At 70.6% G+C, this 56,392-nt stretch carries 51 protein-coding genes and 1 riboswitch (1 of these 52 cut by a window edge); of the genes, 18 read left to right on the forward strand and 33 right to left on the reverse strand.

Features of this window, described 5'->3' with window-relative positions:
* The 3 genes from ACZ6TU_RS34525 to ACZ6TU_RS34535 all read left to right on the forward strand — a co-directional run.
* Positions 1-287 (forward strand): transposase (locus tag ACZ6TU_RS34525; RefSeq protein WP_469552827.1); only part of this gene is annotated, 287 nt, incomplete at its 5' end.
* Between the two features lie 350 nt (positions 288-637).
* Complete coding sequence (locus ACZ6TU_RS34530) at positions 638-1,756, forward strand: YncE family protein (RefSeq protein ID WP_467680917.1); 1,119 nt, start codon at positions 638-640, stop codon at positions 1,754-1,756.
* Positions 1,757-2,135: 379 nt separating this feature from the next.
* Complete coding sequence (locus tag ACZ6TU_RS34535) at positions 2,136-3,053, forward strand: cupin domain-containing protein (protein ID WP_467680919.1); 918 nt, start codon at positions 2,136-2,138, stop codon at positions 3,051-3,053.
* A 224-nt stretch (positions 3,054-3,277) separates the two neighbouring features.
* On the opposite strand, the gene ACZ6TU_RS34540 is transcribed toward ACZ6TU_RS34535, so the two are convergent.
* The 3 genes from ACZ6TU_RS34540 to ACZ6TU_RS34550 all read right to left on the reverse strand — a co-directional run bounded on the left by ACZ6TU_RS34540 (position 3,278) and on the right by ACZ6TU_RS34550 (position 8,055).
* Positions 3,278-4,606: a class I SAM-dependent RNA methyltransferase gene (locus tag ACZ6TU_RS34540; RefSeq protein ID WP_467680921.1), complete on the reverse strand. Its 1,329-nt coding sequence runs from the start codon at positions 4,604-4,606 to the stop codon at positions 3,278-3,280.
* 104 nt (positions 4,607-4,710) lie between these two features.
* Positions 4,711-6,777, reverse strand: a complete 2,067-nt coding sequence (locus ACZ6TU_RS34545; protein ID WP_467680923.1) for an APC family permease — start codon at positions 6,775-6,777, stop codon at positions 4,711-4,713.
* A gap of 333 nt (positions 6,778-7,110) precedes the next feature.
* Positions 7,111-8,055: an adenosine kinase gene (locus ACZ6TU_RS34550; RefSeq protein WP_469552831.1), complete on the reverse strand. Its 945-nt coding sequence runs from the start codon at positions 8,053-8,055 to the stop codon at positions 7,111-7,113.
* 246 nt (positions 8,056-8,301) lie between these two features.
* Here ACZ6TU_RS34550 and ACZ6TU_RS34555 point away from each other — a divergent pair, with 246 nt between their 5' ends.
* Both ACZ6TU_RS34555 and ACZ6TU_RS34560 read left to right on the forward strand, forming a co-directional pair.
* Complete coding sequence (locus ACZ6TU_RS34555) at positions 8,302-8,973, forward strand: potassium channel family protein (RefSeq protein WP_003993522.1); 672 nt, start codon at positions 8,302-8,304, stop codon at positions 8,971-8,973.
* A complete protein-coding gene (locus ACZ6TU_RS34560) occupies positions 8,973-9,650 on the forward strand; it encodes a potassium channel family protein (RefSeq protein WP_010035052.1) in 678 nt (225 codons plus the stop codon). The genes ACZ6TU_RS34555 and ACZ6TU_RS34560 overlap by 1 nt, the downstream gene beginning before the upstream one ends.
* A gap of 157 nt (positions 9,651-9,807) precedes the next feature.
* On the opposite strand, the gene ACZ6TU_RS34565 is transcribed toward ACZ6TU_RS34560, so the two are convergent.
* From ACZ6TU_RS34565 to ACZ6TU_RS34590, 6 genes are all read right to left on the reverse strand, one after another.
* Positions 9,808-10,539 (reverse strand): DUF3159 domain-containing protein, encoded by a 732-nt coding sequence (locus ACZ6TU_RS34565; protein ID WP_467680927.1) that lies wholly within the window; start codon positions 10,537-10,539, stop codon positions 9,808-9,810.
* A gap of 3 nt (positions 10,540-10,542) precedes the next feature.
* Positions 10,543-10,941 (reverse strand): OB-fold nucleic acid binding domain-containing protein, encoded by a 399-nt coding sequence (locus ACZ6TU_RS34570; protein ID WP_467680929.1) that lies wholly within the window; start codon positions 10,939-10,941, stop codon positions 10,543-10,545.
* 287 nt (positions 10,942-11,228) lie between these two features.
* Positions 11,229-12,395, reverse strand: a complete 1,167-nt coding sequence (locus ACZ6TU_RS34575) for an alginate lyase family protein (RefSeq protein WP_469552834.1) — start codon at positions 12,393-12,395, stop codon at positions 11,229-11,231.
* A 159-nt stretch (positions 12,396-12,554) separates the two neighbouring features.
* Positions 12,555-13,307, reverse strand: coding sequence for a DUF3710 domain-containing protein (locus ACZ6TU_RS34580; RefSeq protein ID WP_467680933.1), 753 nt, complete (start codon positions 13,305-13,307; stop codon positions 12,555-12,557).
* 1 nt (position 13,308) lies between these two features.
* Positions 13,309-13,869: a dUTP diphosphatase gene (gene dut / locus ACZ6TU_RS34585; protein ID WP_467680935.1), complete on the reverse strand. Its 561-nt coding sequence runs from the start codon at positions 13,867-13,869 to the stop codon at positions 13,309-13,311.
* Positions 13,870-13,946: 77 nt separating this feature from the next.
* Positions 13,947-14,531, reverse strand: a complete 585-nt coding sequence (locus ACZ6TU_RS34590; protein WP_469552837.1) for a PaaI family thioesterase — start codon at positions 14,529-14,531, stop codon at positions 13,947-13,949.
* 58 nt (positions 14,532-14,589) lie between these two features.
* Here ACZ6TU_RS34590 and ACZ6TU_RS34595 point away from each other — a divergent pair, with 58 nt between their 5' ends.
* Complete coding sequence (locus ACZ6TU_RS34595; RefSeq protein ID WP_010035031.1) at positions 14,590-15,048, forward strand: DUF3093 domain-containing protein; 459 nt, start codon at positions 14,590-14,592, stop codon at positions 15,046-15,048.
* 76 nt (positions 15,049-15,124) lie between these two features.
* Here the strand turns inward: ACZ6TU_RS34595 and ACZ6TU_RS34600 are convergent, their stop codons facing one another.
* The 4 genes from ACZ6TU_RS34600 to ACZ6TU_RS34615 form a co-directional block, all read right to left on the reverse strand.
* Complete coding sequence (locus tag ACZ6TU_RS34600) at positions 15,125-16,096, reverse strand: hypothetical protein (protein WP_467680939.1); 972 nt, start codon at positions 16,094-16,096, stop codon at positions 15,125-15,127.
* A gap of 13 nt (positions 16,097-16,109) precedes the next feature.
* Positions 16,110-16,406, reverse strand: coding sequence for a DUF4193 domain-containing protein (locus ACZ6TU_RS34605; protein ID WP_003993510.1), 297 nt, complete (start codon positions 16,404-16,406; stop codon positions 16,110-16,112).
* A gap of 404 nt (positions 16,407-16,810) precedes the next feature.
* A complete protein-coding gene (locus ACZ6TU_RS34610) occupies positions 16,811-18,043 on the reverse strand; it encodes a sensor histidine kinase (protein WP_467680941.1) in 1,233 nt (410 codons plus the stop codon).
* A gap of 6 nt (positions 18,044-18,049) precedes the next feature.
* The gene (locus ACZ6TU_RS34615) at positions 18,050-18,703 is read right to left on the reverse strand and encodes a response regulator transcription factor (RefSeq protein WP_003993508.1); all 654 of its coding nucleotides are present in this window, start codon (positions 18,701-18,703) and stop codon (positions 18,050-18,052) included.
* A gap of 413 nt (positions 18,704-19,116) precedes the next feature.
* Here ACZ6TU_RS34615 and ACZ6TU_RS34620 point away from each other — a divergent pair, with 413 nt between their 5' ends.
* The gene (locus ACZ6TU_RS34620) at positions 19,117-19,290 is read left to right on the forward strand and encodes a hypothetical protein (protein WP_179272427.1); all 174 of its coding nucleotides are present in this window, start codon (positions 19,117-19,119) and stop codon (positions 19,288-19,290) included.
* A 119-nt stretch (positions 19,291-19,409) separates the two neighbouring features.
* Here the strand turns inward: ACZ6TU_RS34620 and ACZ6TU_RS34625 are convergent, their stop codons facing one another.
* Together ACZ6TU_RS34625 and ACZ6TU_RS34630 are read right to left on the reverse strand one after the other, a co-directional pair.
* Positions 19,410-20,225: an inositol monophosphatase family protein gene (locus tag ACZ6TU_RS34625; RefSeq protein ID WP_467680943.1), complete on the reverse strand. Its 816-nt coding sequence runs from the start codon at positions 20,223-20,225 to the stop codon at positions 19,410-19,412.
* An 8-nt stretch (positions 20,226-20,233) separates the two neighbouring features.
* Positions 20,234-21,361 carry a ferrochelatase gene (locus ACZ6TU_RS34630; protein ID WP_469552841.1) on the reverse strand — a complete coding sequence of 376 codons (1,128 nt, stop codon included), beginning with the start codon at positions 21,359-21,361 and terminating at the stop codon, positions 20,234-20,236.
* Positions 21,362-21,520: 159 nt separating this feature from the next.
* On the opposite strand from ACZ6TU_RS34630, the gene ACZ6TU_RS34635 reads away from it, so the two are divergent.
* The 3 genes from ACZ6TU_RS34635 (at position 21,521) to sepH (ending at position 25,679) form a co-directional block, all read left to right on the forward strand.
* Complete coding sequence (locus ACZ6TU_RS34635; RefSeq protein ID WP_469552843.1) at positions 21,521-22,759, forward strand: MFS transporter; 1,239 nt, start codon at positions 21,521-21,523, stop codon at positions 22,757-22,759.
* Positions 22,719-24,047, forward strand: a complete 1,329-nt coding sequence (locus ACZ6TU_RS34640; protein WP_469552844.1) for a D-arabinono-1,4-lactone oxidase — start codon at positions 22,719-22,721, stop codon at positions 24,045-24,047. The genes ACZ6TU_RS34635 and ACZ6TU_RS34640 overlap by 41 nt, the downstream gene beginning before the upstream one ends.
* A 597-nt stretch (positions 24,048-24,644) precedes the next feature.
* Entirely contained in the window at positions 24,645-25,679 is a 1,035-nt protein-coding gene (gene sepH, locus ACZ6TU_RS34645) for a septation protein SepH (RefSeq protein WP_467680951.1), read from the forward strand.
* Between the two features lie 68 nt (positions 25,680-25,747).
* Here sepH and ACZ6TU_RS34650 read toward each other — a convergent pair whose 3' ends face one another.
* Entirely contained in the window at positions 25,748-26,599 is an 852-nt protein-coding gene (locus ACZ6TU_RS34650; protein ID WP_469552847.1) for a sulfurtransferase, read from the reverse strand.
* Between the two features lie 251 nt (positions 26,600-26,850).
* Here ACZ6TU_RS34650 and ACZ6TU_RS34655 point away from each other — a divergent pair, with 251 nt between their 5' ends.
* The gene (locus ACZ6TU_RS34655) at positions 26,851-27,654 is read left to right on the forward strand and encodes a VOC family protein (protein WP_467680955.1); all 804 of its coding nucleotides are present in this window, start codon (positions 26,851-26,853) and stop codon (positions 27,652-27,654) included.
* Positions 27,655-27,725: 71 nt separating this feature from the next.
* Here ACZ6TU_RS34655 and ACZ6TU_RS34660 read toward each other — a convergent pair whose 3' ends face one another.
* From ACZ6TU_RS34660 to ACZ6TU_RS34675, 4 genes are read right to left on the reverse strand one after another with little or no spacing between them, the layout of a single operon-like run.
* On the reverse strand, positions 27,726-28,376 hold the full coding sequence (locus ACZ6TU_RS34660; protein ID WP_467680957.1) for a thymidine kinase: 651 nt from the start codon (positions 28,374-28,376) through the stop codon (positions 27,726-27,728).
* A 57-nt stretch (positions 28,377-28,433) separates the two neighbouring features.
* Complete coding sequence (locus tag ACZ6TU_RS34665) at positions 28,434-29,630, reverse strand: alkaline phosphatase family protein (RefSeq protein ID WP_467680959.1); 1,197 nt, start codon at positions 29,628-29,630, stop codon at positions 28,434-28,436.
* Positions 29,630-30,226 carry a DUF5998 family protein gene (locus ACZ6TU_RS34670; RefSeq protein ID WP_467681129.1) on the reverse strand — a complete coding sequence of 199 codons (597 nt, stop codon included), beginning with the start codon at positions 30,224-30,226 and terminating at the stop codon, positions 29,630-29,632. Before ACZ6TU_RS34670 ends, ACZ6TU_RS34665 begins: the two co-directional genes overlap by 1 nt.
* Positions 30,227-30,268: 42 nt before the next feature.
* Complete coding sequence (locus ACZ6TU_RS34675) at positions 30,269-33,094, reverse strand: bifunctional acetate--CoA ligase family protein/GNAT family N-acetyltransferase (protein ID WP_467680961.1); 2,826 nt, start codon at positions 33,092-33,094, stop codon at positions 30,269-30,271.
* 178 nt (positions 33,095-33,272) lie between these two features.
* Between ACZ6TU_RS34675 and ACZ6TU_RS34680 the strand changes: the two genes are divergently transcribed.
* A complete protein-coding gene (locus ACZ6TU_RS34680; RefSeq protein ID WP_003993478.1) occupies positions 33,273-33,554 on the forward strand; it encodes an HPr family phosphocarrier protein in 282 nt (93 codons plus the stop codon).
* A gap of 173 nt (positions 33,555-33,727) precedes the next feature.
* On the opposite strand, the gene ACZ6TU_RS34685 is transcribed toward ACZ6TU_RS34680, so the two are convergent.
* From ACZ6TU_RS34685 to ACZ6TU_RS34700, 4 genes are all read right to left on the reverse strand, one after another.
* Positions 33,728-34,423 (reverse strand): GntR family transcriptional regulator, encoded by a 696-nt coding sequence (locus tag ACZ6TU_RS34685; protein WP_467680964.1) that lies wholly within the window; start codon positions 34,421-34,423, stop codon positions 33,728-33,730.
* A 187-nt stretch (positions 34,424-34,610) separates the two neighbouring features.
* On the reverse strand, positions 34,611-35,396 hold the full coding sequence (locus tag ACZ6TU_RS34690; RefSeq protein WP_467680966.1) for a M23 family metallopeptidase: 786 nt from the start codon (positions 35,394-35,396) through the stop codon (positions 34,611-34,613).
* Between the two features lie 13 nt (positions 35,397-35,409).
* Positions 35,410-35,573: riboswitch (cyclic di-AMP (ydaO/yuaA leader) on the reverse strand.
* Positions 35,574-35,765: 192 nt separating this feature from the next.
* Positions 35,766-37,154 carry a M16 family metallopeptidase gene (locus tag ACZ6TU_RS34695; protein WP_467680968.1) on the reverse strand — a complete coding sequence of 463 codons (1,389 nt, stop codon included), beginning with the start codon at positions 37,152-37,154 and terminating at the stop codon, positions 35,766-35,768.
* On the reverse strand, positions 37,151-38,527 hold the full coding sequence (locus ACZ6TU_RS34700; RefSeq protein ID WP_467681131.1) for a M16 family metallopeptidase: 1,377 nt from the start codon (positions 38,525-38,527) through the stop codon (positions 37,151-37,153). Before ACZ6TU_RS34700 ends, ACZ6TU_RS34695 begins: the two co-directional genes overlap by 4 nt.
* A gap of 450 nt (positions 38,528-38,977) precedes the next feature.
* On the opposite strand from ACZ6TU_RS34700, the gene ACZ6TU_RS34705 reads away from it, so the two are divergent.
* Positions 38,978-41,434 (forward strand): DNA gyrase/topoisomerase IV subunit A, encoded by a 2,457-nt coding sequence (locus tag ACZ6TU_RS34705; protein WP_467680970.1) that lies wholly within the window; start codon positions 38,978-38,980, stop codon positions 41,432-41,434.
* Between the two features lie 5 nt (positions 41,435-41,439).
* On the opposite strand, the gene ACZ6TU_RS34710 is transcribed toward ACZ6TU_RS34705, so the two are convergent.
* Both ACZ6TU_RS34710 and ACZ6TU_RS34715 read right to left on the reverse strand, forming a co-directional pair.
* Positions 41,440-42,498: a CobW family GTP-binding protein gene (locus ACZ6TU_RS34710; protein ID WP_467680972.1), complete on the reverse strand. Its 1,059-nt coding sequence runs from the start codon at positions 42,496-42,498 to the stop codon at positions 41,440-41,442.
* A gap of 241 nt (positions 42,499-42,739) precedes the next feature.
* Positions 42,740-43,900, reverse strand: a complete 1,161-nt coding sequence (locus ACZ6TU_RS34715; protein ID WP_469552854.1) for a citrate synthase/methylcitrate synthase — start codon at positions 43,898-43,900, stop codon at positions 42,740-42,742.
* A 110-nt stretch (positions 43,901-44,010) separates the two neighbouring features.
* On the opposite strand from ACZ6TU_RS34715, the gene ACZ6TU_RS34720 reads away from it, so the two are divergent.
* The 4 genes from ACZ6TU_RS34720 to ACZ6TU_RS34735 all read left to right on the forward strand — a co-directional run bounded on the left by ACZ6TU_RS34720 (position 44,011) and on the right by ACZ6TU_RS34735 (position 48,722).
* Complete coding sequence (locus ACZ6TU_RS34720; protein WP_467680976.1) at positions 44,011-45,270, forward strand: citrate synthase family protein; 1,260 nt, start codon at positions 44,011-44,013, stop codon at positions 45,268-45,270.
* Between the two features lie 53 nt (positions 45,271-45,323).
* Positions 45,324-46,268 (forward strand): sucrase ferredoxin, encoded by a 945-nt coding sequence (locus ACZ6TU_RS34725; protein WP_467680978.1) that lies wholly within the window; start codon positions 45,324-45,326, stop codon positions 46,266-46,268.
* Between the two features lie 103 nt (positions 46,269-46,371).
* A complete protein-coding gene (locus ACZ6TU_RS34730) occupies positions 46,372-48,042 on the forward strand; it encodes a sensor histidine kinase (protein WP_469552856.1) in 1,671 nt (556 codons plus the stop codon).
* Positions 48,042-48,722, forward strand: a complete 681-nt coding sequence (locus ACZ6TU_RS34735) for a response regulator (RefSeq protein WP_469552923.1) — start codon at positions 48,042-48,044, stop codon at positions 48,720-48,722. Before ACZ6TU_RS34730 ends, ACZ6TU_RS34735 begins: the two co-directional genes overlap by 1 nt.
* Positions 48,723-48,749: 27 nt before the next feature.
* Here the strand turns inward: ACZ6TU_RS34735 and ACZ6TU_RS34740 are convergent, their stop codons facing one another.
* From ACZ6TU_RS34740 to ACZ6TU_RS34750, 3 genes are all read right to left on the reverse strand, one after another.
* On the reverse strand, positions 48,750-49,811 hold the full coding sequence (locus ACZ6TU_RS34740; protein ID WP_467680982.1) for an ABC transporter substrate-binding protein: 1,062 nt from the start codon (positions 49,809-49,811) through the stop codon (positions 48,750-48,752).
* 67 nt (positions 49,812-49,878) lie between these two features.
* The gene (locus ACZ6TU_RS34745; protein ID WP_467680984.1) at positions 49,879-50,742 is read right to left on the reverse strand and encodes an ABC transporter permease; all 864 of its coding nucleotides are present in this window, start codon (positions 50,740-50,742) and stop codon (positions 49,879-49,881) included.
* Entirely contained in the window at positions 50,732-51,547 is an 816-nt protein-coding gene (locus ACZ6TU_RS34750) for an ABC transporter ATP-binding protein (RefSeq protein WP_467680986.1), read from the reverse strand. Before ACZ6TU_RS34750 ends, ACZ6TU_RS34745 begins: the two co-directional genes overlap by 11 nt.
* 161 nt (positions 51,548-51,708) lie before the next feature.
* Between ACZ6TU_RS34750 and ACZ6TU_RS34755 the strand changes: the two genes are divergently transcribed.
* Positions 51,709-52,404 carry a response regulator gene (locus tag ACZ6TU_RS34755; RefSeq protein WP_467680988.1) on the forward strand — a complete coding sequence of 232 codons (696 nt, stop codon included), beginning with the start codon at positions 51,709-51,711 and terminating at the stop codon, positions 52,402-52,404.
* 25 nt (positions 52,405-52,429) lie between these two features.
* On the opposite strand, the gene ACZ6TU_RS34760 is transcribed toward ACZ6TU_RS34755, so the two are convergent.
* The 4 genes from ACZ6TU_RS34760 to ACZ6TU_RS34775 form a co-directional block, all read right to left on the reverse strand.
* Entirely contained in the window at positions 52,430-54,022 is a 1,593-nt protein-coding gene (locus ACZ6TU_RS34760; protein ID WP_469552860.1) for a solute symporter family protein, read from the reverse strand.
* Entirely contained in the window at positions 54,019-54,579 is a 561-nt protein-coding gene (locus ACZ6TU_RS34765) for a DUF485 domain-containing protein (RefSeq protein WP_469552862.1), read from the reverse strand. Before ACZ6TU_RS34765 ends, ACZ6TU_RS34760 begins: the two co-directional genes overlap by 4 nt.
* A 69-nt stretch (positions 54,580-54,648) precedes the next feature.
* Positions 54,649-55,332 carry a response regulator transcription factor gene (locus tag ACZ6TU_RS34770; RefSeq protein ID WP_469552864.1) on the reverse strand — a complete coding sequence of 228 codons (684 nt, stop codon included), beginning with the start codon at positions 55,330-55,332 and terminating at the stop codon, positions 54,649-54,651.
* Positions 55,329-56,392: the 3' portion of a sensor histidine kinase gene (locus ACZ6TU_RS34775; protein ID WP_467680996.1), read on the reverse strand. 88 nt of this gene lie beyond the right edge of the window; only the last 1,064 of its 1,152 coding nucleotides appear in the window; its start codon lies off the right edge, out of view — the gene reads right to left on this strand; the stop codon is at positions 55,329-55,331. The genes ACZ6TU_RS34770 and ACZ6TU_RS34775 overlap by 4 nt, the downstream gene beginning before the upstream one ends.

Raw genomic sequence — 56,392 nt, forward strand, 5'->3', positions numbered from 1 at the left:
GGCCACGCAGACGGCCGGACATGCTCTTCGCTGACCGCGGCTACGGCCACGACAAGTACCGGCGGCTGCTGTGGAAACGCGGTATCCGGCCCGTGGTCGCCGAACGCGGGCAGCCGCACGGCTCGGGCCTGGGCATCTTCCGCTGGGTCGTCGAGCGGACGATCTCCTGGCTGCACGGCTTCCGCCGCCTGCGGATCCGCTGGGAGAGACGCGACGACATCCACGAAGCCTTCCTCGGCCTCGCCACCTGCCTCATCACCCACCGCCACGTCCAACGCCTTTGTTAGGACCTCTAAGTGGCCATGCCGGTCGAGGCCGCCGCGCCCTGTCAGCATTTGTGTGTCCCTTCGACGCAACCGGCGCCGCGGTGCCCAAGGCGAGGCCGGTGACCATCACGGCCGCGGAGGCTGTGAACTCGGTGTCGCTCGTGCGGTCCGACCGGTGGCCGCATGGAGCCCAGCGCCCGGAGCGTCGAGGGGCTGCGCTCGGAGTTCTGATCCGGTGGCGATCTCCTCGTAACCACGCACCGGCACCAGTGGCTCATAGTGTTCGAACGAACACAGAGAGTGCTTGCAACGCAGGTGAGCGTGCGCAGATCATGAGTCGTCCCTCAATCTCGTGGAAGGACGCCCGGATCATGGCTCACCGCAAGGTGTATCTCGCCGTCGGCAGGACCAACACCCGGATCTACCGCTTCGACCCCATCGACGGGGATACCCGCCTCGTCGACAACGTCCCGCCCTACGAGCCCGGCTACACCGCCATGGGTGCGCAGTACCGCGGCGACGACAAGGAACCCCTGTTGCTGGCAGTGAGCCACAACAAGCTCATCACCATCGACGTGGCGGCCGGCACCCTGAAGGACCAGGTCATCGACGGGCTGCCGAGCGGACCCTGGTTCGACGGTGACATGGATCCCGACGGGAAGATCCTCTTCGTCGTCAGCAATCCCGACGTACACAGCTATGCCATCGATGTGGCGGCCAGGAAGGCCATGCCTCGGAACGCACCGGGAGGCGGCCGGTGGGACGACTTTGCCTACCACCCCAAGGACGGGCGGCTGATCTCGGTGGAGGGCGACAACGGCGACCTGCTGCTCGTCGATCCGAGCCGGCAGCCCATGAAGACCGTCCTCAAGAAGGAGGTCTTCCCGCCCGCGGAAGCCAGCGCCGCGGCAGGCTCGCGCAAGTCGTACGCGGCCACCTTCTTCGACCAGGACGGCAACTTCTACGCGGTCGACTCCGCGGGCCACGTCAACCACCTCGACTTGGCCAAGGCCACGATCCCCGACCGCTCCCAGCGCATCGGACAGGGAAGGGTGCCTGTCGGCGCCCTTGAAATCATGAACGGCGCCGGACTCATCACCCCCCTGCCGGTCCCGCCCAGCTACGACGAGATCGCCGTGTCCAAGAAGTTCAACCGGACATGGGAGAACAGCGAACCCCGGGGCAGGGTATACAGCTTCGAACTCACACTCACCGCCGTCAGCAAAGACAGCGGCAAGGCCGAGGACGTCAAGAGGTTCCGGATCTCCTTCGACCTGCCTACGGTAAAGGGCGCGAAAGCGGAAGCATCCGGCGTGGACGTCATCGCCCAGGACGGCAAGGCCTACCTGGAATCCGAGAACGACCAGTTCCTTGCCGCGGGCACGTCCCGGCCGATCACCGTACAGATCACCGTCCCGGGCGACCCGGCTCACCTGCCCCAGGAGTACCCCCTCGACGGCCTCAAGGCCACGCGCCTGCCCAGCCGCTGATCACGTCCGCACTGAGCAACTGCTTCAGTCACGGACCGATGCCAGGCGTCACCCCCCCCGGCAGACCTGCAACGATCACCCCCGCCATAGCGCCATGGCGGCCGACCGCCATCACCCGCGCCAGCGCCGCAACGGCTCCGCACGTTCGGACGGTCGTTGGAGACGTTCACCGGCTGTGGACCGCCCACCGCTCGGGAGTTCCGGGCCGGCACTGCCTCATTCGCAGGTGAGACAGACTCCCCGAACGCGCGGGCCGGTTGATTGAACCCCGTCGCAACGTGCAGCCATGCCGATGCGCTGACCCCTTGAAAGTCGACTCACCCCAGCTGACGTGGCGCGTCCAGCGCCACGTCCCCCAGAAACGCGAAGGAGTCATCTCATGAGCCTGACCGCCACCCAGACCAACGCAGACCGCCCGGAGTACGGCCGGGCAAAGCATCCCTTCCACATCACCAAGGAAGAGGAACGACAGTTGCGCCTCAAGGGCGCCGAGGCCGTACCGTCGCTGGTGATCGGACAGGCCACCTCCTTCGACGAGTACGCCCGCCAGCTGATGATCCCGCCGGCCGTCATGGACCTTGCGCGTAAGGCCGAGGACCTGCGCCTGTCCGCATGGGAGGTCGAAGCGATGCGCAAACAGCTCGCTCCCGCCGCAGAACCCGGGGACAAGGTGGGCCTGCTGCGCCAGATCCTGGTGGAGAAATACAACAAGGACGACACCCATCCGCCCTACATTCGCGTTGCCTGCTCCGGCCGGGGCGAGTACGACGACCTGGCCAGCGAACACGGCCACCTGCACCCCGACGACCACCCGAAGGGTGACATCGGCTCGCCCGTGGTCCTGGAGATCTGGCCGGCGCAGCACTACTCGCCCATCCACTCCCACGGCCACACCACCGGCATCGTCTTCTGCCTCGCCGGCCAGCTCGACGTCATGGTCTACGAACACCTCAAGTGGGACGCCCGCAAGCTCGGCCTGCTCACCCTCACCCCCGGCCAGTGTGCCTGGCTCTCCAAGGACAATTACGCCGTGCACCGGGTGTACTGCCCGATGGACGGCGGCGGCGGTGTCACCGGCCCTGGCTACATGAACTCCAGCGCCGAATTCGGCGCCAGCTTCCACGTCTACCTCAACCCGGAGCAGACCGCCGTCCACGACGACGACGGCGACAGCTACAACCGTGACACCTTCAACTACATCGATGAGAAGAACAAAGAGCGCCGCCCCTTCGCTACCGAGTCCGACCTCTCCTGGGGCATTCTCCGCCGGGTCCTGGCCAATACCCCGATGACCTGAGCCCAGGCCGGATACCGCAGCCGGACAGAGTGCTGAGTAGCTGATGCCTTTTCGATCTTGAGTGGTGACGGTCGAAAAGACACCAGCTACTTACACGACGACATCGTCCACAGCAGTCGGCACGGCCACCGCCGCATTCCAGTGACGGCCTGTCAGGACGAGCGTCGAGACGGCCGACCAGCGTCCAGGCCGAGAGAAGGAAGGGCTGCCCCGCCAACAGCAGGTCAGGAGCCCTTTGCCGCGGGCTCAAGAATAGCCACACACTCCACGTGCGAGGTCATCGGAAACAAATCAAACGCCCGCAAAATCCGCACCCGATACCCCCCGTCCCGGAAGTACCCCAGATCCCGCGCCAACGCAGCCGGATCACAAGCGACATACGCGATCCGCCGGGCCCCGAGGGACGACAGGTGCTCGACCGTCTTGCGGCCCGCACCGGCGCGGGGCGGGTCGAGGACGATCAGGTCGACCTCCGTGATGCCCGTGCGCGGCAGCACCGACTCGACCTTGCCCTGCTCGATGCGGACCCGATCGAACTCGGCGAGGTTGTGGCGGGCGTCCTCCACCGCGCGCTTGCCGGACTCGATGCCGAGGACCGCGCCCTGCTCGCCGACCCGGTCGGCGAGTGCGCCCGCGAAGAGGCCGACACCGCAGTAGAGGTCGAGGGCCATGTCCCCCTTGCGGGGCAGGAGGCCCTGCATGACGGCCGTCACCAGGGTGTCCGCCGCCTGCGGGTGGACCTGCCAGAAGCCGCCGTTGCCGACGCGGTGGGTCCGGCCGTCCGCGCGCTCGCGGACGAAGGGGCGGCCGTGGACGCGGTGGACGCCGCCGGAGCGCTCGTCGACGCGCAGCACCGACACCGGTCGGTCGAGTTCGACCAGCGGGAGGCGCGCGCCCGGCTTCGGCGTGAGGATCACCTGGCGGTCCTGCGAACCCGTCGCCGCGATCGCCTCGACGGAGTCCATGCCGGTCCAGACCCGCTTCTCGATGCCCAGCTCGCTGACCCCCTCCGCGGCGATCATGCAGTGGTCGATCGGCTCCACCTCGTGGGAGCGGTGCCGGCGCAGGCCCGCGCGGCCGTCGGCCGTGACGGCGTACTGGACGCGGGTGCGCCAGGACGGGACCTGGCCCGCGGGAACCTTGTCGCCCTCGGCGGGCACCACCGTGCCGTCCCAGCCGGCCTCCTCGGGCGTGAGCCCGGCCAGGTGCTGGAGCTGCTCGGCGATGACGTCGGCCTTCAGGCGCCGCTGGGCGCCCGGCTTGGCGTGCTGCCAGTCGCAGCCGCCGCAGCGGCCGGGGCCGGCGAACGGGCAGGGGACGTCGATCCGGTCCTTGGAGGCGTCCAGCACCTTCACCGCGTCCGCGCGCAGGAACCGGGCGCCCTCCTCGCCCTCCGTCACGCGCGCCACCACCCGCTCACCGGGCAGCGCGTGTCGGACGAACAGCACCTGACCCTCTGACGTGCGGGCGATGCAGTGGCCGCCGTGGGCGACGGGGCCGATCTCGACCTCGTACTCCTCCCCCACCAGCGACTTCCTCGGTTCTGCCTGCATGGTGGGGTGACTCCAAAAACGTGAGGGGAAACGGCCGAAGGAAAAACGGCCGGACAACAGCCCACCAGTCTACGTGGGTGCCGTCCGGCCGATTCACGCCCGTTTCACACAGGGCGGACTCCGCCCTTCGGCTCCGATGAGTCCTTCGCCCGTTCCTGCGCCGGACCGCGCCGCACCGACCCGGGCGCGTTCCACTCCTGCTGCCTGCGGGCCCGCCGCTTGGCCGCCTCGGAGGACTGGAGCTGGTACGGCACCGAGGTCACCATGATCCCCGGCGTGAACAGCAGTCGGCCCTTCAACCGCAGGGCGCTCTGGTTGTGCAGCAGATGCTCGTACCAGTGGCCGACGACGTACTCGGGGATGATCACGGACACCGCATCACGCGGCGACTCCTTGCGCAGTCCCTTGACGTACTCGATGATCGGCCGCGTGATCTCGCGGTAGGGCGAGTCCAGGACCTTCAGCGGTACGTCGATGCCACGCCGCTCCCACTCGTCGCGCAGCGCCTTGGTCTCCGCCGGGTCGACGTTGACGCTCAGGGCCTCCAGGCTGTCCGAGCGCATCAGCTTGGCGTAGGCCAGGGCGCGCAGCGTCGGGCGGTGGATCTTGGAGATCAGGACGACGGAGTGGATGCGGGACGGCCGTACGCTGTCGTCGCTCGGTCCCTCGGGGGCGGCGATCTCCTCGGCGACCCGGTCGTAGTGCTTACGGATGGCCGTCATCGTCGCGTAGAAGATCACCATGCCGAGCAGGGCGACCCACGCGCCGTGCGTGAACTTGGTGACGAGGACGACCACCAGCACGAGGCCGGTGAAGAAGGCGCCGAAGGCGTTGATGGCACGCGAGCGGATCATGTGGCGGCGCTTCGCCTGGTCCTGCTCGGTGGCCAGGTGGCGGTTCCAGTGCCGGACCATGCCGGTCTGGCTGAGCGTGAAGGACACGAACACGCCGACGATGTACAGCTGGATCAGGCGGGTGGAGTCGGCACCGTAGATCCCCACCAGCAATGCGGCGGCGCCCGCGAGGAGCACGATTCCGTTGGAGAAGGCGAGGCGGTCGCCGCGCGTGTGCAGCTGGCGCGGCAGGTAGCGGTCCTGGGCGAGGATCGAGCCGAGCAGCGGGAAGCCGTTGTAGGCGGTGTTCGCGGCGAGGAACAGCACCAGCGCGGTGGCCGCGGCCAGCACGATGAACAGGAGGCTGCCCTTACCGAAGACGGCCTCGGCGACCTGGGAGATCACCGGGTTCTGCACGTAGTCCCCGCCGAGCGGGACGCCGTTGTGGAAGAGGTCTCTGGCCGGGTTCTCCGCCATGCGGACGTCGGTCGCGGCGGCCAGGGCGATGATGCCGCAGAACATGGTGACGGCGAGCAGGCCCATCATCGCGAGGGTGGTCGCGGCGTTCTTCGACTTGGGCTTGCGGAAGGCCGGGACACCGTTGGAGATCGCCTCGACGCCGGTGAGGGCGGCGCAGCCGGAGGAGAAGGCGCGCAGCAGCAGGAAGACCAGGGCGAAGCCGGCCAGGCCCTGGTGCTCGGGCTTGATGACGTAGTCCGCCGTGGGTGCCCGCATGGTGTCGTCCAGGACCAGTCCGCGGAAGGCGCCCCAGGCGATCATGGTGAAGACGCCCGCGACGAAGACGTACGTCGGGATCGCGAACAGCGAGCCCGACTCCTTCACTCCACGCAGGTTCATCAGGGTCAGCAGCACGATCACGCCGATCGCGCAGAGCACCTTGTGTTCGACCACGAACGGGATCGCGGAGCCCAGGTTCTCGATGCCGGAGGAGATCGACACCGCGACGGTGAGGACGTAGTCGACGAGCAGCGCGCTCGCGACCGTCAGGCCCGCCTTGGGGCCGAGGTTGGTGTTCGCCACCTCGTAGTCGCCGCCGCCGCTGGGGTAGGCGTGCACGTTCTGCCGGTACGAGGCCACCACGGTGAACATCAGTACGACGACCGCGACCGCGATCCACGGACTGAAGTGGTAGGCCGTCACACCCGCGATCGACAGGACGAGCAGCACCTCGCCGGGCGCGTACGCGACGGAGGACAGCGGGTCGGAGGCGAAGACGGGTAGTGCGATGCGCTTCGGCAGGAGCGTTTCCCCGAGCCGGTCACTGCGCAGTGCGCGCCCGATCAGGATCCGTTTGGGCACGTCGGTCAGTTTGGACACAACAGAGGATCGTAAGCGTTCGATTGCCGGCTCGCCCACCCGCCACCCCCCATCGGCGTTCCGTCTGCTCTCCGAGTGAATTCAGGGGACCCTGCGGCTGCGGATTCCGCAGGTCACCCGGCTCCCATGCCTATATGACTAAGCCCCGTCCGTCTCCCAGCCGTTGCCGCCCCCGGAGGTCCCATGCACCCGACCGCAGAACTGATCGGCGCCGCGGCCACACTGTTCGTCCTCGGAATCCTCACCGCGGCGAGTGTGCGGAGCATCGGCCGCCGCAAGGACGTGTCGCCGGGGACGCGATAGATACACGAGCCGTAGCCACGCAGGAGCCCATCACCGGCTTCCGTCGCACTCCCCGCTGCTGCCCCGGTCCCGCTCCAGTTCCGCCACCCCGGCGCACAGCTCCTCCCGCCCGATGCTGTCCGTCCGGGTCGACGGGACCGTGCAGGCGTACGCCCCGGCCACCGCGCCGTGCAGGGCGCAGAGGTGGGGCGGGGCGCCGTTCAGCCAGGCGTGCAGGAACGCGGCGGCGAAGGCGTCGCCCGCGCCGTTGGAGTCGACGACCGGTGCCGGGGGCGTGGCGGCGGGTACGTGGGTCAGCTCGCCGTCGGTCAGCAGGTACGCCCCGTCCGCCCCGGCGGTGGCGACGACGGCCCGGGCCCGGCCCCGCTCGGTGATCCGCCGCATGGTCCGCTCCGGGTCGGCCAGTGCCGTGCTGGACAGGAAGACCAGGTCGGCCTGGTGGGCGAAGGGCTCGTGGTAGGGGTTGGACCCGTCCCAGTCGTGCAGGTCGGTGGAGATCGTGATGCCCGCTTCGCGGAGGACCGGCAGCGCGTGGGCGCACGGCTGGGTGATGACGACATGAGCGTGCCGGCTGGCCGCGGCCAGCTCCCGCAGCGTGGCCTCGGGCAGCCGGTCAGTCTCCGCCGAGCGGGTGGCGTCGTACAGGGACAGCCGTCTGCCGTCGGGGCCGACGAGGTTGACCGCGCGCTTGGTGCCGAGCGGCTGGGGGACGGCGGTGAGCGCGATGCCGCGGTCGCGGTGCAGGGCGCGGACCAGGTCGCCCTCGGGGTCGTCGCCCAGCATGTCGACGTGGTGCGTGCGCAGCCCCAGCGCGCTCGCGGCCAGCGCGACGAAGTCACCGCTCTGGCCCGCGCGCGTCACGATCCCGGGGCGGATCATGTGGCTGTCGGCGAACGGCACGGGCAGCTCGGGCACATGCACGATCGTGTCCACGCCCGCGCCGCCCAGGACGAGAACGTCGATCTCGGTGCTCATCTCGGCTTCCTCCCTCACCGAGGCCGGCAGGGCCCTCGGCAACCCCCTCGACTTTGCCGATACGTTGGAGTCGGGCAGTCGCACGCGGCACCGGCCCCGGAAGGCATCATGGCGTGATTCCACCGGCATGATGTTGCCTGGCGGCCCGCACTCAGGCCGCGACGTGGTGCCTGGCGAGCCGAAAGAGAGACATGAGCAGGACAATGTTGATGGTCAGAGGGCCCGTAGGAAGCACGGTGTGACGCGATGCATATTGTGATCATGGGTTGCGGACGGGTCGGCTCCGCCCTGGCCCAGAACCTGGAGCAACAGGGCCACACGGTCGCCGTGGTCGACCAGGACCCCACCGCCTTCCGCCGCCTGGGTTCCTCCTTCGGCGGCCGCCGGGTCACCGGGGTCGGATTCGACCAGGACACCCTGCGCGAGGCGGGCATCGAGGAGGCCGGCGCCTTCGCCGCCGTCTCCAGCGGCGACAACTCCAACATCATCGCCGCGCGCGTGGCCCGCGAGATGTTCGGCATCGAGAACGTCGCCGCCCGCATCTACGACCCCCGCCGCGCCGAGGTCTACCAGCGCCTGGGCATCCCCACCGTCGCGACCGTCCGCTGGACGGCCGACCAGATGCTGCGCCGCCTGCTCCCCTCGGGCGCCGAGCCGCTGTGGCGCGACCCCACCGGCGGCGTCCAGCTCGCCGAGGTGCACACCTCCACCGCCTGGGTCGGCCACAAGATCAGCCGGATCCAGGAGGAGACGGGTGTGCGCGTGGCGTTCCTGACCCGGCTCGGCGAGGCGGTCCTGCCCACCTCGCAGACGGTGTTGCAGGAGGGCGACCTCGTGCACGTGATGATGCGCACCGACGAGGTCGACACGGTCGAGGCGGCGTTCGCCAAGGGTCCCGAAGAGGAGGGCGGTCACTGATGAGGGTCGCCATTGCCGGAGCCGGCGCGGTCGGTCGCTCGATCGCGGGCGAACTGCTGGAGAACGGCCACGAGGTCCTGCTGATCGACAAGGCGCCGACCGCCATCTCGGTCGAACGCGTCCCGCAGGCCGAGTGGCTGCTGGCCGACGCCTGCGAGATCACGTCCCTGGACGAGGCGGCGCTCCAGCGCTGCAACGTCGTCATCGCCGCGACCGGCGACGACAAGGTGAACCTGGTCGTCTCCCTCCTCGCCAAGACGGAGTACGGCGTTCCGCGGGTGGTCGCCCGGGTGAACAACCCGAAGAACGAGTGGCTGTTCAACGAGTCCTGGGGCGTGGACGTCGCCGTCTCCACGCCGCGTCTGATGTCGGCCCTGGTCGAGGAGGCGGTGAGCGTGGGAGACCTGGTCCGCCTGCTCCGCTTCAGCCACGGCGACGCCAACCTGGTCGAGCTGACCCTGCCGGAGGAGTCGGCCCTGGCCGGCACGCAGGTCGGCGACGTCGAGTGGCCCGAGGACACGTCCCTGGTCACGATCATCCGCGGCACCCGCGTCCTGACGCCCTCCCGGGAGGACTCCCTGGAGGCGGGCGACGAACTCCTCTTCGTGGCCGCACAGGCCCGTGAGGAGCAACTGGAGGACCTGCTGTCGGTACGCCGGGACAGCGCGGCGAGCTGAGCGGGGCCCTGCGGGGAGCAAGAGGGAGGGGCGTTCTGGAAACCCAGGACGCCCCTCCCTCTTGCTTCACTTCTCGGCCGACCGCATCAGGCGGCGGGTGGGCACAGGTCCCGGGGGCCCGGGGCGGAGCCCTCAGTAATCCCAGCACGAACGCCGGTCACTGCTCGGCGGACCGAGCAGCAGCCTCCCGTTCCCTCTCCTCCGCGGCCTTCTCCTCCGCCTCCATCTCCGCGAACACGTCGATCGGCGCGGGTGCCTTCGCCAGGAAGACCCACGTCAGCCATACGGCGAGCAGGAACGGCGGGATCTTCAGGGCGACCAGGACCCAGCCCAGCTGTGTGGTGTCGGCCCACAAGTACAGCGGGAAGAGGATCGCGCACTTGGCGAGCAGGATCGCACCCCACGCGTAACTGGCCTTCGCGTACGCCTTCTTGCGGCCGGGGTTGCGCGTGCGCCAGGAGAGGTTCTCCTTGAAGACCGGGCCGAGGATGAGCCCGATCAGCGGGACACCGCACAGGGTGGTGATGATGTAGGCGAGTCCCAGACCCAGCGTGTAGAGCATGCCGGGCAGGTAGAAGTCCTTGGCGTTGCCGGTCATCATCGCGAAGACGACACCGAAGGCCACGCCGAAGACTCCGCTGAAGGCGTGCTTGACGGTGTCCTTCATCACCAGCCGGACCACGACCAGCACCAGCGACACGGCCAGCGCCGCGATCGCCGACAGGTGCAGGTCCTTGTTGATCGTGTAGATGGTGACGAACAGCAGGCCGGGCAGCACCGTCTCGACCATTCCCCGCACGCCGCCGAACGCTTCGAACAGGGCGGCCTCGGTCACCGCCCGGGCGTCGTCCGCAGATGTCTCTTCGGTCGGCTTGTCGAGCGACGTCACCGGCTACTCCCGTCCGAGGGGTCTCAGTTCGTACTTGGGATTGAACAGCACCCGGCGGCCCCGGCTCATCGAGATCCGGCCCGATGCGATCAGCTTGCGCCCCGGCTCTATGCCCACGATCGAGCGCCTGCCGAGCCACACCACGTCCAGCGCCGCGGAACCGTCGAACAGCTCGGCCTCCAGGGCCGGGACTCCGGCGCGCGGTCGCAGGGTGACCGTGCGCAAGGTACCAGTAACCGTCGCTATCTGCCGGTCCTGGCAGTCTCCGATCCGGATACAGCCCGTGGTTTCGGTGTCCTCGCGCAGCTCCTCGGACTCCAGGTCCTCCTGTGACGAGGAGAGCCGGTCGAGCATGCGCCGGAACCGGCCCGCCGGCTTCTGCGAACGAGGGACAGCACTCATATCTAGAGCCTACCGGGGCCTGCTGAAAGCCACGTAGCCCCGGGGTGAGGACCAGCTTCCGCCCCAGCCTGCGCCATGTGCACCCCCACAGACAGTTGGTCGGCCACGCACAGCAGCACCGGCTCACGCAGGGGCGGTCCGGTTGCAGGGGCGGAAAAGGTGCCGTGCGCCATCCGCCGCCGCAGCGCCTCGGCGACATGCCGACCAACGATTACGACATACGGGTGCCGGGCACGGCAGCGGGACCGCCTTTGACGGAACTCTGACGTGCCCGGCCGATCAGGGCCTCACGCGGGGTTGTCTCCGTGGGTGAGGGTCTCCCAGGCGACGAAGAGGTTGTTGCTGCCGGCGGGGCGGCCGCGCAGAGTCAGCGTCTCGGTGTTGGTCATGGCGTGTCCGAGACGGTTGGCCAGGGCGTTGTGGCCGACCTCGGGGACCGGCCCGAGCCCGGGCTTCAGGGAGCCGCCACACAGCCAGCTCGGGGTGGCGGCACCCAGCTGGTACTTCGCGTGGAAGCCGAGCCCGTGCCGCAGCCGCTCGCCCACGTCCGTGCCGTAGAGGTCCTGCCCCTGGATCCTGCTGGTCTCGGCGACGTGCGAGATGGCCGAGAGGCCGTACCCGGTATGCGTGAAGTCCCGGCAGGTCTCCTGGCTGAGCCCGTCGACGAAGGTCGACTGGCCCTGCCAGTACCTGACGATCTTCTCCCGGGTGTTGAGGTTCTGGCTCGGCACGGTCCTCGGCAGATCGCCGTCGGAGGCCAGGTAGACGTAGGCGGCCGTGCGCGTGCGGAACTTCGCCATGGCCTTGTCGTACGACGCCTTGTCCTCCAGGAAGACGGAGATGCCGACGGCGGCCTCCATCATCGACAGCTCCCAGTTGCCGTTGGAGTTCGAGCCGTTGATCACCTCGGGCAGGTACACGTTGCGGAGCATGGTGGCGAAGCGGCCGGAGCCGGCCCAGGTGCCGGTGTACGTGTACTTGATGATCTCGGCGGCCTTGGGCCAGGAAGAGCCGGCCCAGCCCGCCTGCAGGGGCGCGTTGCTGTTGGTGTGGTCCCGGATCACGGCGGACCAGGCGTCCATCAGCTCGATCGCCTTGCGCGCGTGCCGTTCGTCGCGGGTGACGTACCAGGCGAGGGCCTGGGTGTAGGCGGCGATCGCGTCCTCGCGTTCGTCGGTGCAGCCGTGGTTGGGGTTGGAGTACGAACCGCACTCGACGACCGCCCGGGGTCTGGGCGTGCGGTTCAGGTCGGCGTACTTGCCGGCCATCATCTGGTCGAAGGCGCCCTTCCAGGGCTGGGCACCGGCGTCGACCTTGGCGCGGGTGAAGTCCAACTGCCCCTTGGAGACGGTGACTCCGGGGTGGACGAAGGCGCTGGGAGCGGCGTCGGCGGGCCAGGCGAGGGCACCGGCGACGAGGGCGGCCGAGGCTGCTGAGAGTGCGGTTCTGCGCATAGGTGGGAGCCTTCCGTTCTCTCATGTGAACGTGAAGCGCCTTTATGAACAGACGCATTGGAACGGAGACGGTAGGTACAGACCAATGACCCGTCAAGGCTCCGCGCATGAGAAAGGGCCGCACCCCTGGGGGATGCGGCCCTGGTGTCTCTACGACGCTCAGCGAACCTCGGTGATCTCCGGTCCGCGCTGGAGCTGGCCCATTCCGCCTGCGAAACGGGAGCCCTCCTCCTGCTGGACGCCCTCGGGGACCATCTCGGCGTCGTTGGGCAGCTTCAGGACGATCGGGTCGCGAGGCGCCATCGGGCCCTCACCGCGGACGACGACCGTGTCCCGGAAGATCTGCTCGAGCAGCCCGGCGGCCTGCGGCTGCACCGCACCCTGGCCCGAGATGACCCCGCGCAGGAACCACCGGGGGCCGTCCACACCGACGAAACGCACGACCTGGAAGCCGCCGGTGCCGTCCGGCAGCTGCACAGGCACCTGGGCCCGCAGCTCCCAGCCCAGCGGCCCCTCGACCTCGTCGACGATGCCGCCCTGCTGGGTGATGCCCGAGCCGATCTCCTCGCGCACCTCGCCCCAGATGCCCTCACGCTTGGGCGCGGCGAAGCCCTGCAGCTGGATGGCGCTGTCCCGCAGCACGACCGTCGCCGCCACGATCGCGTCACCCGCCACCTCGACCCGCAGCTCCATGCCGTCGACGCCCGGCACGAACAGACCGCCCAGGTCGACCCGGCCCTCGCCCGGGTCGCGGACCTCGGAGCTGTCCCAGGGCCCGTCTGGCCGCGGCGCCGGCTCGAGCCTCAGGCGCTCGCCCTCGCCGCCCGCCTCACTGTCGACACCGTCGACGACCTGCTCGGCCTCGCCGGCCGCGTCCTCGGCGGCATCCCTCTTCTTGCGACGTCCGAACACGTCACTGTCCTTCCCGGTCGGATACGACCGAAGCGTATCGATTCCCACCCGCCTGACCGCCCATGGCGGCCTGACCGCTTGTGCCGCTCGTCCCGTCCACCGCGGCGTGTCCTCCGGTGGACCCGAAGCCCCCCTCGGCCCGCGCGGAGTCGGGAAGCTCCGCCACCTCCTGGAAGCGAACCCTCTCGACCTGCTGGACGACCAGTTGGGCAATCCGGTCGAAGCGCTCGAACCGCACGGCCTCGCGCGGGTCGAGATTCACCACGATCACCTTGATCTCCCCACGGTACCCGGCATCAACCGTCCCCGGGGCATTCACCAGGGCGACGCCGCAGCGGGCGGCCAGGCCGGACCGAGGGTGCACGAAGGCCGCGTACCCCTCCGGCAGCGCGACAGACACTCCCGTGGGCAGCACGGCCCGCTCGCCCGGCGCCAGTCGGCACGCCTCGGTGGTGCGCAGATCGGCTCCCGCGTCCCCGGGATGCGCATACGACGGAAGCGGTACGTCCGGATCGACGCGCCGGATCAGCACGTCCACGGGCTGACGGCTCACAGGGCTCATGGGAGTCATGGGGCCTTCCGGGCTGACGGGGCTCGTGGGGGTCATGGGGGTCACCGGGCTCAAGAGGCCTTCCGCACTCACGGATTCACCTCGAAGGCGCGGGCGCGCCGGACCTGGTCCGGGTCGTTCATGGCCGCCTGGATCTCCTCCTGGCGGCCGTGGTCGACGAAGTGGTCGACCTTCACCTCGATGAAGAGGGCGTCGGCACGGACGGCGACGGGCCCGTCGGGGCCGCCGACGCGTCCCGTGGCGGTCGAGTAGATCTTCCGCCCGGCCACCGCCGTCACCTCCGCCTCCAGGTACAGCGTGGTGCCGACGGGCACGGGCCGTACGAAGTCGGTCTCCAGCCGTCCGGTCACGGCGATCGTGCGCAGCAGCCAGTTCAGCGAGCCGAGGGTCTCGTCCAGGGCGGAGGTGAGCACACCGCCGTGGGCGAGGCCCGGGGCGCCCTGGTGGGCGGGCTGAACGGTGAACTCGGCGGTGAGTGACACGCCCTCGCCGGCCCGTGCCTCCAGGTGCAGCCCGTGCGGCTGGTCCCCGCCACAGCCGAAACACTGGCCGTAGTGCGCACCGAGGAGCTCACCGGACGCCGGAGCGTCGGGATGTCGCACCGGTCGCACGGCGTCGGCCGGAGGCTGAAGAGCAGCGGAAGTACGACTCACAGCCGGAGACCTTACCCGCGCGTCGGCCCCTTCCGGACACCGTGTCAAGCTTGGCTCCATGCAGCTCTCCGCCGCCCCGTACGAAGAACGCCTGACCGCTCCCCGGTCCTGGTGGCTGATCTCGTTCCTCGTCGGGGTCTCCATGGCCTTGGTCCTGCTCCCGTTCGGCACGCTGCCGATGCTCGGCGGCCTGGCCGGGGGCACAGCGGTCGCGGCCGTCGCCGCGAGTTCGTACGGCTCGGTCCGCATCCGTGTGGTGGGCGATTCACTGATCGCGGGCGAGGCGAAGATCCCGGTGGCGGCCCTGGGCGAGGCGGAGGTCCTGGACGCGGAGGAAACCCGTGCCTGGCGCACCCACAAGGCCGACCCGCGCGCCTTCATGCTGCTGCGCGCCTACATCCCCACGGCCCTGCGGGTGGAGGTCACGGACCCGGAGGACCCGACTCCGTACCTGTACCTGTCCACGCGCGAGCCGGAGCGCCTGGCGGAGGCGCTGAGGGCGGCGAAGCCGGCGTAGCACACCTGCGCGGGGCGTCATCCGGCAGTGGACCGCGATACCGACGGCACGCGCACGCGCGGGCCCCGGCGGCGCCTCAGCGTCCGTCGTCGCGCTTGTCGCGCTTGTCGTTCTCGAGCTTTTCGTTCTCGAGGCGGCTCAGGGGGTCGTTGGTGATCTCGCCCATCTCCAGGGCGTCCGCCGGACGTTCCAGGGCGGGGAGCGGCTCCAGGGCCTCCCAGGGCACCTGGATCCTGCGCAGGTCCTCGCGGATCCGGACGGCGAGCTTTCTCGTCTCGCTGCGGTTCATGGCCGCCCCGACGGCGGCGCCCACCAGGAACGGCACCAGGTTCGGCATGCTGCGGACCATCCGCTTCATGATCCGCTGCCGCAGATCGCGCTTCATGCGGCTGTTCAGCGCCGTCGTCAACGTCGACGGCTTGGTCGCGTCGATCCCGCGCTCCCCCGACCACGAGTCGAGGTACGCGGTGCTGCGCTGCTTGAGGTTGCCGGGCGGCCGTACGCCGTAGACCTCGTGGAGTTCGGCGATCAGCTTCAGCTCGATCGCCGCGACGCCGGTGACCTCGGCGGCCAGTTCCGTCGGCATCGCGGGCGGCACGGGAAGCATCGCCGCCGCGCCGATGCCCGCTCCGACCGTCGCCGTCGCCTTCGCCGCGCCCGCGACGAGTTTGTCCGCGAGCTCTTCGGGCCCCAGGCCCGGGAACTGCCTGCGGAGCGTCGCCAGGTCCCGTACGGGGACGCGCGGGGCCAGTTCGATGATCCGGTCGGCGAGATGGGCGAGCCCGGCCCGGGCCCGGACCGAGCCCTTGCGGGCACTGTCCATGGCCCGCTCGCGGAGCGTCCCCGCCGTCCGTCGGGCGACGGGTGCGGGGACGTCCACGGACGCCGGGTGGTCGCCCCGGTCCGCTGCCGGTTCGAGCGAGGCCGCCCCCGTACCGGTTGAGCCTCGCTCGTCGTCACGCGCGCCGTGCTGCGGGCCGTCGATCGGCCCTTCGTCCGCTTTCCGTTTGGAGAAGCGGCGCTTCCAGGGAGGGGTCGAGCCAGTCACGGCCGACCCGCCCTCAGTCGCAGTCGCGGCAGATCGGCTGACCGTTCTTCTCCCGGGCCAGCTGGCTGCGGTGGTGCACCAGGAAGCAGCTCATGCAGGTGAACTCGTCCTGCTGCTTCGGGAGCACTCGTACTGCCAGCTCCTCGTTCGAGAGATCGGCGCCGGGCAGTTCGAGGCCCTCTGCGGCCTCGAACTCGTCGACGTCCACTGCGGAGGCCGACTTGTCGTTCCGCCGAGCCTTCAGCTCTTCGAGGCTGTCCGAGTCAACGTCGTCATCGGTCTTGCGTGGAGTGTCGTAATCGGTTGCCATGTCGCTCTCCCCCTCTGGGTGTCTGCGGTGTCTCCAGCGCACTAACGCGTGAGAGGCCGGACTTGTGCCCGACCTGAGGCGGAGATTTTGCCTCACATCAAGGTCTGTTACTCAATCGACACCCAACCGGACTCCTCACGAGTGATCGGCTTGGATGGCGATGGGGACCGTACACGGTCCGAATGCCGCACTTCAAAGGCGTCTCACCGTGTACTTCCCGTGATCAAGACCCCCGAAAACCGGGACTTTCCCGGCTTTCCGACAAGACACGTGATCACGGAGAGTAGATGGCCGGAAAGGCGCCGCTGTGATCGATCACACACGGGGCACGCGCGATGCGATCTCGAAAATTCCGCGCAAAGCGAACATCCCCGTGTGTCGCCGAGTTGATCGGCGACATGATCTCAGATGGGCAGCGTGACTCGCATCACGAGCCCACCCCCTTCGCGCGGCTGTGCGTAGATGTGCCCGCCGTGCGCCCGGGCCACCGAGCGGACGATGGACAGACCAAGACCTACACCCTTGTCGCTGCCCGTGCGCTCGGTGCGCAGCCGCCGGAACGGCTCGAAGAGGTTGTCGATCTCGTACGCCGGCACGACCGGGCCCGTGTTGGACACGACCAGGACCGCCTGGCCGTGCTGGACCTCGGTGGTGACCTCGACCCAGCCGTCCTCGGCCACGTTGTAGCGCACGGCGTTCTGCACCAGGTTGAGCGCGATCCGCTCCAGCAGCACGCCGTTGCCCTGGACCACCGCGGGCTTCTGCTCGCCGCGGATCCGCACGCCCTTGGTCTCGGCCTCGCCGCGCACCTGGTCGATGGCCTGCCCGGCGACCTCGGCGAGGTCCACCGGACCCCGCTCGACGACCTGGTTGTCGCTGCGGGCGAGCAGCAACAGGCCTTCGACGAGCTGCTCGCTGCGCTCGTTGGTGGCCAGCAGCGTCTTGCCGAGCTGCTGGAGCTCCATCGGCGCGTTCGGGTCGGACAGGTGCACCTCCAGGAGCGTGCGGTTGATCGCCAGCGGTGTTCTCAGCTCGTGCGAGGCGTTGCCCACGAAGCGCTGCTGGGCGGTGAAGGCGCGCTGGAGCCGCTCCAGCATGTCGTCGAAGGTGTCCGCCAGCTCCTTCAGCTCGTCGTCCGGGCCGTCCAGCTCGATCCGGCGGGACAGGTCGGAGCCCGCCACCGCGCGCGCGGTGCGGGTGATCCGGCCCAGGGGTGACAGGACGCGGCCGGCCATGGCGTAGCCGAAGGCGAAGGCGATCACCGCCAGACCGAGCAGGGCCAGGAGCGAGCGACTGAGCAGGCTGTCCAGGGCGTGGTTGCGCTGCTCGTTGACGCACTGGTTCATGGCGTTGTTGAACTCGCTGGGCGAGGCCTGGTCGGGCAGGTTGCAGATGTCGCTGGTGACCTTGCCCTCGACGATCTTGAACGGCAGCTCGCTGCCCACGTTCAGCGCCTGCGCGGCCAGCAGGTAGATGATCGACAGCAGCAGGATGCCGGCGATCAGGAACATGCCGCCGTAGAGCAGCGTGAGCCTTATGCGGATGGTCGGGCGCAGCCACGGGAAGGGCGGCGCGGGCCTTCTGGGGTCCCAGGTGGGCTTCGGGGGTGCCTGAGGAGGCGCGGGAGTGGTGGCCACGGTCGATCAGATCCGGTAGCCGGAGCCGGGGACGGTGACGATCACCGGCGGCTCGCCGAGCTTGCGGCGCAGGGTCATGACCGTCACGCGCACGACGTTCGTGAACGGGTCGGTGTTCTCGTCCCAGGCCTTCTCCAGCAGCTGCTCCGCCGAGACGACGGCGCCCTCGCTGCGCATCAGCACCTCCAGGACGGCGAACTCCTTGGGCGCGAGCTGGACCTCCTTGCCGTCGCGGAAGACCTCGCGGCGGTTGGGGTCGAGCTTGATCCCGGCGCGCTCCAGGACCGGCGGCAGGGGCACGCTGGTGCGCCGGCCGAGGGCACGCACGCGTGCGATGAGCTCACTGAACGCGAACGGCTTGGGCAGATAGTCGTCGGCGCCGATCTCCAGGCCCTCCACCCGGTCGCTGACGTCGCCGGAGGCCGTGAGCATCAGCACGCGCGTGGGCATGCCGAGCTCGACGATCTTGCGGCAGACGTCGTCGCCGTGCACGAGCGGGAGGTCGCGGTCGAGGACGACCACGTCGTAGTCGTTGACGCCGATGCGCTCCAGGGCGGCCGCACCGTCGTACACGACGTCGACGGCCATGGCCTCCCGGCGCAGTCCGGTGGCCACCGCATCGGCGAGCAGTTGCTCGTCCTCGACGACGAGTACGCGCACGTCCCTGGTCCTTCCTCATGTCCACCCGCGTAGCGCCGCACAGGCGCAGACGGGCAGGGGTCTTCGACGGTGTGTTGGTGTGTTGCCCTCCATCCTGCCCTTTTCGGCCATAAGTCCGAGGTAAGGCGGGTGAGGGGGACGGGGCCCGAGGCGGAATAAGAGATTTTCTCCTCCGGTTAGGTTTCCACGGAACGGAGCTTGGGGAGGACGGCTTTACATCCCACGATCACCCTCTGCTGGTACCGCACCACCATGCGGTGCGCATCAACCCGCTTTCCGCAGTGCGGGCGTGGGTGTCCGGCACCGTCGCCGCCCAGCTGAGCGGCGCTGGGCATCCACCGGAGACGTGATCGTCCCTTCCGAACGGCACACCCCCGTGCCACGACCCACGACCCAGGACGAGGGGGCGCAGCATGGACGCATTCACCGCAGGACTTCTGCAGCGCATAAGGGCGACCGAGTCCGATCTGTCCCGGGCTCGCGACGAGGGCGACGAATTCCTCGTCGAGGTGGAGCAGGGCGAGCTCGACGACCTGCGCCGTCTCGCCGCCGAGCACGGTGTGGAGGTCGGCGCGACGAGCGTCTGATCAGGCCGTACGAAGCGGGCCCCGGGGAATCCAGCGCCGGGGCCCGCTTCGTCGTCTCGCGGCCCTGTTCACTCGGTGTTCGGCGTGGCGCCGGCCGTCGTATGACGGCCGGGTCGTCCTCAGTCGTGCCAGGCCCCGAAGTCCTCCAGCAGGCGCTGGAGGGGCTCGAAGACGCCCGGGGTACCCGCGACTGTCAGATCACCTGACGGGCGCTCTCCGGGGCGTCCACCGGTCAGCGCGCCCGCCTCCCGGGCGATCAGGTCGCCCGCCGCGAGGTCCCAGGCGTGCAGGCCGCGCTCGTAGTAGCCGTCGAGGCGCCCCGCGGCCAGGTCGCACAGGTCGACCGCCGCCGAACCACCTCGCCGGATGTCGCGCAGCAACGGGATCAGCCGCTGGGCGACCTCGGCCTGGTGAGCGCGGACCTCGTGGACGTAGTTGAAGCCCGTCGAGACCAGCGCCTGGTCCAGGGGCGGCGCGGGACGGCAGGCCAGCCTGCGCTCACCGTCCCAGGCACCGGTGGCCCAGGCTCCGCCGCCGAGCACCGCGTGGAAGGTCTCGCCGCGCATCGGGGCCGTGACGACTCCGACGACGGTCTCGCCGTCCTGCTCGGCGGCGATGGAGACGGCCCAGGTGGGCAGCCCGTACAGGTAGTTGACCGTGCCGTCGAGCGGGTCGATGACCCAGCGGACGCCGCTCGTGCCCTCCGTGGCGGCGCCCTCCTCGCCGAGGATGCCGTCGTCCGGGCGGCGTTCGGCGATCAGGCCGGTGATGAGCTTCTCGGCCGCGATGTCCATCTCCGTGACGACGTCGATGGGGCTGGACTTGGTCGCGGCCACCGCGAGGTCGGCCGGGCGCCCGTCCCGCAGCAGCGCGCCCGCGCGGCGAGCGGCCTCATGGGCGAGGTCGAGCAGGTCCTTGTGCAGGGGGTCGGTCATGGGGCTCCTCACGCGTAGGTGCTGTCGGCGCCCGCGGCGGCGGGGCGGGCGGCGCGGGCCGGGCAGCAGCCGGCCGGGCAGAGGTGGTGGCTGGGCCCGAGGGCGCCCAGGGCGCAGGGGGTGACCCCCTGCCCACGCTCGACGGCGGCGCGCTCCACGACGAGCTCGCGGATCGCGGCGGCGAACCTCGGGTCGGCGCCGACGGTGGCCGAGCGGCGCATCGGCAGCCCGAGCTCCTCCGCCTTGGCCTTGGCCTCCGTGTCGAGGTCGTAGAGGACCTCCATGTGGTCGGAGACGAACCCGATGGGGGCGATCACCACGGCCGGGACACCGGCCGCGTGCCGCTCCTCCAAGTGGTCGCAGATGTCGGGCTCCAGCCACGGGATGTGCGGGGCGCCGGAGCGGGACTGGTAGACGAGCTGCCACGGGTGGTCGACGCCGGTGCGCTCCCGGACGGCGTCCGCGATCAGCTGCGCCACGGCCAGGTGCTGCCTGACGTACGCGCCGCCGTCTCCGTGGTCCGCGACGGGCCCGGAGGTGTCGGCGGAGGCCGTCGGGATCGAGTGCGTCGAGAAGGCGATGTGCGCCCCGTCCCGGACGTCCTCGGACAGCTCGGCGAGGGAGCGGATCACCCCGTCGATCATGGGCTCGAGGAAGCCGGGGTGGTTGAAGTAGTGCCGCAGCTTGTCGACCTTCGGCAGCTCCAGCCCCTCGGCCTCAAGGGCCGCGAGGGCGTCGGCGAGGTTCTCGCGGTACTGGCGGCAGCCCGAGTACGAGGCGTAGGCGCTGGTGGCGAGGACCAGGACGCGGCGGCGGCCGTCGCGGACCATCTCGCGCAGCGTGTCCGTCAGATAAGGCGCCCAGTTGCGGTTGCCCCAGTAGACCGGCAGGTCCAGGCCGTGGTCGGCGAAGTCCTTGCGCAGGGCGTCCAGCAGGGCCCGGTTCTGGTCGTTGATGGGGCTGACCCCGCCGAAGAGGAAGTAGTGCTGCCCGACTTCCTTGAGGCGTTCCTTGGGGATGCCGCGCCCCCGCGTCACGTTCTCCAGGAACGGGACCACGTCGTCCGGGCCTTCCGGGCCGCCGAAGGAGAGCAGGAGCAGGGCGTCGTAGGGGCTGACATCGCGCGCGTCTGGCATGAGTCGATCCTGCCACCCGGCACTGACAGCCGGGAAACGGCGGGGTGACGCCTGCGCGGCGGACGGCCGGAAGTGGGCCTTGACGGGTGCGTCGGGCGCACGCCGAGGCGTAATCTGTGTCGACTGCGTTCGCAGCTTACTGAGCCTTCCGGAGACCCCGTGCCCAGCCCCTACCGCGCCCTGTTCGCCGCTCCCGGCAGCAAGGGCTTCTCCGCCGCGGGCTTCCTCGGCCGTATGCCGCTGTCGATGATGGGCATCGGCGTCGTCACAATGGTCTCCCAGCTCACCGGGCGGTACGGCCTGGCCGGCGCGCTGTCGGCCACCATCGCGCTGGCGGCGGCGGTGGCCGGACCGCAGGTCTCGCGGCTGGTGGACCAGTACGGACAGCGGCGGGTACTGCGGCCGGCGACGCTGATCTCGCTCACCGCTGCGGCCGTCCTGCTGTTCGCGGCGCACTACGGGTGGCCGGACTGGGTGCTGTACGCGGCGTGCGTCGGCATCGGCTGCGTGCCGAGCGTCGGTGCGATGATCCGGGCCCGCTGGGCGGCCCTGTACCGGGGCACGCCGCAGCTGCACACCGCGTACTCGTTCGAGTCCGTGGTGGACGAGGTGTGCTTCATCTTCGGGCCGATCATCTCCATCGGCCTGTCCACGGCCTGGTTCCCGGAAGCCGGCCCGCTGCTCGCCGCCTGCTTCTTGGCCGTCGGCGTCTTCTGGCTGACCGCGCAGCGCGCCACCGAGCCGGAGCCGCATCCGCGAGAGCACCGCGGCGGGGGCACGGCGCTGCGCTCGCCCGGCCTTCAGGTCCTGGTGGCCACCTTCGTGGCGACCGGGGCGATCTTCGGGGCGGTCGACGTGGTCACCGTGGCCTTCGCCGACGAGGAGGGGCACAAGGCCGCCGCGAGCATCGTCCTCGCCCTGTACGCGGCCGGTTCCTGCGTGGCGGGCATGGTCTTCGGGCTGCTGCGCTTCGCCGGGGCACCGGAACGCCGGTGGTTGCTGGGCGTGTGTGCCATGGCCGTGAGTATGATCCCCCTCCTACTGGTCGGAAACTTGCCGTTTCTGGCCGTGGCGCTGTTCGTTGCGGGTCTGTCCATCGCTCCGACGATGATCACGACGATGTCCCTCATCGAAGAGCACGTACCACGCGCGCAGCTCACCGAGGGCATGACCTGGGTGAGCACCGGGCTCGCGGTGGGGGTCGCACTCGGCTCCTCCGCGGCCGGCTGGATGATCGACGCTGCCGGGGCGCGTGCCGGGTACGGGGTTCCGGCGGTGGCCGGGGCCGTCGCGGTCGCGGTGGGTTTCCTCGGATTCCGTCGGCTCAAGCGGCCGGCTACGGGTCGGGGAGGCTCCGTTGAGCAGCACAGCGAACGGAAAGAACGGCACGTGGCGTAACTGGGGCGGCAACGTCTCCGCGCGTCCCGCGCGGCAGGTCACCCCGGCCTCCGTCGACGAACTGGCCGCCGCCGTGCGGCGGGCCGCCGAGGACGGCCTGAAGGTGAAGGCCGTCGGCACCGGACACTCCTTCACGTCCATAGCGGCGACCGACGGCGTGTTGATCCGCCCTCAACTGTTGACCGGCATACGCGACATTGATCGCGAGGCCATGACCGTCACGGTGGAGGCCGGCACCCCGCTCAAGAGACTCAACATGGCCCTGGCGCGCGAGGGACTGTCGCTGACGAACATGGGCGACATCATGGAGCAGACGGTCTCCGGGGCCACCAGTACCGGCACGCACGGCACGGGCCGCGACTCCAGCTCGATCGCCGCCCAGATCAAGGGCCTGGAACTGGTCACCGCCGACGGCTCGGTCCTCACCTGCTCCGAGAAGGGGACCGACGAAGAACGCGCGGTCTTCGCGGCCGCCCGCATCGGCCTCGGTGCCCTGGGCATCGTCACCGCGATCACCTTCGCCGTGGAGCCGCTCTTCCTGCTCACGGCCCGCGAGGAGCCGATGCCGTTCGACAGGGTCCTCTCCGACTTCGAGGAACTCTGGGCCGAGAACGAGCACTTCGAGTTCTACTGGTTCCCGCACACCGGGAGCACCAACACCAAGCGCAACAACCGCAGCGCGGGCCCGGAGAGGCCGGTGCCGCAGCTCCAGAGCTGGATCGAGGACGAGTTCCTCTCCAACGGGGTCTTCCAGGTGGCCAACTGGGTCGGCCGCGCGGTGCCCGCCACGATCCCCGCGATCGCCCAGATCTCCAGCAAGGCCCTGTCGGCGCGGACCTACACCGACATCCCTTACAAGGTCTTCACGTCTCCGCGCCGGGTGCGCTTCGTGGAGATGGAGTACGCCGTTCCGCGCGCGGCCGTCGTCGAGACGCTGCGCGAACTGAAGACGATGGTCGACCGCTCCGGCCTGAAGGTCAGCTTCCCCGTGGAGGTGCGTACCGCTCCGGCGGACGACATCACGCTGTCCACCGCCTCGGGCCGGGACACGGCGTACATCGCCGTCCACATGTTCCAGGGCACGCCCTACCAGCGGTACTTCACCGCCGCCGAACGGATCTTCACCGCCCATGAGGGTCGCCCGCACTGGGGCAAGGTGCACACCAGGGACGCCGAGTACTTCTCCCGGGTGTATCCGCGGTTCGCCGAGTTCACGGCACTTCGGGACCGTCTCGATCCTGATCGGCGGTTCCAGAACGACTACTTGCGGAGGGTTCTGGGGGCGTAGGGGACGCACTGGGGTGGCCCCGGGTGCGGGTGCGGGTGCGGTAGACGATGCCCGAGGTGAACTCGCCGGGCGCCGGAGGCGCTTGCTCCTGAGCGTGCCGCCGCAGGTCGCGACGACACTGACGGCGCCGGCGCCGGCGCCGGCGCCGGCGCCGAGAATCGTGCCGTAGACCCCGAAGTGGGACGCGTGTCCGAAACAGTTAGTTCCGTTTCTGGTGATTACGTGAAGTTCCCCACGTTCAAGATCGCGAAAAGCGGGGACAGGGCGGCCGAGTCCGTCTCCTTGCCAGAAGTTCGACGGCGCGCCAATCCACGCAGGTGGCCCAAATGGAGTACTGTTGCGAGCCCTGGGTCCGGTCTCCTGTCAGGGTGCACGGGGCCTTAAGGACCGCCGGGAGGGGGCCAGTTGCACAGGGTGACAAAGTTCGTCACTTAGCGTTGCGAATAGGTAACCGTGCCATAACGGCGATCCAGGGCCTGCGCCCGACACGCCGGGCAACTCGGCAAGGTTGTGGCAGGCTGCACCCGGGCAGGCCACACTCGACTAGCGGAAGCAGCGACGCACGTGACGTCGGCAGGCACCACCCGGGAGGTCCCCATGCCCGAACTGCGTGTCGTGGCCGTCTCGAATGACGGCACACGGCTGGTGCTGAAGGCTGCGGACAGCACGGAGTACACGCTTCCGATCGACGAACGGCTCCGCGCCGCCGTGCGCGGCGACCGTCCTCGCCTCGGCCAGATCGAGATCGAGGTGGAAAGCCACCTCCGCCCCCGCGACATCCAGGCGCGTATACGTGCCGGTGCGACCGCGGAAGAGGTCGCGCAGATGGCGGGCATCCCCGTCGACCGGGTCCGCCGCTTCGAGGGTCCCGTGCTCGCCGAGCGTGCGTTCATGGCCGAGCGGGCCCGCAAGACCCCGGTCCGCCGCCCCGGCGAGAACTCCGGTCCGCCCCTGGGCGAGGCCGTGCAGGAGCGGCTGCTGCTGCGCGGTGCCGAGAAGGACACCGTCCAGTGGGACTCGTGGCGTCGCGACGACGGCACGTGGGAGGTCCTGCTGGTCTACTGCGTCGCGGGCGAACCGCACTCGGCGAGCTGGACGTACGACCCGCCCCGGCGGCTCGTACAGGCCGTCGACGACGAGGCGCGCATGCTCATCGGCGAGTCCGACGACCTGGCCGCGCCCGAGCCCAGCTTCCCGTTCGTCCCGCGGATCGCCCGGCTGCCGCGCGACCGGCCGCTGGACCGTTCCGCCGACCGGGAGCGGCCCAGCCTTCCGGCAGCGGCGTCCGAGCCGATGGAAGAGAGCACGGGTGAGCGGGACTCGCTGACCAGCCTGCTGGAGGCGGTGCCGAGCTTCCGCGGCGACCTGGTGGTGCCGGAGCACCCAGCACCGGAGCCCGAGGAGGAACCCGTCGCCGAACCGGAGGCGGAGGAGCCCCCGGCTCCCGCCGCCTCGGCCGGCTCCGCCTACGCGGACGTCCTCATGCCGCGCTCCGTCGGCAGCCACCGCGACCGGCTCATCGGCGCCACCGACCGGCAGGCCGAGGCCGACGGCGTCCGACCGGGCCGCAGAGCCGCCGTCCCGAGCTGGGACGAGATCGTGTTCGGGACGCGGCGCAAGAAGCAGGAGTAGCCGGATCAGCTTCGGTTTCACGAGAGCGAGGGCCGCGCCTTCCGGGCGCGGCCCTCGCTCATGTCGGGTTACCGGGGATCCGGTCCAACCGCCACCGGCCGGTCCGGGTCCGAGGACCACTCCGACCACGAACCCACGTACAACTCCGCCGGAATGCCCGCGATCGCCAGCGCCAGGACCTCATGGGCCGCGGACACCCCCGACCCGCAGTACACGCCGACCCGCGCGTCCTCGGTCACGCCGAGCCCCTTGAAGCGCGCGCGCAGTTCCCCGGCGGGGAGGAAGCACCCGTCCGCCCCCACGTTCTCCGTGGTGGGCGCCGACACCGCTCCCGGGATGTGCCCGGCCACCGGATCGATCGGCTCCACCTCGCCCCGGTAGCGTTCCCCCGCCCGCGCGTCCAGCAGCACCCCGGACCTCGCCAACGCCGCGGCGGCGTCGGCGTCGAGCAGACCGGACGCCCCCGGCTCGGCCACGAAGTCGCCCTCGGCCGGTGTCGGCACGCTCTTCTCCAACGGCCCTTCCCAGGCCGGCAACCCGCCGTCGAGGACCCGCACGTCCGGGTGACCCGTCCAGCGCAGCAGCCACCACGCCCGGGCCGCCGCCCACCCCTGGCCGCCGTCGTACACGACCACCGGCGTCCCGGACGACACGCCCGCCCGGCGCATCGCGGCGCCGAAGCGCGCGAGGTCGGGCAGCGGATGCCGACCGCCCTCCCCCGGCGCCGAGGCCAACTCCCGGTCCAGGTCGACGAAGACGGCCCCGGGAAGGTGCCCTGCCTCGTACGCGGCCCGGCCGTCGTACGGCGGCTCCCCTGCCGCCTTGGCCGCGGTGAGCTGCCAGCGGACATCGAGCAGGACGGGCGGGTTGGCGCCCGTCAGGTCGCTCGCGAGGTCGGATGCGGAGATGATGGCGTTCATGGCTCCATCCTCGCGCACAGGGGTGGCCGAGCGGCCCGGGTCCGGTTACTCTGCTCGGCCGAGCCTGGGCGATCACGCGGTGTGCGGGAACAAGCACATGCTGTACAGCTGAACGACACGTGCCGACAAGCGCGCCGCAAGGGACAGCGCACCGCGCATCAGGCATTCTCCCGGGCAGGGGCCGCCCCGCCGGGCGTACCCACGCGGGCTGCGCAGGGCACGCCCACCGCGAGGCCGAGAAGAGAGTGACGATGACCGACGCACGGGAGTCCGCCGGCCCGAACGGCGCAAGACCCGCTCGACACACGCCCGGCACGCCCTGCTGGGTGAGCCTGATGGTGCACGGGCCGGCCGCGACCCAGGAGTTCTACGGAACGCTGTTCGGCTGGGAGTTCCAGCCGGGCCCCCAGCAACTCGGCCCGTATGTACGGGCGCTGCTCGACGGGCACGAGGTGGCGGGGATCGGCCGGCTGACGCCGGACCGTCATCTGCCCATCGCGTGGACCCCCTACTTCGCCTCGGAGAACGTGGATCTGACCGCCGAGACGGTGCGCAGCTGCGGCGGCACGATCGGCGTGGGCCCACTGGACGCCGCCGACGCCGGCCGCCTGGCGATCGGCTCCGATCCCTCGGGGGCGGTCTTCGGCGTGTGGCAGGCCGCCGCGCATCTCGGCACGACCGTCTCGGGCGTCCCCGGCACGCCTGCCTGGAACGAGCTGCTGACCTTCGAGTCGGCGACCGTCGCCAAGTTCTACCGGACGGTGTTCGGCTACCAGGAGGAGCCGGTGGTGTCCGCCGACTTCGACTACGTGACCCTGAATCTCGGGGGCGGGCCCGTCGCCGGCATCCATGGGCTGGGGCGGGCCCTGTCCCGCGACCGGGGCCCGCACTGGGTGACGTACTTCCAGGTCACCGACGTCGACGACGCCCTGGACCACCTGGTGCATCTGGGCGGGCAGGTCCTCAAGCCGGCCCACGACACCGCGCACGGCCGGGTGGCGACGGTGGCGGATCCGGAGGGGGCGCGGTTCGCGCTGCTGCAACGGCAGTTCTGACCTTCTGCCGGCCCGCCGGAGGGGCGGGACGGCACCGACGGGTGGTCAGGAGGACGACACCGCCCGGATGATCAGGAGGACGACACCGGCAGCACGTCCGGGGACAGGGCCGCCGCGTGGGCCGCCGCCGAGGTCATGCGGCGCCTGTGGTGGCGGCGGCACAGGACCTCGTAGCCGACCTCGTCGGCGGAGTGGGTGACGTCTCCGACGACCACCTGGGCGCCCTCGACGACCATGACGCCCCCTATCGTGCGGGCGTTGTGCGTGGCCCGGGCGCCGCACCAGCACAGGGCCTCGACTTGGAGCACCTCGACCCGGTCGGCCAGTTCCACCAGCCGCTGGGAGCCGGGGAACAGCTTGGAGCGGAAGTCGGTCGTGATGCCGAAGGCATAGACGTCGAGACCCAGGTCGTCGACCACACGCGCGAGTTGGTCGATCTGCTCCGGCGCGAGGAACTGCGCCTCGTCGGCGATCACGTAGTCCGCGCGACCGCCCTGCGAGAGGTGGTCGACGAGGTAGGCGTAGAGGTCCTGGCCGTCCTCGACCTCCACCGCGTCCGTGACCAGGCCGAGGCGCGAGGACAGCTTGCCCTCGCCGGCGCGGTCGTCGCGCGAGAAGATCATGCCCTGGAGGCCTCGGGCCGAGCGGTTGTGCTCGATCTGGAGAGCCAGCGTCGACTTCCCGCAATCCATCGTTCCGGAGAAGAACACCAGCTCGGGCATGTCGAGTTGAGCACCTTTCGGCGTGGGAGATCAGACAGGAGAGGTCGGGTCGGGACTTCAGGAGCGTACTTCGAGCAGCGGGACCAGCTGCTCGGCGGGGGTCATGGAACCGTGGTTGCCGACCATCGCCGACTCCTTCGGCTCCCGCTCGGAGGCGATGAGCAGGACGTCGTCGCGCGCGGCGGCGACCACGTCGCCGATACGGCCGTACACCCGTTCGTCGATCTTCGGGCCGAACCAGCCCGCCGCGATGGCCTCGTCGCGTGAGGCCACCCAGAACTGCTCGCCGAGCACCTCGCGCCAGCAGGTCAGGACGTCGTTCGCGGCGCCGGGCACCGCGTAGACGTGCCGGGCACGGCCCTCGCCGCCGAGCAGGGCGACTCCGGCACTCAGCTCCCAGTCCTCGTCGAAGTCGATGCGATGCTCCTCGTCGAACGGCACGTCGATCATGCCGTGGTCGGCGGTGACGTAGAGGGCGCTGCGCGGCGGCAGTTGCTCGGCCAGGCGCTGGACCAGGCGGTCGACGTACATGAGCTGGCCGCGCCAGGTGTCGGAGTCGACGCCGAAGCGGTGGCCGGCGCCGTCGACCTCGGCGAAGTACGTATAGACCAGGGAGCGGTCGCCCGCGGCCAGTTGCTCGGCCGCCAGGTCCATGCGGTCCTCGCCGGTCAGCCGCCCGAGGAACGTGCCGCCGCTGAGCGCGACGCGGGTCAGCGGGGTGTTCTCGAAGGTCGGGGACGACACCTGCGCGGCGTGCACCCCCGCCTCGTGCGCCAGCTGGAAGACCGTCGGGTACGGCTGCCAGGCGCCGGGCGGGGTCCACGGCTGCCAGCGCAGCTGGTTCATCAGCTCGCCGGTGTCCGGGTTGCGCACGGTGTAACCGGGCAGGCCGTGCACGCCGGGCGGCAGGCCGGTGCCGACGGAGGCCAGGGAGGTGGCCGTGGTCGCCGGGTAGCCGGCGGTGAGCGGACGTCCGGTGCCGCCGCGCGAGGTGGCGAGAAGCGACGTCATGAAGGGGGCGTCCTCGGGGTGTGCCCTGAGCTGCTCCCAGCCGAGGCCGTCGATCAGGAACACGCAGTTCCGGTCGGCGGGGGTCAGCTCGGGGATCGCAGCGGTCATGCCCGGCACGCCCAGGCCGGCGGCCAGCGTGGGCAGCAGGTCGGCGAGGGAGCCGCTGCCGTACTCGGGGACCGGCGCGGAGCTGACGGTGAGCGGTTCGGGGTGGTGGTCCCAGGCCGTGTTCGGCTGTGCCATCAGCGGACGCTGTCCGCGGTCGCCTCGGAGAGAGCCTGCGCGAAGGCGAGCGCCTGGCGTACGGTCTCCGGTCCGTCCCCGGCCTCGCTGACGCGCAGGCTGAGGTCGTCCGCCGTCGAGTTGCCGGTGTAGCCGTGGTCCGCCTCGCAGTTGGGGTCGCCGCAGGCGGCCGGCTCCAGGTCGATGCGGGAGACGGCACCCCAGCCGATGGTGAGGACGACCTCGCGGGGCAGCGTGCCCGGCTTGTACGACTCCGGGTTGGCGACCACGCGGCTGACCACGATCGACGAGATACGGCTCAGCTTCACGGACTCCGTCGACGTCGTGGCGTACGGTGTCGGGGAGGTGCTGTCGGCGGCCTGTTCGTCGGTGTGGCTGACGATGAAGCGGTGGTCGGTGAGGACGAGCACCGTCACGTGCCGCCGCACCTCGTTCTGGTCGAACGTCGTCTCCTGATGGACCAGGTACGACCGAATGGGCTCGCCGCCCACGGCGGCCTCCACCGCCTCGGCCACGAGGGCCGGGTAGTAGCCGCTGCGCTCGATCGCCGCCCGCAGCCCCTGGGTCGTCGTACTGGTCTTGGCCATGACGCCCATCCTACGGGGGACCACTGACTGCGAGGCACCGCTCGCCCCCTGTCAGTACGCGGGGAGGGTCCGCGGGCCGAGGTCGTCGCGGGCGGGCGGTGGCGCGAGGCGGACGGAGGCGCCCAGGACGCTCAGGCCGTGCGAGGCGACGACGACCGGCTCCAGGGTGACCGCGACGACCTCGGGGTGGTCGTCGACCAGCCGGGACACCCGCAGCAGCAGTTCCTCCAGGGCGCCGGTGTCGGCCGGTGCGGAGCCGCGCCAGCCGAACAGCAGGGGTGCGGTGCGGATCGAGCGCACCAGCGATGTCGCCTCCTTGTCGGTGACCGGGATCAGCCGGTGGGCCGTGTCCCCGAGCAGCTGTGAGGCCGCCCCGGCGAGCCCGAAGGAGAGCACGGCTCCGGCCGCGGGGTCGATCACGGCCCGTACGACGACGTCCACGCCGCGCGGCGCCATCCGTTGCACGACAGGGCGCAGCTCCTCGGGCGCGCCGAACAGCTCGGTCAACTCGGCGTACGACCGCCGCAGTTGGTCCTCGTCGGCGAGGTCGAGGCGTACACCGCCCAGGTCGGCGCGGTGCCGCAGGTGCGGGGCGGTGGCCTTGAGGGCGACGGGGTAGCCGAGGGTGCGGGCGGCCTCGACGGCGGCGTCGGGGGTCGGGGCGGGCAGGGCGCGGTGGACATGGATGCCGTAGTGGCCGAGCAGGTCGCAGGTCTCTTCCGTGCCGAGCGTGAGTCCCTGGCCGCGTGCGAGGAGCCCGCCGATGAGCGTGGCGGCGCCCTTCTCGTCGATGTCCTCGTACTCGGGCACCCTGCCGGGGTCGGCGGCGTCGCGCCGCCACTGCGCGTAGGCGACGGCCTGTGCGAGGGCGCGGACGGCCCGTTCGGCGGCGGGGTAGGCCGGGATGAGGTGGGAGTCCTCAGAGGGTTCTCCGGGGGGCGTCGGGCGAGGGGCGACCTGAGGGCTGTCGGGGTGGGCTTGTGGCTGATTGTCCGCCTCGGCCTGCGGTGCCGTGCTCGCCGCCGCCGACAGGGCCTCTGCCAGGCCGCCCAGCTCCACGTGCACCACCAGGACCGGCTTGGCCGGGGCGGCGGCCGCCGCGGAGCGCAGCGCGTCGGCGAGGGCCGCGTCCGCGACCGAGCCCTCCCCCACCGCCGGTATGGCGGTGACGACCACCGCGTCGCATCGGTCGTCGGCCAGCGCCCGAGACAGGGCCGTGTGGAAGTCCGCGGCGGAGGCCGCCGTGGTCAGGTCCTGCGGAGGGTGCGGCCGCAGCCCCTCGGCGAGACACGCGTCGTACGTCAGCAGGCCGAGCGACTCGGAGTTGCCGAGGATCGCCACCCGGGGCCCGGCCGGCAGCGGCTGGCGGGCGAGGAGCAGCCCGGCGTCAACGAGCTCGGTGATGGTGTCGACCCGGATGACACCGGCCTGTCGCAGCAGCGCGGAGACGGTCGCGTGCGGCAGCCGGGTCGCCTGTACGGCATGCCCCTGGGGGGCCGCTCCGTGCCGGGCCCCCTGGACCACGACCAGCGGCTTCGCGGCGGCGGTCCGGCGGGCGAGGCGGGTGAACTTGCGGGGGTTGCCGATGGACTCCAGGTACATGAGGACGACGTCGGTGTCGGGGTCCTCGTACCAGTACTGGAGGACGTCGTTGCCGGAGACGTCGGCCCGGTTGCCGGAGGAGACGAAGGTGGAGACGCCGGTCACGCCCGTGACACCGCTGCCGCGCCGGTGCAGCCGGGACAGCAGGGCGATGCCGATGGCGCCGGACTGGGCGAACAGGCCGATCCGGCCCGGGCGCGGCGTCTCGGGGGCGAGGGAGGCGTTGAGCCGTACCCGCGGGGAGGTGTTGATGATGCCGAAGGCGTTCGGCCCGATGATCCGCATGCCGTACGTGCGCGCGTGCCGCACGAGGGCGCGCTGGCGTTCGCGCCCCTCGGTGCCGCTCTCGGCGTATCCGGCGGAGACCACGACCAGCCCCTGCACGCCGTGTTCACCGCACTCGGCGACGACCTCGGGGACGTGTTCGGCCGGCACGGCGACGACCGCGAGGTCGACCGGGCCGTCGATGTCCCGCACCGAGCGGTGGGCGGGCACCCTGTCGAGTTCCTTCTGCCCCTCGGGAAGTGCCCTGTTCACGGCATAGAGGCGGCCGGTGTACCCGGCGTCGCGGATGTTGCCGAGGACGCTGCGGCCCACGCCGCCCGGTGTGCGTCCCGCGCCGATGACGGCGACCGAGCCGGGCGCGAGCAGCCGCTGCACGGACCGCGCCTCGGCACGGTGCTCGCGCGCGTACTGCACGGCGAGGGAGCGGTCGGTGGGTTCGAGGTCGAACTCCAGACGGACGACGCCGTCCTCGAAGCTGCGCTTCTGGGTGTACCCGGCGTCCGTGAACACCTTGATCATCTTGTTGTTGGCGGGCAGCACCTCGGCGGCGAAACGGCGGATGCCGCGCTCGCGGGCGACGGCGGCGATGTGTTCGAGGAGAGCGGAGGCGACGCCCCGGCCCTGGTGGGCGTCCTGCACCAGGAAGGCGACCTCGGCCTCGTCGGCAGGTGCGGACGCGGGCGTTCCGTCCGCGCCGATCCGGTCGTAGCGTACGGTGGCGATGAACTCGCCGCCCACCGTGGCCGCGAGTCCCACCCGGTCCACAAAGTCGTGGTGCGTGAAGCGGTGGACGTCCTTGGCGGACAGGCGAGGGTACGGCGCGAAGAAGCGGTAGTACTTCGACTCGTCGGAGACCTGCTCGTAGAAGCTGACCAGGCGCTCGGCGTCATCAACGGTGATGGGCCGGATGCGCGCGGTGCCACCGTCGCGCAGCACCACGTCGGCTTCCCAGTGGGCGGGATACTCGTGCCGGTCCGGCGAGGTCTGCATGGGCCCCAGAGTACGGCTAGCGTCCGACAGCGGCGCGAGGCAGTCTGTGGAGGTCGTCAGTCGGGTCGAGGCCGCGATCCGACGGCACCCCGGGGCGGGACATCAGGACCGCTCCGGCGCAGCTTCACGATATGGGAAACTGGTCTAGACAACCCTGAAAACCGAAGGGCAGCAACACATGGCTGAGCGCCGCGTCAACGTCGGCTGGGCCGAGGGCCTCCACGCCCGCCCCGCCTCCATCTTCGTCCGAGCCGCCACGGCCGCAGGCGTCCCGGTGACGATCGCCAAGGCAGACGGCAACCCCGTCAACGCGGCCTCCATGCTGGCCGTCCTCGGCCTCGGTGCCCAGGGCGGCGAGGAGATCGTCCTCGCCTCCGACGCCGAGGGTGCGGACGCCGCCCTGGACCGGCTGGCGAAGCTGGTCTCGGAGGGTCTCGAGGAACTGCCCGAGACCGTCTGAGCATTCTTTCGCGCCTGATCCGGAGCGCTCTGTTCCGGTGCACCCTGAAGGGCTCGTCCGAATTCATCGGGCGAGCCCTTCGCCATTTCCGGTCGCGGGTCGTTGATTTCCCGTTCTCGGGCAGCAGAAATAATCCCCCGCGAATTACCTGCTCTTTGTATACGGCTCCCGTGTTAATGCCGCAGGCTCGCCGTGTTTACGGGATGTTGCGAGTTCCTCACACGCTCGGCCCGCTCCCCGGCGGAGCCGAAACGCAACCGGTGCGCGGCCGTCGCGCGCTCGGCGTGCAGCGCCGTGACCGCCCGCGCGCGCTCGCTGTCACCGCGCGCCACCGCGTCCACGATCGCGCCGTGCTCGGTCCAGGACTCCACGGGACCGGCCGGCGCGTCGACGGTGTACATCCAGGCGATCTTGTGGCGGAGCTGGGTGAGCATCGAGGTCAGCGCGGGGCTGCCGGAGGCCTGCGCGAGCGTCTCGTGGAACCAGCCGCCCAGGGAGCGCAGGTCGTCGCTGTTGCCCCGGCGAGCGCGCTCCTGGCCGAGCCTGACCAGGCCGCGCAGGACCTTCAGATGGGCCTCGGTGCGGCGCTGGGCGGCGCGGGCGGCGCCGAGCGGCTCCAGCAGCATCCGCATCTCCAGCAGGTCGGCGGCCTCCTGCTCGGTGGGTTCGGCGACGCACGCGCCCGCGTGTCGCCGGGTCACCACGAAGCCCTCGGCCTCCAGGGTGCGCAGGGCCTCCCGGACGGGGACGCGCGAGACACCGTAGCGGCGGGCGAGGAGTTCCTCGGTCAGCCGGCTGCCGCGCTCGTAGACACCCGCGACGATGTCGTCCCGGATGGCCGTGCACACCGAGTGCGCGGGAATACGCATGACCGACCTCCGTTTAATCCCCGTGAAACGTCGACGAGTGACGCGTGTTCCGTGACTCTATTGCAATGAGCCGGAATTTCCGACGGCGGACCGGAATCCATGGATATTTTTTGGACAGTCGGGCGTCACAAACGCCGAAAGCCCCGGCTCGGGGAGCCGGGGCCTCGGGAAGCGGTGTGCTACGCCGTCAGACGCTCACGCCGTGCGAGCGGAGGTAGGCGACGGGGTCGATGTCGGAGCCGTACTCCTGGCTCGTACGGGCCTCGAAGTGCAGGTGCGCGCCGGTGACGTTGCCGGTCGCCCCGGACAGGCCGATCTGCTGGCCGGGGGTGACCTGCTGGCCCACCGAGACGCTGATGGACGACAGGTGGCCGTACTGGGTGTAGGTGCCGTCGTTCATCTTGATGACGATCTGGTTGCCGTAGGAACCGCCCCAGCCGGCCTCGACGACCGTGCCCCTGCCGACCGCGTGGACGGAGGTGCCGCTGGCGGCGTGGAAGTCGACGCCGGTGTGGCTGCCGGAGGACCACAGGCCGCTGCTGGCCTGGTAGCCGGTGGAGACGTACGAGCCGGAGATCGGGGGCACGAAGGTGTTGAGGCGCTTGCGCTCGGCCTCGCGGGCGGCACGCTCCTTGGCCTCGCGGGCCTTCTCGGCTGCCTCCTTGGCCTCCTTGGCCGCCTCGGCGGCCCGCTTGCGGGCGGCCTCCTCGGCCTTCTTCTTGGCGGCGGCCTCCTCGGCCGCCTGCTGCTGAGCGGCGGCCTGGGCGTCGATCTGCTGGGCCACGGTGTCGCCCATGGTGACGACGGGGGTGAGACCGGTCTGCTCGGCGGCGGGTTCGGCGGCGAAGGCCGGGGCGGCCACGGTGCCGATGACGCCGGTGGTGGCGAGGGCCGCGACGCCCGCCGCGCGGGCTGTGCCGCGCTGCATACGGCTGGGACGACGGTGCTTCCCGGTGGCGCGGGTGAACGCCATGGAGTGGCTGGTCCTTTCCTTCCTTCTCGCCTACCGGGTTAGCTGACGGGTTCGGAGCAGGAAGGTCTCCTACGGACCCCCTCGCGGCTCGCGCGGGCGTCCGATTCACCCCAGGGACTGCGTTGGGTCCCCGGCTCCCCTGGCTCGCGCCGTACGGGGACTCGGCGATGACTGTCCGGTGCCGCGGGTGCGGCGCACTGCCTGACGAACAGCCCGGACGAACCTAAGCGGGGCCACTTTCAATTCCCAAACGGATCCCGGTTTTTGTAGCGCATCCCACAGGGCAGACAGGCAACCTCCGCACTAATTCGGGCATAAAGGAGCCCTGGTGCCTTAGAAGACAACCAGGGCCCCTGCGCGCGCGTGCGCCTACTCGGCGGCGACGACCGAGACTTCGCCGATGCCCAGGGCCTCGACCGGGCCCTTGATCTGCGTCGCGTCACCGACGAGGACGGTCACCAGACGGTCCATCGGGAAGGCGCTGACGGCCGCCGCGGTGGCCTCCACGGTGCCGGTCGCGGCGAGCTGCCGGTACAGCGTGGCCTGGTAGTCGTCCGGCAGGTGCTGCTCGACCTGGTCGGCCAGTGTGCTCGCGACGGCCGCCGCCGTCTCGTACTTCAGCGGCGCCACGCCGACCAGGTTCTGCACGGCGACGTCCCGCTCGGCGTCGGTCAGCCCCTCGGCGGCGAGGGTGCGCAGCACCGTCCAGAGGTCCTGGAGGGCGGGGCCGGTGTTGGGCGTGTCCACCGAGCCGCTGATGGCGAGCATCGCGGCACCGGTCCCGTCCGGGGCGGACCTGAGGACCTGGCCGAACGACCGCACCCCGTAGGTGTAGCCCTTCTCCTCGCGCAGCACACGGTCCAGGCGGGAGGTGAGGGTGCCCCCGAGGCAGTACGTGCCGAGCACCTGCGCGGGCCACACACGGTCGTGCCGGTCCGGGCCGATACGGCCGATCAGCAGCTGCGTCTGGACGGCACCGGGGCGGTCCACGATGACGACCCGGCCCGTGTCGTCGGCGGTCACCGGCGGTACCGGGCGCGGCTCGGCCGCGGAGCCGGTCCAGGCGCCCAGCGTGTCGCCGAGCAGGGCGTCGAGGTCGATGCCGGTGAGGTCGCCGACGACCACGGCGGTGGCCGTGGCGGGCCTGACGTGCTTCTCGTAGTAGGCGCGTACGGCCGCGGAGTCGATCGCGGCGACCGTCTCCTCGGTGCCCTGGCGGGGCCGCGACATGCGCGAGCCCGCCGGGAACAGCTCCTTGGAGAGCTCCTTGGCGGCACGGCGGCCGGGGTTGGCCAGCTCGTGCGGGATCTCGTCGAGGCGGTTGCGGACCAGCCGCTCGACCTCGCTGTCCGCGAACGCGGGTGCCCGGAGCGCGTCGGCGATCAGGCCGAGCCCCTTGGCGAGCCGGGAGGCCGGCACCTCCAGGCTGAGCCGGACGCCGGGGTGGTCGGCGTGTGCGTCGAGGGTGGCGCCGGCACGCTCCAGCTCGGCGGCGAAGTCCTCGGCGGAGTGCTTGTCGGTGCCCTCGGAGAAGGCCCGGGCCATGATCGTGGCCACGCCGTCGAGGCCGGCCGGCTCGGCGTCCAGGGGTGCGTCCAGCAGCACCTCCACGGCGACGACCTGCTGGCCGGGGCGGTGGCAGCGCAGCACCGTCAGCCCGTTGCCGAGCGTGCCGCGCTCGGGGGCCGGGAAGGCCCACGGCTTGGCCTCGCCCGCCTGCGGCCGGGGGTGGAAGTCCATCGTGGCGAGCTCGGTCACTTGGCCGCCTCCTCGTTCTCGTTCATGGCCGCGGCTGCGGTGTCCTCGGTGGTGTCGGCGCCGGCCTCGTCGGCGACGGGCTCGTAGACGAGCACCGCGCGGTTGTCGGGCCGCAGGCGGGCCTTGGCGACCTCCTGGACCTCCTCGGCCGTCACCTCGAGCACGCGCTGCACGGCGGTCAGGGCGAGCTGCGGGTCGCCGAAGAGAACGGCGTACCGGCACAGCTCGTCGGCGCGGCCCGCGACCGTGCCGAGCCGGTCCAGCCACTCGCGCTCCAACTGGGCCTGGGCGCGCTCCATCTCCTCGGCCGTGGGGCCCTCCTCGGCGAACCGGGCGAGCTCCTCGTCGATGGCGGACTCGATGACCGGGACCTCCACGTCACCGGAGGTCTTCACGTCCAGCCACCCCAGGGAGGGCGCCCCGGCGAGCCGCAGCAGGCCGAAGCCGGCCGCCACGGCCGTACGGTCGCGCCGTACGAGGCGGTTGTACAGGCGGGAGGACTCGCCGCCGCCGAGGACGGTGAGGGCCAGGTCGGCCGCGTCGCACGCGCGCGTGCCGTCGTGCGGCAGCCGGTAGGCGGCCATCAGGGCGCGCGCCGGGACCTCCTCCTCGACGACCTCGCGCAGCTGCTCGCCGATGATCTCCTGCAGCGTGCCGTCCCGGGGCGCGGGCTTGCCGTCGTGGCCGGGGATGGAGCCGAAGTACTTCTCGATCCAGGCCAGGGTCTGCTCCGGGTCGATGTCGCCGACCACGGAGAGCACGGCGTTGTTCGGCGCGTAGTAAGTGCGGAAGAACGCGCGGGCGTCCTCCAGGGTGGCCGCGTCCAGGTCGGCCATCGAGCCGATCGGGGTGTGGTGGTAGGGGTGGCCCTCCGGGTAGGCGAGGGCGGTCAGCTTCTCGAAGGCGGTGCCGTAGGGAACGTTGTCGTAGCGCTGCCGGCGCTCGTTCTTGACGACGTCCCGCTGGTTCTCCATCGACTCGTCGTCGAGCGCGGCCAGCAGGGAGCCCATGCGGTCGGCCTCCAGCCAGAGGGCGAGCTCCAGCTGGTGGGCGGGCATGGTCTCGAAGTAGTTGGTCCGCTCGAAGCTGGTGGTGCCGTTCAGCGAGCCGCCCGCGCCCTGGACGAGCTCGAAGTGGCCGTTGCCCTTCACCTGGGCGGAACCCTGGAACATCAGGTGCTCGAAAAGGTGAGCCAGGCCGGTACGCCCCTTGACTTCGTGGCGCGAACCGACGTCGTACCAGAGGCACACCGCCGCGACCGGGGTCAGGTGGTCCTCGGAGAGCACCACGCGCAGGCCGTTGGCCAGGCGGTGCTCGGTCGCTGTCAGGCCCCCGGAGCCTGCCTGGGCGGTGGCCGTGTGACCCATGGGCATGTACGTCCCTTCGATCGCGGCGCGGTCGTTCAAACCGCGGTTTTCCTGGCGAGTCCTGCCACTGTATGCAAGTCTGCGGGGCCCTGGTGAAGTTCCCGGGGGGCGTACGCGGAGAGCGAGAGGGGGAAGCGGCCCGGGGCGGTGTGCGGTGGCGACAGCGTGCCCGGCCCGGGGCCCGGGGCCACCGTGTCCGCGCGCGGTGATCCCGGCACACGGAAGGCAGGCCGGAGCCGGGAGGGCGCCGGACGAAAGGCCACGGACAGGCCGGCCCACGGCAGTCCTCCGACGGGGCCCGGCCGCCGCCGCGGCCCGACGAGCGGCGCCCTCGGACCGCCTGCAGACCCCTGCCGGGGAGGCCGTAGACAGGGTCCTGGTCCCGGTTGTCAGTGCGGCGGTCCACAATGGTCGGCGTCAGATCTCGTTCCACGCTTCAGCAAGGAGCCGGCAGCGATGGCCCGCCGCAGCACGAAGACCCCGCCGCCCGACGACTCGTACGAGGAGAGAATCCTCGACATCGACGTCGTCGACGAGATGCAGGGCTCCTTCCTCGAGTACGCGTACTCGGTCATCTACTCCCGCGCCCTGCCCGACGCGCGCGACGGCCTCAAGCCGGTGCACCGCCGCATCGTCTACCAGATGAACGAGATGGGCCTGCGCCCCGAGCGCGGGTACGTCAAGTGCGCCCGCGTCGTCGGCGAGGTGATGGGCAAGCTGCACCCGCACGGCGACGCGTCGATCTACGACGCCCTCGTGCGCATGGCCCAGCCCTTCTCGATGCGCGTCCCCCTGGTCGACGGCCACGGCAACTTCGGCTCGCTGGGCAACGACGACCCGCCGGCCGCCATGCGGTACACCGAGTGCCGGATGGCCGAGGCGACGAGCCTGATGACGGAGTCCATCGAAGAGGACACCGTCGACTTCAACCCCAACTACGACGGCCAGGAGCAGGAGCCGGTGGCGCTGCCGGCCGCCTTCCCGAACCTCCTGGTCAACGGCGCCTCGGGCATCGCGGTCGGTATGGCCACGAACATGCCGCCGCACAACCTGCGCGAGGTCATCGCCGCCGCCCGCCACCTGATCAGGCACCCGAACGCCGATCTCGACGCCCTGATGAAGCACGTCCCGGGCCCGGACCTGCCCACCGGCGGCCGCATCGTCGGCCTGTCCGGCATCCGGGACGCGTACGAGAGCGGCCGCGGCACGTTCAAGATCCGGGCCTCGGTGTCCGTGGAGCCCGTGACGGCCCGCCGCAAGGGTCTCGTGGTCACGGAGCTGCCCTTCACGGTCGGACCGGAGAAGGTGATCGCCAAGATCAAGGATCTGGTGGGCTCGAAGAAACTCCAGGGCATCGCCGACGTCAAGGACCTCACCGACCGCGAGCACGGTCTGCGCCTGGTCATCGAGATCAAGAACGGCTTCGTGCCGGAGGCGGTCCTGGAGCAGCTCTACAAGCTGACGCCGATGGAGGAGTCCTTCGGCATCAACAACGTGGCCCTGGTCGACGGCCAGCCGCTCACGCTGGGCCTGAAGGAGCTGCTGGAGGTCTATCTCGACCACCGCTTCAACGTCGTACGGCGGCGTTCGGAGTTCCGCCGCGGCAAGAAGCGCGACCGGCTGCACCTGGTCGAGGGCCTGCTGACGGCCCTGCTGGACATCGACGAGGTCATCCGTCTCATCCGCTCCAGCGAGAACTCCGCGCAGGCGAAGCAGCGCCTGATGGAGCAGTTCTCGCTGAGCGAGGTGCAGACGCAGTACATCCTCGACACGCCGCTGCGCCGGCTGACCAAGTACGACCGCATCGAGCTGGAGACGGAGAAGGACCGGCTCAACGCGGAGATCGAGGAACTGACCCGGATCCTCGACTCGGACACGGAGCTGCGCAAGCTGGTCTCCACCGAACTGTCCACGGTCGCCAAGAAGTTCGGCACCGACCGGCGTACGGTCCTGCTGGAGTCGGGCGGCGCCCCGGTCGCCGCGGTGCCTCTGCAGGTGGCCGACGACCCGTGCCGCGTGCTGCTGTCCTCGACGGGTCTGCTGGCCCGTACGGCGAACGGTGAGCCGTTCGCGGAGGACGCCGGTGCCAAGCGCGTGAAGCACGACGTGATCATCTCGGCGGTACCGGCCACCGCCCGGGGCGAGGTCGGCGCGGTCACTTCGGCGGGCCGGCTGCTGCGGCTGAACGTGGTCGACCTGCCCCAGCTCCCGGAGTCGCTGTCGACGCCGAACCTCGCGGGAGGCGCCCCGCTGGCGGAGTTCGTCTCCCTGGAGGACGACGAGACGGTGGTCTGTCTGACGACGCTCGACGAGTCGTCGCCGGGCCTGGCGCTCGGCACGGCACAGGGCATCGTCAAGCGCGTGGTGCCGGACTACCCGGCCAACAAGGAAGAACTCGAGGTGATCACCCTCAAGGAAGGCGACCGGATCGTCGGCGCGGTCGAGCTGCGCACCGGCGAGGAGGACCTGGTCTTCATCACCGACGACGCCCAGTTGCTGCGCTTCCAGGCGTCCCAGGTCCGCCCGCAGGGCCGGCCCGCCGGCGGGGTGGCCGGCATCAAGCTCTCCGAGGGCGCGAAGGTCATTTCCTTCACGGCGGTGGACCCGGCCGTGGACGCCGTGGTCTTCACCGTCGCCGGCTCGCGGGGCACGCTGGACGACTCCGTGCAGACGACGGCCAAGATGACCCCGTTCGACCAGTACCCGCGCAAGGGCCGCGCCACAGGCGGCGTCCGCTGCCAGCGGTTCCTGAAGGGCGAGGACTGCCTGTCCCTGGCCTGGGCGGGCCCGGCCCCGGCCCTCGCGGCGCAGAAGAACGGCACCCCGGCCGACCTCCCGGAGATGGACCCGCGGCGTGACGGCTCGGGTGTGTCCCTGGCGAAGACGGTGGCCGTGGTGGCGGGGCCGGTCTAGAGGGCTCAGGCAGGCTCTGCCGGGTCCTCCTCCGGGTTCTGTACGTACCTGAGGACGCCCCACATGCCGCGCTCGTCGGCGTGTGGGGCGTCGCTCCTGCACGCGCCGAGTTCCTTGTCGAGGGCGGAGGTGTCGATGGCGGAGCCGATGAGGACCAGCTGGGTGAGGCGTTCACCGTCGGCCGGCCACGGCTCCGGGTAGAAGCGCAGGAACCGCCCGACGGCATGAACGGCGTAGCGGTTGTGGACGTCGTAGGGCCCGAAGTCGACGTAGCCCTTGATCCGGTACAGCCCCTCGGGACGGCTGTCGAGGAACTCCATGAGTCGGCGCGGATCGAGGGGCTCCCGCGAGACGAACGACAGGCTGTCGTAGGCGCTGTGCAGGTGCTCGGCGTGGTCGTCCGCGCCGTGCTCGTGCAGGTCGTCGAAGGACAGCTGCCCGATGCGTTCCTCACTCGGCCGGCAGTCGAAGAGGAACTCGGGGTCGATGCGGCCGTAGGAGGCCGGGACGACGGCGGCGCGGTCGACGAGGGAGCGGACCAGTCCGAGGACGCGTTCGCCGTCCGCCGCCCGGTCGAGCTTGTTGACCACGACGAGATCGGCCAGCGCGAGATGCCGGTCGATCTCGGGATGCCTGGACCGGGTGTCGTCGAACTCGGCGGCGTCGACGACCTCGACGAGCCCGCCGTACACGATCCCCGGGTGCTCGCTGGCAAGCACCATCCGCACGAGTTCCTGCGGCTCGGCCAGCCCGCTCGCCTCGATGACGATCACGTCGATGCCGAGGGAGGGTTCCGCGAGCCGTTCCAGGTACTGGTCCAGCTCGCTCGCGTCGACGGCACAGCACAGACACCCGTTGCCCAGCGAGACCGTCGAGTCGCCGAGCGCCCCCGCCACGGCCATCGCGTCGATCTCGATGGCCCCGAAGTCGTTGACGATGGCGCCGATACGGCTGCCGCCGCTGCGGTGGAGGAGGTGGTTGAGCAGTGTGGTCTTTCCCGAGCCGAGGAATCCGGCCAGGACGACGACCGGGATCTGCTGCGGTTCCGGGCTCGGCAGGCTCACCGTGCGACCTCTCTCACGCCGACGCGTGCACCGGCTCGCGTTCCCGGCACACGTACGAGGATGGGATGCCGCCCCAGGATACGAGCCGTGGGGATCGCGACGAAGTGAACGATTGTCAGCAGCACTCGCGGGCCAGACGTCGGGCTTGGCGCCGACCTGGCCGAAGGAGGCCACGCCGTCGCGACGCCCGATCAACTCAGCGCAGCAGCACCTGCGCCGGGAGTTGCCTTGTTCGCCGACCTCACTTTCGGCCACTCACTTGCGGGGCTGGTCCCACATAGCGCGCCACCGGCCTGATGATCTTCGTGTCCTCCGCCTGTTCCAGGATGTTGGCGCTCCAGCCGACCACCCGCGCGGCGGCGAACGTCGGTGTGAACATCTCGCGGGGCAGGCCGCAGAGTTCCATGACCAGGCCCGCGTAGTACTCGACGTTGGTGTGGAGTTCCCGGCCCGGTTTCAGCTCCGCCAGGATCGTCTCGACCTGCCGCTCGACTTCCACGGCGAAGTCCACCCGCGGACCGCCGAACCCCTGGGCGACCTCGCGCAGCATCCGCGACCGCGGGTCCTCCGTGCGGTAGATCGCGTGCCCGAAGCCCATGATGCGCTCACCGGCGAGCACCCGCTGCCGCACCCAGGAGTCGATACGGTCCGGGGTGCCGATCTCGTCCAGGGTGTCCAGCGCGCGACTGGGCGCACCCCCGTGCAACGGCCCCGACAGCGCCGCCACCGCACCGGCGAGGCACGCCGCCACGTCCGCACCCGTCGACGCGACGACCCGAGCCGTGAACGTTGACGCATTGAATCCGTGATCAATGGTTGAGATCAGGTATTGCTCGATCGCCCGTGCGTGCTGCTCGGTCGGCACCGAACCGGTCAACATGTAAAGGTAGTTGGCCGCGTACAGCAGGTCCTCGCGCGGCTCCACCGGCTCGAGTCCCTGCCCCAGCCGGTGCAGCGCGGTGAGCAGCGTGGGTACGGCCGCGGCCGCCTCCAGGGTGTCCTGCCTGCGCCGGTCGGCATCGATGTCGTACACGGGCCGGAAACCCTTGGCCGCGCCCAGCAGCGACAGTGCCGTGCGCATCCCGGCGAGCGGGCCGGAGCGCCCGCCGGCCGCCGCGATGGCCGGCAGGGCCGCTCGTACCTCGCCGGGCAGCCGCCGCAGCTCCGCGGTCTCCGCCGCGAAGGCCGCGCTCTGCCGGGCGTCCGGCAGGTCGCCGTGCACGAGCAGGTGCCAGACGTCCTCGAAGGTGCGGGTTCGGGCGAGGTCGACGGCGGAGTACTGCCGGTAGTGGTAGAAGCCCTCGACGCCACGGACGTCACCGATCCGGGTGTCGGTGACGACGACACCGGCGAGTCCCCGTGGTGCGTCGATGAGAGCGGCTGCGGATTTGTTGACGGACATGTCTTCCTCCCTGGACTTGATTCGACTGTCCATGGTTGACTTGACTTATGTCAATATTGATTCAATCAATACAGCAGTCAATGGTCCGCTAGGCGGATACGGTGACCCCCATGCGCGATCAAGAACCCGCCCCCCTCGACGCGGAACGGCGGCTGAGCACCAAGGAGGCCGCCGAGCTGCTCGGCGTGAAGCCGGAGACCGTGTACGCGTACGTGAGCCGCGGTCAGCTCAGCAGCCGACGGGTGACCGGCGGCCGGGGCAGCACCTTCGACGCCAGAGAGGTCGAGGCGCTCGCCCGGCGTAACAGGCGGGAGAGCGCGGGGAGTTCCCCCTCCGGCGGCGAGTTGTCCGTACGGACCCGCATCACGCTCATCGAGAGCGACCGCTACTACTACCGCGGTGTCGACGCGGTCGACCTGGCCACCCGGCACACCTACGAGGAGGTCGCGGAGTGGCTGTGGACCGGCCGGATGCAGCCGGGCAGCACGTTCACCGCGCCGGCCGCCTCGGTCGCCGTCGCCCGCCGCGCCGTCGACGCGCTGCCCGAACACGCCGCGCCCACCGACCTGCTGCGCGTCGCGACGATCGCCGCCGCGACCGCCGACCCGCTGCGCTTCGACCTGTCCGAGGGAGCCGTGCTCGGCACGGCGCGCACCCTCATTCCCACGCTCGTCGCCGCTCTGCCGCCGGCGGGACACGACCGCCGTGACAAGGGGCCCCTGGCCCACCGCCTGTGGACCCGGCTGTCGCCGCGCAAGGACCCCGACGAGGCGTCCCTGCGCGCCCTGGACACTGCCCTCGCCCTCCTCGTCGACCACGACCTGGCCGCCTCCACGCTCGCGGTGCGCGTCGCCGCGTCGGCCCGTGCCCACGCGTACGCGGCGGTCTCCGCCGGACTCGGCGTGATCGAGGGCCCGCTGCACGGCGCGGCCAGCGGGCTCGCCCACCGGCTGCTCGTCGATGTGCTCGACCAGGGTGACGCCGCGCCCGTGATCGCGGACGAGCTGCGCGCCGGCCGCCGTATCCCGGGACTCGGCCACCGGCTCTACCCGGGCGAGGACCCACGCGCGCGTGCCCTGTTCGCCCTCCTGGAGCAGATCCCGCGCGCGGAACCCGCCCTCCTCGCGGCCCGGGACATCGTCGAGACCACCGCCCGCCACGCCCCCCTGCACGCCAACGTCGACCTGGCGCTCGCCGTGCTCACCACGTCCTGCGGCATGCCTCCGACCGCGGGCGAGACGATCTTCGCGGTGGCCCGTACGGCGGGCTGGATCGCCCACGCCCTGGAGGAGTACGGCGAGCGCCCGCTGCGCATGCGCCCGAGCGGTCTCTATGCCGGTCCGAAGCCGCCTCAGCCACTACCGGAGTAACGCAGGACGGGGCCGAGAGTCTCGGTGAGCCAACTCAGGTTAGGCTCACCTCTGTGAGTACGTGCTCAAGCGTCTCCCGGGACTACGACGAGCCCGTTTCGGGAACCGCGGCCACCGCGAGGACCTGGCTGTTGCTGGAACAGCCCGGTCCGTGGGGTGCCAAGGCGCTCACTTCGAGCCACCTGGACCCCGCACTGGGCCGTGCCCTGGAGGCAGCAGCGAAGGACACGGGCGTACGGATCGTGCTCATCCGCCGCCCCGGACGCCACGCGGACCGCCGGATGCCCGCCACCCGCCGGGTGTACGCGGCCCACACCGTTCCGGGAAACGTGTGGCTGCACGAGGCCACGACCTCGGACCCCGGGCAACTCCTCGATCTCGACTTCGCCGCACTCGGCCGGGGCGAGCACCGCTCCTTCGACGCGGTGCTCGGCGGACGGCCCCACGACGGAGATCCGCTCGCCCTCGTCTGCACCAACGGCAAGCGCGACCGCTGCTGCGCCCTTCTCGGCCGGCCTCTCGCGGCCGAACTCGTCATCTCCGGGGTCGATGGCGTCTGGGAGGTCACCCATCTGGGTGGTCACCGCTTCTCCCCGACTGTGCTCGTGCTGCCGTACGGATACGCGTACGGCCGGGCCGAGGCGCACACCCTCAAGGAGGTCCTGCACGGCGCGCGGGAGGGGCGGATCGTCGTGGAGGGGTGCCGGGGCCGCTCGGCCTGGGAACGGCCCGGTCAGGCGGCCGAACTCGCAGTGCGCACCAAGATCGGCGAATACGCCGCGGAGGCGCTGAGCGTCGTACGGACGGCCGGCGCGGCCCCGCGCTGGGAGATGACCGTCGCCCACGCCGACGGGCGCCGCTGGCAGGTCGAGGTGGCTCAGGGCGCGGCCCTGCCGCCCCGGCCGGAGAGCTGTGGAGCGGCAGTCCTCGGTTCGCCCGCGCGGATGGACGTGGTGGCGGTGCGCGAGGTGAGGGTGACGACGGCGCTCGCGAGCTGACCGGTCCGCCGACCGCGGTCCGGACCCTCCCCTCAAGCATTGATCAAGAGATCCACGCCACACCCATTACGGCAGGTAGCCAGCCCCACGTACCTTCTTGGGTATGAGCCCCACTCCCCCCGCACGCCGCCTGCGCCTCGGCCTGCCCCGGCGGGTGTTCTCGCAGGTACTGCTGATGCAAGTGGCGATCGCCGCGGGAGTCGCGGTCCTCGCGACCGGGCTGTTCCTCGCGCCCCTGAGCGACCAGCTGGACGACCAGGCGATGCGCCGAGCGCTCGCCATCGCGCAGACCACCGCGCAGCAGCCGGGCCTCGCGGAGGAGGTGAGGGACACGCCTCCCTCCCCGAACGGTCCGGTGCAGAGGGATGCCGAGCGGATCCGGAAGGCCACGAAGGCCGAGTACATCGTGGTGATGGACTGGCGGGGCGTGCGGTGGTCGCACACCGACCTGAAGCAGATCGGCGGCATCGTCTCGACCGACCCCGGCCAGGCCCTGGCCGGCAAGGAGGTCATGGAGATCGACAGCGGCACCCTCGGCCGCTCCGCCCGCGGCAAGGTGCCGCTGCGTGACAGCGACGGCACGGTCGTCGGCGCCGTCTCGGTCGGCATCGCCTACGACAGCGTCCGGGCCCGGCTGATCCACGCGATCCCGGGGCTGCTCGCGTACGCCGGAGGTGCCCTGGCCGTCGGCGCGCTGGCCGCGTGGCTCATCTCCCGGCGGGTCCACCGGCAGACCAGGGACCTGGCCTTCTCGGACATCGCGTCGCTCCTGTCGGAACGCGAGGCGATGCTGCACGGCATCCGGGAGGGCGTCGTCGCCCTGGACCGCACCGGCCGCATCCGGCTCGTCAACGACGAGGCGCAGCGCCTGCTGGGCATCGGGGACGCTGTGCTGGGCCGCTCCCCCGACGAGGCGCTAGGCGCGGGCCGCACGGCCGACGTGCTGGCCGGCCGCGTGACCGGCACGGACCTGCTCACCGTGCGGGGCCAGCGGGTGCTGGTCGCCAACCGTATGCCCACCGACGACGGCGGCGCCGTGGCCACCCTGCGCGACCGCACGGAGCTGGAGCAGCTGGGCCGCGAGCTCGACTCCACCCGCGGCCTGATCGACGCCCTGCGCGCCCAGGACCACGAGCACGCCAACCGTATGCACACGCTCCTGGGGCTGCTCGAACTGGAGATGTACGACGACGCCGTGGAGTTCGTCGGCGAAGTGGTCGGTGACCACCGGGCCACCGCGGAACAGGTCACCGAGCGGATCGAGGACCCGCTGCTCGCCGCCCTGCTGGTCGGCAAGGCGACCGTCGCGGCCGAGCGGGGCGTCGCCCTGTGGGTGTCGGACCGGACCCGGCTGCCCGACCGGCTGATCGATCCCCAGGGGCTCGTCACCGTCGTCGGCAACCTGGTCGACAACGCCCTCGACGCCGTCGCGGGCAAGCCGCACGCGCGCGTGGAGGTCGAACTGCGCGCCGAGGATCGTACGGCGATCCTCCGGGTGCGCGACACGGGCCCGGGAATCCCGCCGGAGCACCGGGAGTTGATCTTCACCGAGGGATGGTCCACGAAGAAGCCGCCCGCGCACCGCGAGCGGGGCATCGGGCTCTCCCTGGTGCGCAGGCTCGCCGAGCGGCAGGGGGGCAGCGCGACCGTCGGCGAGGCGCACGGCGGAGGCGCGGAGTTCACCGTCGTCCTGCCCGAGGCGCTGGCCCAGCCGGGCCCGGAACCGGCCCTGACCGTGCCGTCAGCTCCGCAGACCGCCAAGGAGGGGTCGTGATGATCGAGGTGCTGGTCGTGGACGACGACACCAGGGTCGCGCGGGTCAACGCCGCCTACGTCGAGAAGGTGCCGGGCTTCCGTGTCGCCGGCGAGGCCCACAGCGCCGCGGACGCGCTGCGCCAGCTGGAGACGCTGCCCCGGCTCGACCTGGTGCTGATGGACCACTACCTGCCCGACGAGACGGGGATCGCGGTCGTCCAGGAGATGCGCCGGCGCGGCCACCAGACCGACGTGATCATGGTGACGGCGGCCCGGGACGTGTCCACCGTGCAGGCGGCGATGCGGCACGGCGCGTTGCAGTACCTGGTCAAGCCGTTCGCCTTCGCCGGCCTGCGCTCCAAGCTGGAGGCGTACGCGGAACTGCGCCGCACCCTCGACGGCGGCGGGGAGGCGGAGCAGGCCGAGGTCGACCGCATCTTCGGGGCGCTGTCGGCCCCCTCCGAGCCGGACCTTCCCAAAGGCCACTCCCCCACCACGGCGGAGCTGGTCCGTCAGTCCCTGATGAACGCGGACGGGCCTCTGTCCGCCCAGGAGATCGCCGAGCGGACCGGGGTGAGCCGCCAGACCGCCCAGCGCTATCTGAAGCTCCTGGAGCGCACGGGCCGGGCCAGGCTGACCCTCAAGTACGGAGACGCGGGCCGCCCGGAACACCGTTACGTGTGGGCGACCCGCGCCTAGGCGGTCAGTCTGAGGCCGTTTCGGCTGTCAGCCGGTGGCCTTCTTCGTGAACTCCGTCGTGTAGGTCCGGGAGAGGTCGATCTTGGCGTTCTTGATGTTGGGGTTGAACGCCTTGAGCACCTTCTCCACAGTCTCGGGGCCGTCCGCGGGCATCACGCCGTCCTTCGTGAACATCGGCAGTGTGCTCTTGATCGCCTGTGCGTAGAGCGCCTTGTCGCCCTGCGAGTAGTCGGCCGGCATCTTGTCGGCGATCTGGGACGCGCTGTGTGTGGACATCCATGTGAGCGTCTTGACGAATGCGTTGACCAGCTTCTGGACCGTGCTTTTGTGGCTGTTCACCCAGTCCGTCTGCATGTACAGACTTGACGACGGATACGGGCCGCCGAGCGCCTCCTGCGACCCCTGCGGCGTCCGCATGTCGAGCAGGATCTTCCCCGCCTTCTTGTCCAGGATCTGGGCGACGGTCGGGTCGGTCGTCATGCCGCCGTCGATCGAGCCCCTCTGGAGCGCCGAGATGAACGTCGGGCCGGCACCGACGGCGACGGGCGTGAAGTCGCTGACGCTCACGCCGTTCTTGACGGCGAGGTACTTGGTGAGGAAGTCGGTCGAGGAACCGAGGCCGGTGATGCCGAGCTTCCTGCCCTTGAAGTCCTTGGGTGAGGTGATGTCGCCCGCCGCCTTCTCGGAGACCACCTCCACCTCGCCGGGGGCGCGCGAGAACTGCACGACCGACTCGACGTGCTTGCCCTTGGTCTGAAGGTCGAGGGTGTGGTCGTAGAAGCCGACGGCTCCCTGGACCTGCCCGGAGACGAGCGCGGTCTCGGCCTGAACGCCGGCGGGCTCCGTCAGCAACTGCACGTCGAGTCCCTCGGCGTCGAAGTAGCCGAGCCGCTGGGTGAGCATGGCGGGCAGGTAGATGACCTTGTCCAGCCCACCGACCATGATCTTGACCTTCTCGCCCTTCCCGCCGCCCGTGCTGCCGGAGCCGGTCGACGCCGTACTGGCGGCGTCGTTGGCACAGGCGGTGAGCGAGGAGAGGGCAAGGAGGCCTGCGGCGGCCAGGGTGGTGTAGCGGGCGGTCTTGCGCATGGCGGTTCACGTCCTTGTGAAAGCGGAGGAAGACAGAGGGCGGAGAAGGGGGCGTACGGGGTGGGTGTCAGTGCTCGGAACCCGCCGGCTTCCAGCGGAAGATGCGGCGCTCGGCAAAGGTGAGCAGCCCCTCGGCTAGGAGCGCGACGACCGCGAGGATGACCATCGCCGCGTACACCCCGGCCGCGTTGAACGTGCCCTGGGACTGCGCGACGAGCAGGCCGATGCCCTTGGTGGCGCCGATGTACTCGCCGACGATGGCGCCGATGAGGGCGAAGCCGAAGCTCACATGGAGGCTGGTGAAGATCCAGGAAGTGGCGGACGGGATGACCACCTGAAGGGTCACCCTGCGGTCGCTCGCGCCCAGGATGCGGGCGTTGGAGACGAGGTTGCGGTCGACCTCGCGGGCACCCTGGAAGGCGTTGAAGAACACCGGGAAGAAGACGAGGACGACGGCCGACGCGACCTTGGAAGCCGGGCCGAGCCCGAACCAGATCACGAAGATCGGGGCGAGGACGATCCTGGGAATCGAGTTGAGCACCTTGATGTACGGACCAAGTACATCGGCGAGCAAGGTGATCCGCCCCAGTGCAATGCCGAGGACGACGCCGGTGGCCACCCCGAGGACCCAGCCGAGCAGCGCCTCGTAGAGCGTGTACCAGATCTGCTCACCCAGGGAGCCGAGCGCGGTCCCGTGCGTCACCCAGGTGTAGATCTGGTCCCAGATCTGCGAGGGCATGGAGAAGTTGAACGGATCGATGATCTTGGCCCGGGACAACGCCTCCCACAGGCCGAGGACACCGATCAGCAGCAGCGCCCGGACGGCGTTGATGAGGACCTTCCGCCTGCGCGCCGCGCGGGCCCGCGAGTGGGCGCGGTCCGGGGCCTTGGCCGTCTCCACGACCGGCGTGCTGAGCAGCTCAGGCGACATGGGCGGCACTCCTCTCGCGGGTGATGCGCACCTCTTCGCCGAGGGACTCCCAGATCTCGCGGTAGATCTCGATGAACCGCGGCTCCAGGCGCACCGCCTCGACCTTGCGCGGCCGCGGCAGGTCGATGGTGAAGACCTCCTTGACGGTGGCGGGACCGGCGGTCATGACGACGACCTTGTCGGCCAGGGCGATGGACTCCTCCAGGTCATGGGTGACGAAGACGACCGATGCCTGCGTGCCCGCCCACAGTTCGAGCAACTCGTCCGACATCAGCGCCCTGGTCTGCACGTCGAGTGCCGAGAACGGCTCGTCCATGAGCAGGATCTCGGGGTCGTTGACGAAGGTCGCGGCGAGCGCGACGCGTTTGCGCTGGCCGCCGGAGAGCTGGTGCGGGTAGCGGTCCTCGAAGGCCTCGAGCCCGACCCGGGCCAGCCAGTCGCGCGCCAGCCGCTTCGCCTCCGCCTTGGGCACGCCACGGAAGCGCGGTCCCGCCATCACATTGGACAGCACCGTACGCCAGGGGAAGGTAGCGTCCTGCTGGAAGACGAAGCCGACCTTGTCGCCGACGCCGCGCACCGGCTCCCCGGCGACCAGCACCTCACCCTCGGTGGGCTCCTCCAGGCCGCTGACCAGGGTCAACGTGGTCGACTTGCCGCAGCCCGTGGGGCCGACGACCGCGACGAACTCCCCACGGCCAACCGTGAGATCCAGGTCCCGGACGGCCGTGTGCAGGCCTCCTGACGGGGTCCTGAACGTCTTGCTCGCGCCCCGCAGCTCGATGGCGGGGCTGGTGTCTGCGCTCATGGCCGGGGACGGTAGATCCGGCTCGGCAGGCCGCATCAGTCTTGTGAGCGCATACCGTTCTTTTGCTCGCAAGAGCCTGTTGTGCTCGTTTTGCGCGGGATACAAAAACGTAGCCGAAACAAGGGCTTGACGCCCGCATGGCCTTGACGGAAAGAGGCCCGATGATTGACGTCCTGGTCGTGGACGACGACTTCCGTGTCGCCGAGATCAACGCCAAGTACGTGGGAAAGGTTCCCGGTTTCCGGGTGGCGGCCCGCGCTCACAGTGCTGCCCAGGCTCTGGCGGCGGTGCAGCGCGGAGGGATCGATCTGGTCCTGCTGGACCACTATCTCCCCGACGGGACAGGCCTCGAACTCGTCCACCGTATGCGAGAACAGGGCCATGGCACCGACGTCATCATGATCACCGCTGACGGCGACGTGGCGACCATCCAGGCTGCCATGCGCCTGGGCGCCCTGCACTACCTCGTCAAACCGTTCACCTTCGCCGCGCTGCACACCCGCCTGGAGTCCTATGCCGCCCTGCGCCGCACCGTCGAGAGGGTCGGGGGCGGCCGCGGCATCGCAGTCCAGGAACAGGTCGACCGGATCTTCAGCGCCCTGCGCACCACCCCGGCCCTCGCGTCACCGAGGCTGCCGAGCGGCCACTCGGAGCCGACGACGGAACTGATCTGCCGCGTCCTGCACCGCGCCGACCACCCGCTCTCCGCCCACGAGGTCGCCGTCGAGACCGGGCTGAGCCGCTCCACCGCCCAGCGCTATCTGCGCCGCCTGGAGCAGTCCGGCCGTCTGCGCCTCTCCCTCAAGTACGGCGACACGGGTCGGCCCGAACACCGTTATGCGTGGGTGGCGCCGTAGCCGTACGCCGGTGAAGGCACCGCCTCTACGCCGCTCCCGCCCCGGTCAGCGACCGCACCTCGGTCTCGGCATGCTTGGCCTCGTCCGGGACCTCCGCCGAGGTGGCCGTGCCCAGCCAGCCCGCAAGGAAGCCCAGCGGGATCGAGACCAGGCCCGGGTTCTGCAACGGGAAGTACTGGAAGTCGACGTTCGGGAACAGTGCGTCGGGGCTTCCGGAGACCACCGGGGACAGCACCACGAGCACCACGGCCGGGATCAGACCGCCGTAGACGGCCCATACGGCGCCACGTGTGGTGAAGCCGCGCCAGAACAGGGAGTAGAGCAGCACCGGAAGGTTCGCCGACGCGGCGACGGCGAAGGCGAGGCCCACCAGGAACGCGACGTTGAGATTCCGCGCCAGCAGACCGAGAGCGATCGCCACGACGCCGACACCGAGGGCCGCGACACGGGCCACGGCCACCTCGCTGCGGGGCTTGCCGCCGCGGCGCCGCAGTGACGCGTACAGGTCGTGGGCCACCGACGCCGAGGACGCGAGCGTGATCCCGGCGACCACGGCGAGGATCGTGGCGAAGGCGACCGCGGCGACAACCGCGAAGAGAACCGTTCCACCCGTGGATCCGGCACCACCGCCCAGATCGAGCGCCAGCAGCGGAACGGCCGTGTTCCCGGCCGCGTTGGACGCGCGTACCGCGTCGGGGCCCACGATGGCGGCCGCGCCGAAACCGAGCACGATCGTCATCAGGTAGAAACCGCCGATGAGCCAGACAGCCCAGACGACCGAACGGCGTGCGGCGCGCGCGGTGGGCACGGTGTAGAAGCGGGACAGGATGTGCGGCAGCCCGGCCGTGCCCAGCACCAGGGCCAGCCCCAGACTGATGAAGTCGAAACGAGCGGTCCAGTCCCCGCCGTACTTCAACCCGGGCGCCAGAAACGCCTCCCCGTGACCGCTGCGCTCGGCCGCCGTGAGCAGCAGCCGGTCCAGGTCGCCGTGGAAGCGCACCAGGACGAGCACCGTCAGCGCGATCGTGCCGCCGAGCAGCAGGACGGCCTTGACGATCTGGATCCACGTCGTCGCCCGCATCCCTCCCAACGACACATAGATCACCATGAGCGCGCCGACCCCGATGACGGTCCAGGCCCGCGCCGCCCCACTCGTGCCCCCGAGCAGCAGCGCCACCAGGCTGCCCGCGCCGACCATCTGCGCCACCAGGTACAGAACGGACACGGTGACCGAGGACGTTCCCGCCGCGATCCGTACCGGCCGCTCCCTCATCCGCGCCGCCACAACGTCCGAGAGCGTGAACCGGCCGCAGTTGCGGACCAGTTCGGCCACGAGGAACAGCACCACCAGCCAGGCCACGAGGAAACCGACGACATACAGCAGCCCGTCGTAGCCGAACAGTGCGATGAGCCCGGTGACCCCCAGGAAGGAGGCGGCCGACATGTAGTCACCGGCGAGGGCAAAACCATTCTCCATGGGTGAGAAGAGCCGCCCGCCCGCGTAGAACTCCTCCACCGAACCGCGCCGGTTGCGGCTCACCCAGGTCGTGATCGCCAGCGTGACCGCGACGAACCCGCTGAACAGCAGCAGCGCCAGCGTCTGGTGTTCACCCGTCACGAGACACCGCCGTTCACGCCGCGCGTCAGCTCCTGTGTGTCCCAGCGCAGTTCGAGCGCCGCCCGGTCCCTGCGCAGCCGCGCGTGCCGCGCGTACGCCCAGGTGAACAGGAAAGTGGTCAGGAACTGCCCGAGCCCCGCCACCAGCGCCACGTTCACCGTTCCCACCACGGGCCGGGCCATCGGCTCCGGCGCGGTCGTGGCAACCACGACGTAGCCCACGTACCAGGCGAAGAAGGCTACGAAGGCCGGCACCACGAACCTCCGATACCGCCGCCGCACCTCCTGGAAGGCCTCACTGCGCTGCACCTCCAGGTACACGTAGGCCGCCGCGACCCCGGTCTCGCCCTCACCGCGTGCCGACGGGACCACGGCCGGAGTCGGCACCCCGGCACCGGCCGACTCGCCCCAGCCGGAGGCGAGGGCGTCGTACCAGGGATCGTCGTACCTGAGGTGCCCGGCCTCCCCGGCCGGGACCGGGTCGGCACCGTCGAGTTGTTCGGCCGGACTTTTCTGACCAGCCCCGTCTCCACGGGGACGGCCCTTGCTTGGCTGCATGCCCAAGGATGGACAGAACGGAATGATCCCCGACTCTTCTTCCCCTCGCTCTTCACCCCATCAGGTGACTCAACCCGCTGGTGGTCGCACCAGTCCCTTTCCGTACGCGTAACGCACCGCTTGTGCACGGTCCTTGAGCCCCGTCTTGGCGAAGAGGTTGTTGATGTGGGTCTTCACGGTCGCGGTGGAGACGTGCAGCCTGCGGCCGATCTCCTGGTTGCTGAGCCCTTCGGCGATGAGGAACAACACCTCCGTCTCCCGCACGGTGAGCCCGTCCGGCGCCTCAGGGGCTGCGGCCGGTCTCGCCTCGGTCTCCGCCAGACGCTCCAGCAGCCGCCTCTGAATGCTCGGCGAGAGACCCGCGTCCCCCGACAGCACGCTGTGTACGGCCCGCACGATCTCCTCTCCGTCGGCATCCTTCGTGAGATAGCCGCGCGCTCCCGCAGCCAGTGCCGGGAAGAGAGACTCGTCGTCGGCGTACGTCGTGAGCACCACCACCTGCGTCCCGGGGTACTCCGCGCGGATCCTGCGGGTCGCCTCCACCCCGTCGCAGCGAGGCATACGCAGGTCCATCAGCACCACGTCCGGGGCGACTTCGGCGACGAGCCGCACCGCCTCCTCCCCATCCCCCGCCGCGCCGACGACCTCGATCCCGGGCAGCAGACCGAGCAGCATCACGATGCCCTCCCGCACCACGGTCTGGTCGTCCGCGACCACCACCCGAGCGTGCTTCCGCTCGGCCTCCTCCGTCATACCGGCACCTTCAACGTCACCACGAACCCCTCCTCACCCGGCCCGGCCTCGAACGAACCGCCCAGCAGCTCGGCTCGCTCCCGCATGCCCAGCAGACCGTACCCGGCTCCCATCCCGGTCAGCTCGCCCGGCGAGCCGCCCGAGTCCCGCACATCCAGGGTCACTTCGTGCGGGTTGTAGTCGAGCCGCAGGCGCACCTTGGCGCCCGGGGCGTGTTTGCGGGCATTCGTCAGAGCCTCCTGAGCCGCTCTGCGCACAGCCTGCGAAGCCTCGGCCGGCAGTGCCCTGCGTTCACCCGTGATGGTGATCTCGGCGCCGTCGGCCGTACCCACCAACTGGTTCAGGAACTCCTCCAGCGGGGTCAGATCCCCCCGCAGGGCGGAGAGCGCCTGCCGCGTCTCAGAGAGCCCGCCACGCGCCATCTCCCGTGCCGCCACCACTCGTTCGAGAACCTGCTCCCGTTCCCCGCCACGCTCGATCAGCAACCTGGCCGCCTCCAAGTGCACGAGCTGGGCCGAGAGGCTGTGCGCCAGCACGTCGTGAATCTCCCGCGCTATACGCGCCCGCTCGGCGAGTGCCGCCGTCTCCGCCTCGGCCGCACGCGCGGCCCGCTCCTGGGCGAGCAGCCGCTGGGCGCTGCCGCGGGCCTCGGCGTCCAGGCGCAGCGTGTATCCGGCCAGGGCGAGGCCTACGCCGGTGACCACGGACGTCAGCACCTCGTCGTTGTTGACGGCCACGAACGAACCGAGTGCCACGCCCGCTGCACTGAAGGCGACTGCCAGTGGGAGCCGCTCCAGCGCCGAGACGGCGCATCCACACCACATGACCAGGGCCGCGACTTTGAAGCCCGACATCTGGGCCGCGACGGCGACACCCTGAAGCAACGCGAGCGACGCCAGCGACGACCACAGCCGGTGCTGGAGCGTGGTCCGGAAGAACACCCAGGCGAGCAGCGCCGCCAGAAGCACCCCTCCGGCTCCGGCCGCCGCCTTCCAGCCACGCACCTCGCTCCCGGCAAAGGCACCCCACATCAGCACACCGAGGACCAGGGCCCTCACCG

The organism is Streptomyces sp. NPDC052064, from assembly GCF_055585925.1.

Bases quoted from the DNA above. Each gene is read 5' to 3' on its own strand.
- ACZ6TU_RS34625 (WP_467680943.1), bottom strand. From the start codon at position 20,225: ATGACCGACCCCCTGCACAAGGACCTGCTCGACCTCGCCCATGAGGCC.
- sepH (WP_467680951.1), top strand. From the start codon at position 24,645: ATGCCCGAACTGCGTGTCGTGGCCGTCTCGAATGACGGCACACGGCTG.
- ACZ6TU_RS34700 (WP_467681131.1), bottom strand. From the start codon at position 38,527: ATGCCCATGGGTCACACGGCCACCGCCCAGGCAGGCTCCGGGGGCCTG.
- ACZ6TU_RS34665 (WP_467680959.1), bottom strand. From the start codon at position 29,630: ATGGCACAGCCGAACACGGCCTGGGACCACCACCCCGAACCGCTCACC.
- ACZ6TU_RS34630 (WP_469552841.1), bottom strand. From the start codon at position 21,361: ATGCCAGACGCGCGCGATGTCAGCCCCTACGACGCCCTGCTCCTGCTC.
- ACZ6TU_RS34735 (WP_469552923.1), top strand. From the start codon at position 48,042: ATGATCGAGGTGCTGGTCGTGGACGACGACACCAGGGTCGCGCGGGTC.
- ACZ6TU_RS34745 (WP_467680984.1), bottom strand. From the start codon at position 50,742: ATGTCGCCTGAGCTGCTCAGCACGCCGGTCGTGGAGACGGCCAAGGCC.
- ACZ6TU_RS34750 (WP_467680986.1), bottom strand. From the start codon at position 51,547: ATGAGCGCAGACACCAGCCCCGCCATCGAGCTGCGGGGCGCGAGCAAG.
- ACZ6TU_RS34720 (WP_467680976.1), top strand. From the start codon at position 44,011: ATGCGCGATCAAGAACCCGCCCCCCTCGACGCGGAACGGCGGCTGAGC.
- ACZ6TU_RS34730 (WP_469552856.1), top strand. From the start codon at position 46,372: ATGAGCCCCACTCCCCCCGCACGCCGCCTGCGCCTCGGCCTGCCCCGG.
- ACZ6TU_RS34685 (WP_467680964.1), bottom strand. From the start codon at position 34,423: ATGCGTATTCCCGCGCACTCGGTGTGCACGGCCATCCGGGACGACATC.
- ACZ6TU_RS34540 (WP_467680921.1), bottom strand. From the start codon at position 4,606: ATGCAGGCAGAACCGAGGAAGTCGCTGGTGGGGGAGGAGTACGAGGTC.
- ACZ6TU_RS34530 (WP_467680917.1), top strand. From the start codon at position 638: ATGGCTCACCGCAAGGTGTATCTCGCCGTCGGCAGGACCAACACCCGG.
- ACZ6TU_RS34595 (WP_010035031.1), top strand. From the start codon at position 14,590: ATGCAGCTCTCCGCCGCCCCGTACGAAGAACGCCTGACCGCTCCCCGG.
- ACZ6TU_RS34605 (WP_003993510.1), bottom strand. From the start codon at position 16,406: ATGGCAACCGATTACGACACTCCACGCAAGACCGATGACGACGTTGAC.
- ACZ6TU_RS34555 (WP_003993522.1), top strand. From the start codon at position 8,302: ATGCATATTGTGATCATGGGTTGCGGACGGGTCGGCTCCGCCCTGGCC.
- ACZ6TU_RS34715 (WP_469552854.1), bottom strand. From the start codon at position 43,900: ATGTCCGTCAACAAATCCGCAGCCGCTCTCATCGACGCACCACGGGGA.
- ACZ6TU_RS34550 (WP_469552831.1), bottom strand. From the start codon at position 8,055: ATGAGCACCGAGATCGACGTTCTCGTCCTGGGCGGCGCGGGCGTGGAC.
- ACZ6TU_RS34560 (WP_010035052.1), top strand. From the start codon at position 8,973: ATGAGGGTCGCCATTGCCGGAGCCGGCGCGGTCGGTCGCTCGATCGCG.
- ACZ6TU_RS34690 (WP_467680966.1), bottom strand. From the start codon at position 35,396: ATGGCGTTCACCCGCGCCACCGGGAAGCACCGTCGTCCCAGCCGTATG.
- ACZ6TU_RS34670 (WP_467681129.1), bottom strand. From the start codon at position 30,226: ATGGGCGTCATGGCCAAGACCAGTACGACGACCCAGGGGCTGCGGGCG.
- ACZ6TU_RS34575 (WP_469552834.1), bottom strand. From the start codon at position 12,395: ATGCGCAGAACCGCACTCTCAGCAGCCTCGGCCGCCCTCGTCGCCGGT.
- ACZ6TU_RS34705 (WP_467680970.1), top strand. From the start codon at position 38,978: ATGGCCCGCCGCAGCACGAAGACCCCGCCGCCCGACGACTCGTACGAG.
- ACZ6TU_RS34655 (WP_467680955.1), top strand. From the start codon at position 26,851: ATGACCGACGCACGGGAGTCCGCCGGCCCGAACGGCGCAAGACCCGCT.
- ACZ6TU_RS34740 (WP_467680982.1), bottom strand. From the start codon at position 49,811: ATGCGCAAGACCGCCCGCTACACCACCCTGGCCGCCGCAGGCCTCCTT.
- ACZ6TU_RS34570 (WP_467680929.1), bottom strand. From the start codon at position 10,941: ATGAGTGCTGTCCCTCGTTCGCAGAAGCCGGCGGGCCGGTTCCGGCGC.
- ACZ6TU_RS34660 (WP_467680957.1), bottom strand. From the start codon at position 28,376: ATGCCCGAGCTGGTGTTCTTCTCCGGAACGATGGATTGCGGGAAGTCG.
- ACZ6TU_RS34755 (WP_467680988.1), top strand. From the start codon at position 51,709: ATGATTGACGTCCTGGTCGTGGACGACGACTTCCGTGTCGCCGAGATC.
- ACZ6TU_RS34770 (WP_469552864.1), bottom strand. From the start codon at position 55,332: ATGACGGAGGAGGCCGAGCGGAAGCACGCTCGGGTGGTGGTCGCGGAC.
- ACZ6TU_RS34620 (WP_179272427.1), top strand. From the start codon at position 19,117: ATGGACGCATTCACCGCAGGACTTCTGCAGCGCATAAGGGCGACCGAG.
- dut (WP_467680935.1), bottom strand. From the start codon at position 13,869: ATGAGCCCTGTGAGCCGTCAGCCCGTGGACGTGCTGATCCGGCGCGTC.
- ACZ6TU_RS34675 (WP_467680961.1), bottom strand. From the start codon at position 33,094: ATGCAGACCTCGCCGGACCGGCACGAGTATCCCGCCCACTGGGAAGCC.
- ACZ6TU_RS34650 (WP_469552847.1), bottom strand. From the start codon at position 26,599: ATGAACGCCATCATCTCCGCATCCGACCTCGCGAGCGACCTGACGGGC.
- ACZ6TU_RS34765 (WP_469552862.1), bottom strand. From the start codon at position 54,579: ATGCAGCCAAGCAAGGGCCGTCCCCGTGGAGACGGGGCTGGTCAGAAA.
- ACZ6TU_RS34535 (WP_467680919.1), top strand. From the start codon at position 2,136: ATGAGCCTGACCGCCACCCAGACCAACGCAGACCGCCCGGAGTACGGC.
- ACZ6TU_RS34680 (WP_003993478.1), top strand. From the start codon at position 33,273: ATGGCTGAGCGCCGCGTCAACGTCGGCTGGGCCGAGGGCCTCCACGCC.